The sequence below is a fragment of the Alcaligenes sp. DN25 genome (genome assembly GCF_023674485.1).
GTDB classification, from domain to species: domain Bacteria; phylum Pseudomonadota; class Gammaproteobacteria; order Burkholderiales; family Burkholderiaceae_B; genus Alcaligenes; species Alcaligenes phenolicus.
In genome coordinates, this window is record NZ_CP098408.1 from 2558498 (window position 1) to 2615368 (window position 56871).

The 56871-nt window shown below is 56.3% G+C and carries 60 protein-coding genes (2 of these 60 only partly in view); 11 read left to right on the plus strand and 49 right to left on the minus strand.

Translation table 11 applies throughout. The annotated features are described in order from the left end of the window. On the minus strand, positions 1–90 hold the start of the coding sequence (gene clpB, locus NBV64_RS11915) for an ATP-dependent chaperone ClpB (RefSeq protein ID WP_250755860.1). 2502 nt of this gene lie to the left of the window's left edge; 90 of the gene's 2592 nt are visible here — the first part of the coding sequence; the start codon lies at positions 88–90; the stop codon falls past the left edge of the window. A 324-nt stretch (positions 91–414) separates the two neighbouring features. Here clpB and NBV64_RS11920 point away from each other — a divergent pair, with 324 nt between their 5' ends. Further along, positions 415–1143: a helix-turn-helix domain-containing protein gene (locus tag NBV64_RS11920; RefSeq protein ID WP_009455938.1), complete on the plus strand. Its 729-nt coding sequence runs from the start codon at positions 415–417 to the stop codon at positions 1141–1143. A gap of 161 nt (positions 1144–1304) precedes the next feature. Here the strand turns inward: NBV64_RS11920 and NBV64_RS11925 are convergent, their stop codons facing one another. The 10 genes from NBV64_RS11925 to aceA form a co-directional block, all read right to left on the minus strand. After that, positions 1305–1559 carry a hypothetical protein gene (locus tag NBV64_RS11925; protein ID WP_022983138.1) on the minus strand — a complete coding sequence of 85 codons (255 nt, stop codon included), beginning with the start codon at positions 1557–1559 and terminating at the stop codon, positions 1305–1307. A 66-nt stretch (positions 1560–1625) separates the two neighbouring features. Then, on the minus strand, positions 1626–1829 hold the full coding sequence (locus NBV64_RS11930; RefSeq protein ID WP_250755861.1) for a FixH family protein: 204 nt from the start codon (positions 1827–1829) through the stop codon (positions 1626–1628). An 18-nt stretch (positions 1830–1847) separates the two neighbouring features. Next, positions 1848–3347 (minus strand): cytochrome c oxidase accessory protein CcoG, encoded by a 1500-nt coding sequence (gene ccoG, locus NBV64_RS11935; RefSeq protein ID WP_009455943.1) that lies wholly within the window; start codon positions 3345–3347, stop codon positions 1848–1850. Between the two features lie 37 nt (positions 3348–3384). Further along, positions 3385–4302 carry a cytochrome-c oxidase, cbb3-type subunit III gene (gene ccoP / locus NBV64_RS11940; protein WP_250755862.1) on the minus strand — a complete coding sequence of 306 codons (918 nt, stop codon included), beginning with the start codon at positions 4300–4302 and terminating at the stop codon, positions 3385–3387. Continuing rightward, a complete protein-coding gene (locus NBV64_RS11945; RefSeq protein WP_009455945.1) occupies positions 4299–4472 on the minus strand; it encodes a CcoQ/FixQ family Cbb3-type cytochrome c oxidase assembly chaperone in 174 nt (57 codons plus the stop codon). Before NBV64_RS11945 ends, ccoP begins: the two co-directional genes overlap by 4 nt. Further along, positions 4473–5132 carry a cytochrome-c oxidase, cbb3-type subunit II gene (gene ccoO / locus NBV64_RS11950; protein ID WP_009455946.1) on the minus strand — a complete coding sequence of 220 codons (660 nt, stop codon included), beginning with the start codon at positions 5130–5132 and terminating at the stop codon, positions 4473–4475. 10 nt (positions 5133–5142) lie between these two features. Continuing rightward, a complete protein-coding gene (gene ccoN / locus NBV64_RS11955) occupies positions 5143–6630 on the minus strand; it encodes a cytochrome-c oxidase, cbb3-type subunit I (protein ID WP_021446465.1) in 1488 nt (495 codons plus the stop codon). 186 nt (positions 6631–6816) lie between these two features. Further along, positions 6817–7002 (minus strand): cbb3-type cytochrome oxidase assembly protein CcoS, encoded by a 186-nt coding sequence (gene ccoS / locus NBV64_RS11960; RefSeq protein ID WP_009455947.1) that lies wholly within the window; start codon positions 7000–7002, stop codon positions 6817–6819. Between the two features lies 1 nt (position 7003). Then, positions 7004–7972 carry a hypothetical protein gene (locus tag NBV64_RS11965; protein WP_250757238.1) on the minus strand — a complete coding sequence of 323 codons (969 nt, stop codon included), beginning with the start codon at positions 7970–7972 and terminating at the stop codon, positions 7004–7006. A 584-nt stretch (positions 7973–8556) separates the two neighbouring features. After that, entirely contained in the window at positions 8557–9864 is a 1308-nt protein-coding gene (gene aceA / locus NBV64_RS11970; RefSeq protein WP_009455950.1) for an isocitrate lyase, read from the minus strand. A gap of 308 nt (positions 9865–10172) precedes the next feature. Here aceA and queF point away from each other — a divergent pair, with 308 nt between their 5' ends. Further along, a complete protein-coding gene (gene queF, locus NBV64_RS11975) occupies positions 10173–11000 on the plus strand; it encodes an NADPH-dependent 7-cyano-7-deazaguanine reductase QueF (RefSeq protein ID WP_250755863.1) in 828 nt (275 codons plus the stop codon). 180 nt (positions 11001–11180) lie between these two features. Here queF and NBV64_RS11980 read toward each other — a convergent pair whose 3' ends face one another. The 15 genes from NBV64_RS11980 to orn all read right to left on the minus strand — a co-directional run bounded on the left by NBV64_RS11980 (position 11181) and on the right by orn (position 25448). Then, positions 11181–12431, minus strand: a complete 1251-nt coding sequence (locus tag NBV64_RS11980; RefSeq protein ID WP_031231865.1) for an MFS transporter — start codon at positions 12429–12431, stop codon at positions 11181–11183. Positions 12432–12436: 5 nt separating this feature from the next. Beyond that, positions 12437–13009: a CDP-diacylglycerol--glycerol-3-phosphate 3-phosphatidyltransferase gene (gene pgsA, locus NBV64_RS11985; protein ID WP_009455960.1), complete on the minus strand. Its 573-nt coding sequence runs from the start codon at positions 13007–13009 to the stop codon at positions 12437–12439. Positions 13010–13048: 39 nt separating this feature from the next. Then, the gene (gene uvrC / locus NBV64_RS11990) at positions 13049–14872 is read right to left on the minus strand and encodes an excinuclease ABC subunit UvrC (RefSeq protein WP_250757239.1); all 1824 of its coding nucleotides are present in this window, start codon (positions 14870–14872) and stop codon (positions 13049–13051) included. Then, a complete protein-coding gene (gene nagZ, locus NBV64_RS11995; protein ID WP_009455966.1) occupies positions 14835–15890 on the minus strand; it encodes a beta-N-acetylhexosaminidase in 1056 nt (351 codons plus the stop codon). Before nagZ ends, uvrC begins: the two co-directional genes overlap by 38 nt. After that, entirely contained in the window at positions 15887–16345 is a 459-nt protein-coding gene (acpS, locus tag NBV64_RS12000; RefSeq protein ID WP_060185274.1) for a holo-ACP synthase, read from the minus strand. The genes nagZ and acpS overlap by 4 nt, the downstream gene beginning before the upstream one ends. Before the next feature lie 131 nt (positions 16346–16476). After that, positions 16477–17790, minus strand: coding sequence for a phenylacetate--CoA ligase PaaK (gene paaK / locus NBV64_RS12005; RefSeq protein WP_009455971.1), 1314 nt, complete (start codon positions 17788–17790; stop codon positions 16477–16479). Positions 17791–17864: 74 nt separating this feature from the next. Next, positions 17865–18326 (minus strand): hydroxyphenylacetyl-CoA thioesterase PaaI, encoded by a 462-nt coding sequence (paaI, locus tag NBV64_RS12010; protein WP_009455979.1) that lies wholly within the window; start codon positions 18324–18326, stop codon positions 17865–17867. Beyond that, on the minus strand, positions 18326–19117 hold the full coding sequence (paaG, locus tag NBV64_RS12015) for a 2-(1,2-epoxy-1,2-dihydrophenyl)acetyl-CoA isomerase PaaG (protein ID WP_009455980.1): 792 nt from the start codon (positions 19115–19117) through the stop codon (positions 18326–18328). Before paaG ends, paaI begins: the two co-directional genes overlap by 1 nt. Positions 19118–19131: 14 nt before the next feature. Further along, positions 19132–20796, minus strand: a complete 1665-nt coding sequence (gene paaN / locus NBV64_RS12020) for a phenylacetic acid degradation protein PaaN (RefSeq protein ID WP_022983271.1) — start codon at positions 20794–20796, stop codon at positions 19132–19134. 83 nt (positions 20797–20879) lie between these two features. Further along, positions 20880–21962, minus strand: a complete 1083-nt coding sequence (paaE, locus tag NBV64_RS12025) for a 1,2-phenylacetyl-CoA epoxidase subunit PaaE (protein ID WP_009455981.1) — start codon at positions 21960–21962, stop codon at positions 20880–20882. A gap of 4 nt (positions 21963–21966) precedes the next feature. Then, positions 21967–22467 carry a 1,2-phenylacetyl-CoA epoxidase subunit PaaD gene (gene paaD, locus NBV64_RS12030; protein ID WP_060185316.1) on the minus strand — a complete coding sequence of 167 codons (501 nt, stop codon included), beginning with the start codon at positions 22465–22467 and terminating at the stop codon, positions 21967–21969. Between the two features lie 5 nt (positions 22468–22472). Further along, on the minus strand, positions 22473–23237 hold the full coding sequence (paaC, locus tag NBV64_RS12035; protein ID WP_035272706.1) for a 1,2-phenylacetyl-CoA epoxidase subunit PaaC: 765 nt from the start codon (positions 23235–23237) through the stop codon (positions 22473–22475). An 8-nt stretch (positions 23238–23245) separates the two neighbouring features. Further along, positions 23246–23530 (minus strand): 1,2-phenylacetyl-CoA epoxidase subunit PaaB, encoded by a 285-nt coding sequence (gene paaB / locus NBV64_RS12040; RefSeq protein WP_003799192.1) that lies wholly within the window; start codon positions 23528–23530, stop codon positions 23246–23248. Between the two features lie 94 nt (positions 23531–23624). Further along, positions 23625–24617 (minus strand): 1,2-phenylacetyl-CoA epoxidase subunit PaaA, encoded by a 993-nt coding sequence (gene paaA / locus NBV64_RS12045; protein ID WP_009455984.1) that lies wholly within the window; start codon positions 24615–24617, stop codon positions 23625–23627. Positions 24618–24902: 285 nt separating this feature from the next. Further along, a complete protein-coding gene (gene orn / locus NBV64_RS12050; protein WP_009455985.1) occupies positions 24903–25448 on the minus strand; it encodes an oligoribonuclease in 546 nt (181 codons plus the stop codon). Positions 25449–25491: 43 nt separating this feature from the next. On the opposite strand from orn, the gene NBV64_RS12055 reads away from it, so the two are divergent. Further along, complete coding sequence (locus tag NBV64_RS12055) at positions 25492–26739, plus strand: M48 family metallopeptidase (RefSeq protein ID WP_035272704.1); 1248 nt, start codon at positions 25492–25494, stop codon at positions 26737–26739. Beyond that, complete coding sequence (gene rsgA, locus NBV64_RS12060) at positions 26736–27635, plus strand: ribosome small subunit-dependent GTPase A (protein WP_026482958.1); 900 nt, start codon at positions 26736–26738, stop codon at positions 27633–27635. Before NBV64_RS12055 ends, rsgA begins: the two co-directional genes overlap by 4 nt. Positions 27636–27713: 78 nt before the next feature. Here the strand turns inward: rsgA and NBV64_RS12065 are convergent, their stop codons facing one another. Together NBV64_RS12065 and rplS are read right to left on the minus strand one after the other, a co-directional pair. Beyond that, entirely contained in the window at positions 27714–28385 is a 672-nt protein-coding gene (locus NBV64_RS12065) for an NUDIX hydrolase (RefSeq protein ID WP_009455988.1), read from the minus strand. A 153-nt stretch (positions 28386–28538) separates the two neighbouring features. After that, positions 28539–28913: a 50S ribosomal protein L19 gene (rplS, locus tag NBV64_RS12070; RefSeq protein ID WP_003799181.1), complete on the minus strand. Its 375-nt coding sequence runs from the start codon at positions 28911–28913 to the stop codon at positions 28539–28541. A gap of 272 nt (positions 28914–29185) precedes the next feature. On the opposite strand from rplS, the gene lplB reads away from it, so the two are divergent. Both lplB and NBV64_RS12080 read left to right on the plus strand, forming a co-directional pair. Further along, positions 29186–29461: a lipoate-protein ligase small subunit gene (gene lplB / locus NBV64_RS12075; protein ID WP_022983275.1), complete on the plus strand. Its 276-nt coding sequence runs from the start codon at positions 29186–29188 to the stop codon at positions 29459–29461. After that, positions 29458–30228, plus strand: a complete 771-nt coding sequence (locus NBV64_RS12080; RefSeq protein WP_035272697.1) for a lipoate--protein ligase family protein — start codon at positions 29458–29460, stop codon at positions 30226–30228. Before lplB ends, NBV64_RS12080 begins: the two co-directional genes overlap by 4 nt. A gap of 31 nt (positions 30229–30259) precedes the next feature. Here NBV64_RS12080 and NBV64_RS12085 read toward each other — a convergent pair whose 3' ends face one another. The 6 genes from NBV64_RS12085 to NBV64_RS12110 form a co-directional block, all read right to left on the minus strand. Beyond that, entirely contained in the window at positions 30260–30454 is a 195-nt protein-coding gene (locus tag NBV64_RS12085; RefSeq protein WP_250755864.1) for a hypothetical protein, read from the minus strand. Between the two features lie 375 nt (positions 30455–30829). After that, positions 30830–31471 (minus strand): peroxiredoxin, encoded by a 642-nt coding sequence (locus tag NBV64_RS12090; protein WP_009455994.1) that lies wholly within the window; start codon positions 31469–31471, stop codon positions 30830–30832. Positions 31472–31657: 186 nt separating this feature from the next. Then, the gene (locus tag NBV64_RS12095) at positions 31658–33475 is read right to left on the minus strand and encodes an acyl-CoA dehydrogenase (protein ID WP_022983277.1); all 1818 of its coding nucleotides are present in this window, start codon (positions 33473–33475) and stop codon (positions 31658–31660) included. A 108-nt stretch (positions 33476–33583) separates the two neighbouring features. Continuing rightward, positions 33584–34513 (minus strand): electron transfer flavoprotein subunit alpha/FixB family protein, encoded by a 930-nt coding sequence (locus tag NBV64_RS12100; RefSeq protein ID WP_026482963.1) that lies wholly within the window; start codon positions 34511–34513, stop codon positions 33584–33586. Further along, a complete protein-coding gene (locus NBV64_RS12105) occupies positions 34514–35263 on the minus strand; it encodes an electron transfer flavoprotein subunit beta/FixA family protein (protein WP_009456000.1) in 750 nt (249 codons plus the stop codon). A gap of 85 nt (positions 35264–35348) precedes the next feature. After that, complete coding sequence (locus NBV64_RS12110; protein WP_250755865.1) at positions 35349–36272, minus strand: histone deacetylase family protein; 924 nt, start codon at positions 36270–36272, stop codon at positions 35349–35351. Positions 36273–36283: 11 nt separating this feature from the next. Between NBV64_RS12110 and mltB the strand changes: the two genes are divergently transcribed. After that, entirely contained in the window at positions 36284–37477 is a 1194-nt protein-coding gene (gene mltB / locus NBV64_RS12115; protein ID WP_250755866.1) for a lytic murein transglycosylase B, read from the plus strand. On the opposite strand, the gene cysM is transcribed toward mltB, so the two are convergent. The 14 genes from cysM to gyrA all read right to left on the minus strand — a co-directional run bounded on the left by cysM (position 37474) and on the right by gyrA (position 52866). Beyond that, the gene (gene cysM / locus NBV64_RS12120) at positions 37474–38379 is read right to left on the minus strand and encodes a cysteine synthase CysM (protein WP_042481700.1); all 906 of its coding nucleotides are present in this window, start codon (positions 38377–38379) and stop codon (positions 37474–37476) included. The two genes, mltB and cysM, sit on opposite strands and share 4 nt — an antisense overlap. A 99-nt stretch (positions 38380–38478) precedes the next feature. After that, a complete protein-coding gene (locus tag NBV64_RS12125) occupies positions 38479–38865 on the minus strand; it encodes a ComEA family DNA-binding protein (protein WP_250755867.1) in 387 nt (128 codons plus the stop codon). Between the two features lie 116 nt (positions 38866–38981). Beyond that, the gene (gene rfaD / locus NBV64_RS12130) at positions 38982–39980 is read right to left on the minus strand and encodes an ADP-glyceromanno-heptose 6-epimerase (protein WP_088450358.1); all 999 of its coding nucleotides are present in this window, start codon (positions 39978–39980) and stop codon (positions 38982–38984) included. After that, the gene (rfaE1, locus tag NBV64_RS12135; protein WP_250755868.1) at positions 39977–40906 is read right to left on the minus strand and encodes a D-glycero-beta-D-manno-heptose-7-phosphate kinase; all 930 of its coding nucleotides are present in this window, start codon (positions 40904–40906) and stop codon (positions 39977–39979) included. Before rfaE1 ends, rfaD begins: the two co-directional genes overlap by 4 nt. Beyond that, positions 40903–42150, minus strand: a complete 1248-nt coding sequence (gene lapB, locus NBV64_RS12140) for a lipopolysaccharide assembly protein LapB (RefSeq protein ID WP_250755869.1) — start codon at positions 42148–42150, stop codon at positions 40903–40905. Before lapB ends, rfaE1 begins: the two co-directional genes overlap by 4 nt. A gap of 16 nt (positions 42151–42166) precedes the next feature. Further along, complete coding sequence (locus NBV64_RS12145) at positions 42167–42499, minus strand: lipopolysaccharide assembly protein LapA domain-containing protein (RefSeq protein WP_250755870.1); 333 nt, start codon at positions 42497–42499, stop codon at positions 42167–42169. A gap of 114 nt (positions 42500–42613) precedes the next feature. Continuing rightward, positions 42614–42973, minus strand: coding sequence for an integration host factor subunit beta (locus NBV64_RS12150; RefSeq protein ID WP_026482971.1), 360 nt, complete (start codon positions 42971–42973; stop codon positions 42614–42616). Positions 42974–42978: 5 nt separating this feature from the next. After that, positions 42979–44697, minus strand: a complete 1719-nt coding sequence (gene rpsA / locus NBV64_RS12155; RefSeq protein WP_022983279.1) for a 30S ribosomal protein S1 — start codon at positions 44695–44697, stop codon at positions 42979–42981. A gap of 84 nt (positions 44698–44781) precedes the next feature. Next, positions 44782–45459, minus strand: a complete 678-nt coding sequence (cmk, locus tag NBV64_RS12160; protein ID WP_203145669.1) for a (d)CMP kinase — start codon at positions 45457–45459, stop codon at positions 44782–44784. Continuing rightward, complete coding sequence (aroA, locus tag NBV64_RS12165; protein ID WP_009463909.1) at positions 45456–46778, minus strand: 3-phosphoshikimate 1-carboxyvinyltransferase; 1323 nt, start codon at positions 46776–46778, stop codon at positions 45456–45458. Before aroA ends, cmk begins: the two co-directional genes overlap by 4 nt. After that, complete coding sequence (locus NBV64_RS12170) at positions 46775–47659, minus strand: prephenate dehydrogenase (RefSeq protein WP_250757240.1); 885 nt, start codon at positions 47657–47659, stop codon at positions 46775–46777. Before NBV64_RS12170 ends, aroA begins: the two co-directional genes overlap by 4 nt. Before the next feature lie 329 nt (positions 47660–47988). Next, entirely contained in the window at positions 47989–49080 is a 1092-nt protein-coding gene (pheA, locus tag NBV64_RS12175; protein ID WP_026482974.1) for a prephenate dehydratase, read from the minus strand. Then, positions 49073–50182: a 3-phosphoserine/phosphohydroxythreonine transaminase gene (gene serC / locus NBV64_RS12180; protein ID WP_009463913.1), complete on the minus strand. Its 1110-nt coding sequence runs from the start codon at positions 50180–50182 to the stop codon at positions 49073–49075. Before serC ends, pheA begins: the two co-directional genes overlap by 8 nt. After that, complete coding sequence (gyrA, locus tag NBV64_RS12185) at positions 50182–52866, minus strand: DNA gyrase subunit A (protein ID WP_035272681.1); 2685 nt, start codon at positions 52864–52866, stop codon at positions 50182–50184. Before gyrA ends, serC begins: the two co-directional genes overlap by 1 nt. Positions 52867–53306: 440 nt before the next feature. Between gyrA and ompA the strand changes: the two genes are divergently transcribed. The 3 genes from ompA to gph all read left to right on the plus strand — a co-directional run bounded on the left by ompA (position 53307) and on the right by gph (position 55411). Continuing rightward, on the plus strand, positions 53307–53903 hold the full coding sequence (ompA, locus tag NBV64_RS12190; RefSeq protein ID WP_009464175.1) for an outer membrane protein OmpA: 597 nt from the start codon (positions 53307–53309) through the stop codon (positions 53901–53903). A gap of 83 nt (positions 53904–53986) precedes the next feature. Further along, positions 53987–54709, plus strand: coding sequence for a bifunctional 2-polyprenyl-6-hydroxyphenol methylase/3-demethylubiquinol 3-O-methyltransferase UbiG (ubiG, locus tag NBV64_RS12195; RefSeq protein WP_250755871.1), 723 nt, complete (start codon positions 53987–53989; stop codon positions 54707–54709). A 6-nt stretch (positions 54710–54715) separates the two neighbouring features. Continuing rightward, on the plus strand, positions 54716–55411 hold the full coding sequence (gph, locus tag NBV64_RS12200; protein ID WP_022983283.1) for a phosphoglycolate phosphatase: 696 nt from the start codon (positions 54716–54718) through the stop codon (positions 55409–55411). A 6-nt stretch (positions 55412–55417) separates the two neighbouring features. Here the strand turns inward: gph and NBV64_RS12205 are convergent, their stop codons facing one another. Then, positions 55418–56284: a LysR family transcriptional regulator gene (locus NBV64_RS12205; protein WP_022983284.1), complete on the minus strand. Its 867-nt coding sequence runs from the start codon at positions 56282–56284 to the stop codon at positions 55418–55420. An 84-nt stretch (positions 56285–56368) separates the two neighbouring features. Here NBV64_RS12205 and NBV64_RS12210 point away from each other — a divergent pair, with 84 nt between their 5' ends. Next, positions 56369–56871: the 5' end (the start) of an MFS transporter gene (locus NBV64_RS12210; protein WP_083053338.1), read on the plus strand. It continues 1033 nt past the right edge of the window; only the first 503 of its 1536 coding nucleotides appear in the window; it begins with the start codon at positions 56369–56371; its stop codon lies off the right edge, out of view.

Genomic DNA, 56871 nt, shown 5'->3' on the forward strand with positions numbered 1-56871 from the left:
TTCCAGATAGGGGTTGTCTTCGCGAACAGCCAGGCTCTGCGCATCGGCTAGAGCCTGTTGAAACTTCGTTGTCAATTTATCGATTCGCATAGAATTTTCACTTGAGAAAATATGCGATAAGCTAAAGCAAACAGTTACTAAATACTGCTCGCTCAGATCTCGCAACAAATAACAGGATGAATTGAAGATAAGGCCAAAAACCAAGTATTCAAGTGTTTGGATCGCTTTTAAACAACAACCTGGCAAGAGCAGTCTGACCGCGCTGTACCCGGCATGGGCAGCCGCTTCCCGCATGGCGCAGCTCTTAAGAACTAAACATATTAAGGATTAGCGGGAATACCAACCAATAAAAAGCTACAATTACACTTGATTTGACTCAAAGATTTAGCGTTTCGCCATCTGACATTATTCCTTATGCAAAAACGTATCTCGGTTACCGCTGACTCCATACGCTGCTCCAGCTGTATGCTCAATGAGGTATGTCTACCTCTTGGGATGCCTAAGCATGAAATGGAGCGGTTGGACGAATTAGTCAAGGAGCGCATCCGCATCCCCAAGGGCGGCGTGCTGTTTCGACTGGCCGACTCAGTCGAAGGAATCTATGGTCTGCGCTCTGGTTCGATCAAGATGCAGCTGGAAGATTCCACCGGCCACATCCAGATTACGGGCTTTTTATTACCAGGAGAAATCCTTGGCATGGATAGCCTGGTTGAAAACCGCCATGTCTCCCATGCCATCGCCCTGGAAGACAGCGAAGTCTGTGTGATCCGCCTTGATGATCTGGACCGCCTGTCGGCCCAACTGCCTATCTTGCAACAACAATTCCGTCGCTTGATGAGCAAGGAAATCAACCGCGCCCATCAACTGATGATGACCTTGGCCGGACTGCGTTCCGAGCAGCGCCTGGCCGCCTTCTTGCTGAACCTGTCCCAGCGCCTGTCGCTGCTTGGCTACTCCCCTTACGAATTCATTCTGCGCATGAGCCGCGAAGAAATCGGTAACTTCCTGGGCCTGACACTGGAAACGGTCAGCCGCCTGTTCTCGCGTTTTGCGCGCGAAGGTCTGCTGAAAATCTCTCAGCGTGAAGTCCACTTGCTGGATCTGGCCGCCCTGCGCACTCTGGCAGGCACGGAGTGCGATTAAATCCCCTAGCTGGCTCCTTGCCTTTACCTGGTATTGCCTAGGGCTTACGCAAGGCTCTGAACGTCTCTAGGGCCTGCTGCATCACTCCCCAGCGCCAAGCGCGTACAAAAAAAGCACATGCAAATTGCATGTGCTTTTTTGTCGTTTGGCGCTTGTCGAAATCAGTCCAGACTATCTGCCGGTTCAGCCAGTACCGCTGGCGAACCAGAGGACATATACAGGCTAAGCGTACAAGCCACCGCAGCGGCCACCCAGAACAGAAAAAACGCCACCGTGTAAAAGGTCAGTCGATCTACTTGCATATGTCCAAGCACAACGATGTCCAACGGGTCTACCAAAGCAAACACAATTGCACTCAGTACCCCAGCGACCAGGAATGAAGGCCACAGTATCCACATCAACGATCGGATGGTCATTCGTACCCCCTTCTTGAACGGAAACATACTTCTCTCAACCCTAGCGTAACGGTGTATCAACTACTTTTAGCGCTGCTCGCGGGCAGGCTCGCCTTTGGTGACGACCAGACCGTGCTTGACGCCGCCGTCCGTCACTCCCTGATTACTGAAGTTCTGGAACGCCAGCACAATGGTAATGACGCAGCCCACGATAGCCAGAGCCGGGCCGGCCATCAACAACCAGGGCCACGGTTCACGCCACCAGGGTCCACTGTCCTTTGATTCGTCCATGTTTTGCTCTTTATAAAGTTACTGAGGAATATAGAAACTACTGCGTTCATTCACGTAGGTCTTGCGGCCGCCTTCATGCTCGCCGACTGCCTGAATGGAAATATCATACAGGCCTGGCTTGGCACTACTAATTGGGACTTGCACCACGACAGGCAACAATCTATTGCCTGCAGGGGCCACATGAATGTGATCCTGGCCGTTCTCGGTCAAGTGAATGCGTGCACCTTCCAGACCTGTTACGGACAACTGCAACTCCATCGCCTCTTCCGAGGTATTGATGACTTGCAGACGGAACACGTTTTCGATCATGCCGCCAGGCACTTCACGGCCCAGAGCACCACGGTCACGAATCACGTCCACACGCATCGGGGTACGGGTTGCCAGGGTGTAGACGAAGGCACCGCAAATGACGGCCAGAATCAGGATATAAGACAGCACGCGCGGGCGCAGCATGCGACGTCGCACCTGCGATTGCGTCAGGCGCTCTTTAATGGCGCGCTCCGAGGTGTAGCGGATCAGGCCCTTCTCATAGCCCATCTTGTCCATGACCTGGTCACAGACGTCCACACAGGCGCCACAGCCAATACACATGTATTGCAGGCCATCACGAATATCAATACCGGTCGGACAGACCTGAACACAGAGGCTGCAGTCCACACAGTCACCCATACCGGCTTCTTTATGGTCAATCTTGCGAGATCGACCACCGCGGGTTTCACCACGCACAAAGTCGTAGGTCACCACAAAGGTATCGCTGTCCACCATGGCACTTTGGAAACGTGCGTAGGGGCACATGTACTTACAGACGGCTTCGCGCATGAAACCGGCGTTACCCCAGGTGGCAAAGGCGTAGAACAAGAGCCAGAACCACTGCCAAGGGCCCAGAGACAGGGCGATCAGCTCGCCACCCAGTTCGCGGATAGGAGCAAAGTAGCCGATAAAGGTAAAGCCGGTCCACAAAGCAATCACAATCCACAGGAAGTGCTTGGTCGCTTTGAGACGCAATTTACGGGCGTTCCAGGCTTGCTCATCCAAGCGGATACGCGCCAGACGGTCCCCTTCCACCTTGCGCTCAACCCACATGAAGATCTCGGTGTAGACCGTCTGCGGACAGGCATAGCCACAGAACAAGCGTCCGGCCATGGCGGTGAAAAGGAATAAGGAGAAGGCAGATATCAGGAGCAGCACCGTCAGGTAAATAACGTCCTGGGGCCACAAAATCATGCCAAAGATGTAGAACTTGCGTTCCAGCAGGTCAAACAGCACGGCCTGACGGCCATGCCATTCCAACCAGGGCAGACCATAGAAAATGATCTGCGTGAAATACACCATCCAGATCCGCCAGCGGGCGAATACGCCCTTGACGGATCGTGGATAGATTTTGCTGCGTACATCGACCAGAGCCTTCTCGACTTGCGGAGAGGTTCCACCCGCTCCCTTGGTGTTACGTGGAGGTTGCCACTTGGGCACAGTTCCCTGCGCGTTATCAGCGCTGGGTTGGGAAGAATCACTACTCATTGCAAGTCCTGAAGGCGTCAGATCAATTTAAAACACATTAGTTAGCCTGGGCAGGCTCGGCATTGTTCGACAAGCCCCAGACCCAACCCGCCAGCAAACGAATCTGCTCAGGAGTCAAAGTGGCTTTCTGAGCCGGCATCTGGTTGGTACGGCCCTGCAAGACGGTCTGAACGATGGTGGCTTCGGAGCTGCCATACAACCAGTAATCGTCCGTCAGATCAGGAGCGCCCAACAAGGTGTTGCCCTTGGCATCCGCACCGTGACAGGCAAAACATGCGCTGTCATAGACACGCTTACCAGCCACCAGACGCAGAGGATCTGCAGCCAGGCCGGACAAGGAACGCACATACTGAGCCACGTCGGAGGCTTGAGCGGGGGTGAATTGCGCTTGTGGCGGCATCATCCCGGTACGACCTTCGGTAATGGTGTGCAGAATCTGCTCGGGCTCGCCACCCCACAACCAGGCTTTATTGGCCAGGTTAGGGAAGCTGGGAGAACCCTGCGCATCAGAGCCGTGACACTGGGCGCAGTTGTTCAGAAACAGGCGCTGACCAATTTCGCGGGCTTCCTGATCGCGAGCGATCTCTTCAATAGGCATTTCGCGGTAACGGGCGTACACAGGCTCCAGGCGAGCATTAATCTCGGCCTGTTGCTGCTTGACCTGCTGGCCGGAACTAAACCCCAATGTGCCCTTGAAACTGCCCAGGCCGGGATACAGCACCAGGTAACCCAAGGCAAACACACACAAACCGATGTACATCACGGTCCACCAGCGAGGCACCGGCGTGTTCAGCTCGGTCAGGTCACCATCCCAGACGTGGCCGGTTTCTTCCACATCGACCGTCTTGCCCAGAAATGCACGCTGAGTAAATAACAGCCACAAACAAAATATGATGCCTAACAAGGCGATGCCGGCAATCCAGAGGCTCCAGCCATTATTAAAAAAGTCACTCATTCGGAACCCCCAGGGTTTTTATCGTTGCATCCCTCGTCGGGCAAGGCGAAAGGCAGAAGCGCGGCTTCTTCGTTGGCCTGGCGGCGTCCCCGAGAGAACGCCCACCAGCAAATGCCAAGGAAGGTCGCCATCGCCAAAGCAGTCATAACACCGTTGATGATGGCTAGCATTTAGTGGCTCCCCTGCTCCACAGCCCTAGCAGCTGCGTCGCGACTGGCTACGCCCAGGCCCTGCAAGTAAGCAACCACCGCATCTTCTTCGGTCTTGCCTACCAGCTCCTGAGGAGCAGCATCAATTTGTTCCTGCGTGTAGGGGACACCCAACGTACGCAATACCTTCATGCGATCCTGAATGTTTTCACCTTCGACCGAGTTTTTCTGCAGCCATGGGTAGGCGGGCATATTGGACTCTTTCACCACGTTACGTGGGTTGCGCAGGTGAATGCGGTGCCATTCGTCGCTGTAGCGCTGACCAACACGGGCCAGGTCAGGACCAGTACGCTTGGAACCCCACAGGAAGGGGTAGTCATAGACAGACTCCCCAGCCAGCGAGTAAGGACCATAACGCTGCACTTCGGACTGCAGCATACGAATCTGCTGCGAGTGACAGCCCACACAACCCTCACGGATGTAGATGTCACGTCCCATCAGTCGCAAAGGCTCGTATGGCTCAATACCTTCAGTGGGCTGGGTCGTCGAGTGTTGAAAGAACAAGGGCACAATCTGAACCAGACCTGCGAACGAGATCACCAAGATGCTCAGGATGATCAACAACCCGGTATTTTTCTCGATCGTGGCGTGTGAAAAGCGCTTTTTAGTGTCATTAGCCATGATTTACTCCTTAGGCCAGCACAGGGGTTGGCCCCACCAGGGCTGGATCGCGGGCGTCTGGGTTCTTGAGGGGCACAACAGGGTTGATGCCTTTCTCGCCTGCACGGATGGTCAGGAACACGTTCCAGGACATCAGCAAGATGCCGGCCACAAAGAAGGCGCCGCCCAAAGCACGGATTGCGTAAAAGGGGTAAGTAGCTTTCACGACTTCCACAAAGCTGTACGTCAAGGTGCCATCAACACCGGTAGCACGCCACATCAAACCTTGCATCACACCGGCAATCCACATCGCGGCGATATACAGCACCACACCCAGGGTAGCCAGCCAGAAGTGCAGGTCGATCAGACGAGGACGAGCCATTTCAGTACGGCCGTACAGACGGGGAATCAGGTAGTACAGAGAACCGAAGGTAATCATGGCAACCCAGCCCAACGCGCCGGAATGCACGTGACCAATGGTCCAGTCGGTGTAGTGCGACAGCGCGTTCACCGTACGGATAGCCATCATGGAGCCTTCAAAGGTGGACATACCGTAGAAGGACAGAGCCACAACCATGAACTTCAGGATCGCGTCAGTACGCAGCTTGTGCCAGGCACCCGACAAAGTCATGATGCCGTTGATCATGCCGCCCCAGGAGGGAGCCAGCAGAATCAGGGAGAAAGTCATGCCCAGGGACTGAGTCCAGTCTGGCAAGGAGGTGTACAGCAAGTGGTGAGGACCTGCCCACATGTACGTAAAGCCCAGAGCCCAGAAGTGAACGATGGACAAACGGTAGGAGTAGATGGGGCGGTTGGCCTGTTTGGGGATGAAGTAGTACATCATGCCCAGGAAGGACGTGGTCAGGAAAAAGCCCACGGCGTTATGGCCGTACCACCACTGCACCATGGCGTCCTGCACACCGGCGTAGGCCGAGTAGGACTTCATGAAGCTGACTGGCAGTTCCAGGTTATTGAAAATGTGCAGTACAGCGATGGTAACGATGTAGGAGCCAAAGAACCAGTTGGCCACATAAATGTGACGCACACGGCGCTTGACGATCGTGCCAAAGAACACAATGGCGTAAGCCACCCAGACCAGCGTGATCAGGATGTCAATCGGCCATTCCAGTTCGGCGTACTCTTTGGAGCTGGTGTAACCCATAGGCAGGGTAATGACCGCGGCCACCAGCACGGCTTGCCAACCCCAGAAGGTGAAGGCTGCCAGCTTGTCGCAGAACAAACGGGCCTGACAGGTACGCTGCACGACATAGTAGGATGTCGCGAACAAGCCGGTGCCACCAAAGGCAAAAATCACAGCGTTCGTATGCAGTGGACGCAGACGTCCAAAACTAAGCCACGGTGTGTCGAAATTGAGTTCTGGCCAAATCAACTGCAAGGCAATAAAAAGGCCTATTGCCATGCCGATGACGCCCCAAAATACGGTCATGATGGCGAACTGCCTCACAATCCCGTAATTGAAGACTTCGGCGTTATTTCCGACTGCATCGGAAGTGCCCATTTGCTTCCCCTAAACAAACATTGTTAATACAAGCGACAACAAGCTACATCATCCAGCAAGTCGGTAATCTGCTACTTGATGCTTATCAAAAAACTTCGGAAAGCACGCGCTCGCGCGTGTTTCCGCCCCGCAGACTGTGTGTCGCCGACCATTTGCAGGGCTAAAAAACAAAAAAATTGGAAGGTATCAGGAATCGGGTGGACGCTCTGCTCCCGACAAACCCGCTGTGGAGTCGTCGTCCAGCAAGATGGAATCAGCCGCATTGCCCGTATCTTCAAACTGGCCAGCAAAAATGGCCCACCAGAAAGAGACGCCGATAACAATGACCAGGAAAATGGAGATGGGGATCAGGACCAGCAAAGAGCCAAACATATCAGCCCTGCCTTGCTGCTGGACCGGGCCACTGAGCCGGCACCTCGCGGGTGCGGCTGCGATAGATGCGCCAGGAGTTGGCCGCCACGGCCAAAGAGGACACCAGCATGCTGACGGCGGCCAGCCAGGGAGCCACAATGCCCAAGGCCGCCAAAGGAGTCATGAGCAAGTGCCAGACAATCGAACCGTACAGGTTTTGACGGGCGATGCGGCCGGTTTGCTGGGTCAGTTGTACAACTTCAAATTCATTCTTGGCAGGTCGGGCCAGCAAACCGGCATGCGCCGAAGCGACGGCCGAAGGCACCGACATGGACATGGCACAGGGACAGCTCATGACCAGCATGGCAACCACAACGGGAACGACATGCGAAGGGTCCATCCAGTACCAGACCAGACCAAATGCGGCGGCCAATACCAGCTGAATGCTGACAAACCAGAATGCCAGAGTATTGGCATGACCTGTCACAGACTGGCGAAAGCGTTCGATCAGGTCATGGGATGCGGACTGCGTCACCGACTGGCGCGCGCAAAGCTCCAGATAACGGGCAGTCAGCAAAAAGGCCACGAACATCGTGACCGAGTCGTAGTACACCTCACCCTGCTGGATCCAGGTGTTGTACACGCTAGGCAGGAAGGCACCCACAATACCCAAGGCCACCGGCACATCCATGCCTACACGACCTTCGGACAAGCTTTTGACAGCCCCTTTCAGGATGGGCCAGGCACAGTACAGCACGACAGGCATGGTCAAGCACAGACCCGCCCAGTTCATGAGCACAATGACTTGCGAGAGGGATTCAATGTCTTCAGCGCGGGTGCTGAAGGAGCGCATATAACCGGGGAAAGCAAACATCATCACCTGCATGGCAGCCAGCCAGGACAGGCCCAAACGGGCTAATGTGTGTCGTCGACGCGACCGCTGCTCGTCGGTGAGGGGCTTTGGAAGAGAAAAAATCGAATATGCGCGCATGGAAGGACTATAAGCCACTGATATTTCTTCATTCTTGATTTAAATCAATACGACTTTGCTTCGATCCTATATCGTTGTCCTTATGCATCTTGTTCAGGCCGTTACCCCCCCAACGCGGCGCTAACTGTTCAATGCTTTCAAGGCTGCTTATTGGCAGCCTTTTTTTTATTCCATCCGCAACACAGGACAAGGATTTCGCACTGCTTGTGCGTCCCTTGCGCGGCCAAAGTCTACCACGCCTTTTCCCTATGAGAATGCCTTGATTATCAAGACTTTTCATGACGAAATAATGTAGCGCTGTGAATGCAAATCAATCCACGCAAACGTGCACCTTGAATTGAAGAACAGGCAGGTCTGACCACCCGCTTTACAAGCCTTTTCGGGCTTGTTTCCGCTCCCTCTTTCCATACTTTCAAAGTCTGTTCAAAACAGCTGCCACCAAATATCAAGCCTTCAAATTTGATATTTGAAATATGTAGTTTTTAAGCAAAAAAGTGTGCCAATAAAAAAGCAGCCCACCGACTGGAGCGTACGGTGGGCTGCCTGCAACCAGAGAAGGGGCTATCTACCCTTCCCTGTCCTGCTTATGCCTCGGAGGGCGCAAACTGCTCGGCTTCTGTGGAGCCGGCCAGTGCGGTCGTCGAGGACTTACCGGCTTCAACTGTCTGAGTGACAGCATCAAAGTAGCCTGTACCCACTTCGCGCTGGTGTTTCACAGCGGTAAAGCCCAGGGGTGCAGCGGCGAACTCTTTTTCCTGCAGTTGAACGAAGGCGCTCATCTGGTTGCGGGCGTAGCCGTGGGCCAGCTCGAACATGCCGTAGTTCAGTGCGTGGAAACCAGCCAGAGTGATGAACTGGAACTTGTAGCCCATGGCACCCAGCTCGCGCTGGAACTTGGCAATCGTGGCGTCGTCCAGGTTCTTCTTCCAGTTGAACGATGGCGAGCAGTTGTAGGACAGCAGCTTGCCAGGGAACTGACGGTGGATGGCTTCCGCGAAGCGGCGGGCATACTCCAGATCCGGTGTGGAGGTTTCGCACCAGACCAGGTCGGCGTAAGGAGCGTAGGCCAGACCACGGGCAATGGCTTGATCCAGACCGGCACGGGTGCGGTAGAAGCCTTCCACCGTACGCTCATCCAGAATGAAGGGGCGATCGTACTCGTCCACATCGCTGGTGATCAGGTCCGCTGCATCCGCATCAGTGCGGGCAACCAGAATGGTGGGAACGTCCAGAACGTCAGCAGCCAGACGAGCAGCCACCAGCTTGGAGATGGCCTCACGAGTTGGCACCAGCACTTTGCCACCCAAGTGACCACACTTCTTGGCCGAAGCCAGCTGGTCCTCGAAGTGAACGCCAGCAGCGCCAGCCACAATCATGGCCTTCATCAGTTCAAATGCGTTCAGCACGCCACCGAAACCGGCTTCCGCGTCGGCCACGATAGGAGCGAAGTAATCCACGTAGCCTTCGTCACCCGGGTTCACCCCTTCCATCCACTGGATCTGATCACAGCGGGCCAGGGAGTTGTTGATGCGACGCACCACGGATGGCACCGAGTTGACGGGGTACAGCGACTGGTCAGGGTACATTTCGCCAGCGCTGTTAGCGTCGCCAGCCACTTGCCAACCCGACAGGTAAATCGCTTTCAAACCGGCCTTGACCTGTTGCATGGCCTGGTTACCCGTCAGGGCGCCCAGTGCGTTCACAAAGGGTTCCTGATTGATGGACTGCCACAGACGCTCAGCACCACGGCGAGCCAGGGTGTGCTCCTCAACCAGAGAACCACGCAAACGAATCACTTCCTCAGCGGTGTAACCACGCTTGATACCTTGCCAGCGTGGGTCTTCTGCCCAGCGTTTTTGCAAATTGCGGATCTCAGTTTCTCGAGCATTCATGGTGAACTCCTAAGATGGATTTAACAGTGAACAAGATGACTACAGTCTACCCAAATGCTGCACTGCATCCATGTTTTCTATCTTATATAAGAGTAAATATTTTTCTTTTAAAAATCATATAGATATATAATTAATTTCGAGATATGAAATGACTTACCTGTTTGTGAAATGAAAATCTGTGCGGCGCGCAAGCCGTTTTTTGCATACTGAGACAAGGATTTCACAATGTGGGATAATCGCCTTTATACCGCCCGGTGAGCGCCTGCTCGCTGCACCGGTTTCCCGTTTTATTTCTGCAGCACCCGTCAATGAGCAACAACTCCCCTCTTAAAGACTCGCCTCTTGGGCACGATGTGGTTTATCCCACACAGTACGACCCCAGTGTCCTGTTTGGTATTGAGCGCTCCCTGAACCGCCAGGCGCTTCAGCTTCCCGAGCAATGGCATGGCGCCGATATCTGGAACGGTTACGAGATCTCCTGGCTCAATCCCAAAGGCAAGCCTGTCGTCGCACTGGCGCGCTTTGTTATTCCCTGGAATAGCCCACGCATCATCGAGTCCAAATCCTTCAAGCTTTATCTGAACTCGTTCAATGATGAAGTGGTGGAAGATGTGGCCAGCCTTGTGCAGCGCATGGAGCAAGACTTGAGCGCGGTTGCCGGTGCCGCTGTCAATGTGACGCTGATTCCGCTCAAGGCCTTGAACGGCCAGCCTATCCGTCAGCTCGAAGGCCATTGCATTGATGAGCTGGACATCAGCATTCAGGACTACACGCCACAAAGCGGCTTGCTGCAATGCCTGCCAGATGCCCCCATCGTGACCGAATCCCTGGTTTCTGATTTGCTCAAGTCCAATTGCCCCGTTACCGGCCAGCCCGACTGGGGTAGTGTGCAAGTACGCTATACCGGCCCGCAGATTGATCCGGCTTCCTTGTTGCGCTATATCGTCTCACTGCGCCGGCATACCGAGTTCCACGAACATTGTGTAGAACGCCTCTACAGCGATATCCAGCAAAGCTGCCAGCCCGAGCGTTTGCTGGTGTACGCGCGTTATACCCGCCGCGGTGGCCTGGACATCAATCCCTGGCGCAGCAGCCACGCGGATAGCGTGGACGAACCTCGCCTGGCGCGTCAGTGATCTCTATATAAAGCCAGCTAGAGATGTTTGAACCAGGAGGGCCAATACGCCTTTCTGGATTCAAGGTGCCAAACTCCGCAGCAAGACGCAGCCAGGGCAAGAAAAAACCCCAAAAACTTGACAGGTTTTTGGGGTTCTCTTTTAGGGCTTTCCAAGTAGCCATGAATAGCTTCAAGCCAATCAGGATTTGGCCGCACGGCTTACGGTAGAAGCCACATACACCGCCAGGCCAGCCGCAGTCCAATACCCGATGGCTGCGCCGTACCAGGGAGCCTGGGTCAAACCCACGTCCAGCAGCAAACCAAAGCCCACTGGTGCCAGGGAAGAACCTACGTCCATGCCCGAGTACACCAGGCCATACACTGCGCCGGTAGACCCTTTGGGAGTGACACGACGTATCAGCATGTCCCGCGATGGCGAGGCAATACCCGAGCAAAAGCCAGCCGCGCCCACCACGAACAAGGCCAGCGAAGGCATGACCCAACCTGCCCCCAGTACCAGCAACAAAGCGCCCGATACGCAAAGGGACACAAACACAATCAATTCAGAACGTGGTGTCGTGGAAGCAATAAAGCCACCCACAAACATGCCCGCTGCCGAGGCCAGCATGAAACCGGACAAAGCCGTACCCGCCGTCACCTTATCAATGCCATAGGTGTTATGCAGCATAGGAATGGTGTAGTTCTGCACCACGGCCATCGCTGCCGTAGCAAAGGCAAAGAACAGGAAGGCACCCCACAGGGAAGGACGGGACAGCAAAGTAGATAGCGTCGTCCAAACCGATTCTTTGCTCTGTGGACGTGCAGGCGCTGTTCCCGAGGCTGTACGTCCCGCCAAGGCATCCCGGTTGATCAGGACTAGCACCAGAATAGCCGCAATCAGGGCTGCCGCCGACAGCACGGCAACACGCCAGTTAAAGTAAATAGTCAGCGTGGTGATAAAGACCGGCGTCAGGGCCCAGCCCAGATTCCCAGTCAAACCGTGTGCGCTAAAAGCGTGGCCCAAACGAGCCGGGCTGACACGATGATTCAGGATGGAGTAATCCACCGGGTGGAACACGGCATTGCCCACGCCACCGATCAAGGCAGCCGCCAACAGCATTCCATAGCCATTGGCCGTCCCGATCAGCAAGGCCGCCACCACAAAACAGGACAGACCCACTTTCAGGACCGGCAAGGCGCCGATGCGGTCAACCAGAAAACCGGAAGAGGCCTGCCCAAAACAGGACACCAGATAAAAGGTGGTCACCAGACCACCCAAGGTCAGGAAGTCGTAACCGAACTCTTGGCCCAGGGAAATATACAGTGTGGGCAGAATCAGCTGAAAGAAGTGCGAACTGGCGTGGGCGATACCAATAACGCCAATAACCCGCCAGTCCTGTGAACCGTCAGGCCCCGCCCCATCCAGCGTCGTTGTTGATGAATTAGCCATTTAACTTAAAGCTGCTTTTTCTTGATTTCCGGCCAGGCCTTCTGCAAGTAATAGCACATGGACCAGACCGTCAGGACTGCAGCGACAATAATCAGGGCTTGCCCAATGATCCGTGTCGGCAGGCCCATGACAGGCGACCAGTACAGCAGACAAGGAATGGCAACCATTTGCGCCGCAGTCTTGAATTTACCCAAGCGGTGAACAGCCACACTACCACTGGCACCAATCTTGGCCATCCATTCCCGCAATGCCGAAATGGTGATTTCGCGGCCAATAATAATCAGGGCGATAAAGGCGTCCACACGGCCCAGATCCAGCAAGACCAGCAAAGCGGCACTGACCATGAGTTTGTCCGCAACCGGGTCCAGGAAGGCCCCGAATGAGGACGTCTGGTTCCAGCGGCGAGCCAGCCAGCCGTCAAACCAGTCCGTTGCGGCGGCCACGATAAACACCGAAGCGGCCCACAGATCGCGTGTTTCCATGCTCAGCCAATTCGCTGGCAGATAAAACAGGGCGACGATCAAGGGGATCAGAACGATGCGAAGCCACGTCAGGGCTATGGGCAGATTAAAAGGCATAGCTTGGATACCAACCTAATTTAAAACAAAGGCTCTCGCCTATCGTAAAGCATGATAAATGCGTTCGGCCAGTTCAGTGGATATTCCATCAACCGCACTAAGCTCATCAATACTTGCGTCCGCAACGCCACTAAAACCACCAAAGCGAGCCAGCAGACGCTGACGCCGTTTGGCGCCAATCCCGTCAATATCTTCCAGGCGTGACACATTGCGCGTTTTGGCACGTTGGGCACGCATGCCCGTAATGGCAAAACGGTGCGCTTCGTCACGCACCTGAGCGACCAGCATCAGTGCCGCCGACTCCACACCCAAAGCCACAGGCGGGCGATCATCGGCAAATACCAGGGTTTCCAGACCTACTTTACGCTTTTCACCCTTGGCAACGCCGACCAGGACGTGAATATCCAGGCCCAGTTCCACAAAAACCTGGCGGGCAATTTCCACCTGCCCCTTGCCACCGTCGATCAACACAATGTCGGGCAAAGGCGCCAAACCTTCGGCAACCCGCGAGAAACGTCGGTTCAGCACTTGGCGCATGGCCGCATAATCATCGCCGGGCGTGATGCCTGCAATGTTGTAGCGGCGATAAAGCGAGTTCTGCATCTCGTGGTGTTTATAAACCACACACGAGGCTTGGGTGGCCTCCCCTGCTGTATGGCTGATATCGAAACATTCGATGTGCAGGGTATCAAGCTGGGCCTCATCCAGGTCCAGTTGCAGGGCTTCGGCCAGGGCTCGGGTACGGTCAGCGCGAGCGGTGGATTCGCTCAGCACACGGGCCAAGGCCAGGCCGGCATTCTTGGTGGCCTGCTCCAGCCAGATCTTGCGTACCCCTTGGGGGCGCACCACCACACGCGCCTTCACACCGGTTTGCTCAGCCAGCAATGGCATCAGGTCTGCATCGGGCAAAGCGTGCGAACAGACCAGAACCGGCGGCATGCGGCGCTCCAGATAGTGCTGGGCGATAAACGCGGCCAGCACATCGCTAGGGGTGTCATCGTTGATTTGGGTGGGGAAGAAAGCACGGTCACCCAAGTGACGGCCGCCACGCACCATGGCCAGGTTCACACAGAACTTACCACCGGCGTTCAGCACCACAATAATGTCTACGTCTTCCTTGCCTACCTGCTCCATGCTTTGCTGCTGCAGTACGGCGGACAGGGCTTTCATCTGGTCGCGCAAAATCGCTGCCTGCTCGAAATCCAGCGAGTCCGAAGCCTGCATCATGCGCTCTTGCAGCTCGCCCAGAATTTCAGAGGTATTCCCGTCCAGAAAGCTGATGGCGCGCTGCACATCCAGCTGATACTGCTCGGGCGCGATCAAGTTCACACAGGGGGCCGAACAGCGCCCGATCTGATGCAGCAAACAGGGACGGCTGCGGTTGGCGTACACGCTGTCTTCACAGGTCCGCAAACGAAACACCCGTTGCAGGATCTGAATGGTTTCACGCACTGCCCAGGAGTTGGGATAAGGGCCGAAAAAATGCCCTTTTCCGCTGGTACTGCCCCGGTAATAGGCAATACGCGGCGCCTGGTGGGCGCTGATCATCAGGTAGGGGTAGGACTTGTCGTCCCGGAAAAGAATGTTGTAGCGCGGCCGCAGGCGCTTGATAAGGTTGTTTTCCAGCAGCAAGGCCTCGGCCTCGCTGCGGGTAACGGTTACCTCGATGCGCGCGACGCGCGCCACCATATGGGCAATACGGGGACTGCTCAGCGTTTTCTGGAAGTACGAGCTGACACGGCGCTTGAGATCACGCGCCTTGCCCACATACAGTACCTCGCCCTGTTCGTCGATGTGCCGGTACACGCCCGGCAGATTCGGCAAATCAGACAGATAGGATTTTAGATTGAAGTCCGCGGGCATATTGATAGTGTTCATCCGCTTGCAAAGCGTCCCAATCCAGGGCTGGCGTCGTCGGCATCAAACGACGAATGCGGTTTTGCGATTCCTCGGAAATCGTGAAATCCAGGCGCGAGAGCAAGTCGTCGGCCAGATCAGGACGATTGCATACCAGCACCATGTCGCAACCGGCCCCCAAGGCGGCCTGAGCACGTGCCAGGATATCGCCCACGACAGTGGCGCCTTCCATGGTCAGGTCGTCGGAAAAAATCACGCCGTCATAAGCCAGGGCCTTGCGCAGCACACGCTGAATCCAGTATGACGAAAAGCCGGCTGGCAGCGGGTCCACTTTGGAATAAATCACGTGAGCAGGCATCACCGAAGGTAGCTGCAAGGTGCCCAGCCAGCCGTAAGGAGCAGCATCCTCGTCCAGAATCTCTTCCAGCGTACGATCGTCAACGGGAATCTCGTGATGCGAATCTGCCTCTACACCGCCATGGCCAGGAAAGTGCTTGCCGCAGGCAGCCATACCGGCCTTGTTCAAACCACGGATCAAGCCGGCTGCCAACATGGAGACGGCACGGGGATTACGGTGGAAAGAGCGATCACCAATCACCTTGCTGACACCCCAGTCCAGATCCAGTACCGGCGTAAAGCTCATGTCCACGCCGCAAGCGCGCAGCTCGGCCGCCAGCACATAGCCCGTATCGGCGGCAACAGCAGCGGCCTTGACCGCATCGCGCGTCCACAGTTGACCCAACTGGCTCATGGCGGGCAGCGTGGTAAAGCCATCCTCGCGGAAACGCTGTACCCGGCCCCCCTCATGGTCCACGGCGATCAGCAATGGCTCATCTCGCGCTTCGTGAATGGACTGGCACAGGGCGGTCAGCTGAGCACGATTTTCAAAGTTGCGGCTGAACAGGATCACGCCACCGACCAGAGGGTGGCGCAGGCGCTCACGCTCCTGATCCGTCAGGACCATGCCCTGCACGTCCACCATGACCGGGCCCGGAGGCAGTACTGCTTGCGAGGAAGAACTCATTTAGTATCAGACTCAGCTAAGGATAAGGAAGGAATGGCAGGCGCTTTGGCTTCCAGTACCACAAAGGCCATGGCCATATCGGATTCATCTGTCAGGGAAATATGAACGGCCCCGAAGCGGGCGTCAAACCAGTCTTGCAAATCAGCAGACAGGCGCACTACCGGGCGGCCACCAGGCGCGTTCAAAGTTTGCATGCGTGACCAGGCCATAGGCATGCGCATGCCCAGCCCCACCGCTTTGGAAAAAGCTTCCTTGGCTGCGAAACGGGTGGCCAGATAGCGCAGGCCGCGCACCGGGTCGCGTGCCTGACGGCGGGCATAGACCTCTCGCTCCTGCTCGCCCAGAATGCGCTTTACAAAGCGATCACCATGGCGAGCCAAGGCGCGCTCGATCCGCTCGATACGGATCAGGTCGGTGCCGATGCCGGCAATCAAACCGGACGGTATTGGGGGCATGATGTCATCAGAAAAAATACTGCAAAAGCGGCCTGAGCCGCCTACCAGCTTGCAATGATACCGTGAGAGCGCGGAATACAAAAACGGCCCTGCCAGAGCAGAGCCGTTTTTTTGACGTCAATCCGCCAGACTTAGAACGCGCGCTTGTCGATCACACGTTTGGCTTTGCCCGTCACAGTACGCTCGACCATGCCGGAGGACTGCACACGAATTCGTGCGCTGACACCGATAAAGGTCTTGATGGAGTGGCTCAGACGACGGGCCATTTGCTCGCGCTCGGCGTCGTTCAGGTGATTGAACTCGGGACGCACTTCAACCAGAATTTCCAGTTCGTCCATATTGCCGTTACGGCTCAATACCAACTGATACTGGGCGGCCAGCTCGGGCATCTTCAGAACCAGTTCTTCGACCTGGGTCGGGAACAGGTTCACGCCACGCACAATGACCATATCGTCGCTGCGGCCCGTAATCTTGCCAATACGGCGCATGCTGCGCGAAGTGGGCGGCAACAGTTGTGTCAGGTCGCGAGTGCGGTAGCGAATGACGGGCATGGCTTCCTTGCTCAGCGAGGTAAAGACCAGTTCACCACTTTCACCCTCAGCCACAGGCTCGCCGGTTTCAGGATTGATGATTTCGGGGTAGAAATGGTCTTCCCATACCACTGGGCCGTCCTTGCTTTCCACACACTCCATGGCCACGCCCGGGCCCATCACTTCGGACAGACCGTAGATGTCCACGGCGTCGATGCCAGCGCGCTGCTCAATATCCAGACGCATCTGGCCGGTCCAGGGCTCGGCACCAAAAATACCGATACGCAAGGAGGTATCGCGGGGGTCCATGCCCTGGCGCTCGATCTCTTCGACGATATTGCAGAAGTACGAAGGGGTAACCAGAATCACGTCGGGACGGAAATCCTGAATCAGCTGAACTTGTTTTTCAGTCTGACCACCGGACATGGGAACCACGGTACAACCCAGACGCTCGGCACCGTAGTGCGCACCCAGACCGCCAGTGAACAGGCCGTAGCCGTAAGCCACGTGGGCAATATCACCGGGGCGGGCACCGGCCGCCCACATGGAACGGGCAAACAGATCGGCCCAGGTGGAGATGTCATTGGCGGTGTAGCCCACCACGGTTGGCTTGCCCGTGGTGCCACTGGAAGCGTGCACGCGTGCCACCTGTTCACGGGGAACCGCAAACATCTTGAAGGGGTAGTTGTCACGCAGGTCCTGCTTGGTCGTGAAAGGGAACTTGGAAATGTCCGACAACTGCTTCAAATCGTCGGGGTGCACGCCCGCTTCGTCAAATTTCTGCCGATAGTGCGGCACATTCTCGTAAGCATGCTTTAGCGTCCATTTCAGACGCTCCAGCTGCAAGTTGCGGATTTCGTCAACACTTGCATGCTCAATGGCATCGCGGCCAACCTGTTCTTTAATTGCTGTCATGGTGTACTCCTGCCCTGCCGCTGGTGTGGTACTTCCGACCCCCCCGGGTCTACAGGGTATGTATCGTCAAAAAATTATTTTTTTTCAATCCCGCCCAGTACCGTGCCATTCAGCCGGTACGAGCGCCCACGGAACAAGGCAACGCGCTTGTTGTTCTGGTTGACCACCTCGATGTCATACACCCCGGTGCGACCGGCCAGGGAGGCCTCGACCGCACGAGCGGTCAGGACGTCCCCTTCAAAGGCAGGAGCCAGGTAATCGATAGTGCAGCCGGACGCAACAGTCGGTGCATTGCGAGAATTGCAGGCAAACGCAAAGGTGCTGTCAGCCAACGCAAAAATGAAACCACCGTGACAGGTCTTGTGCCCGTTGAGCATGTCGGCGCGCACCGTCATACTCATGTCGGCCTTGCCCGGTGCCACGCTATCCAGGCTCAGGCCCAAAGCCTGAGATGCCTGGTCATTGCCATACATATGGTCACTGACCTGCTCGGCCAGTGCTTGTGGGTCTTCAACAGCCATTGCGTTGCTTTGCATTACTTTCCTTTAAATTGGGGGGCACGCTTGCCCAGGAATGCATTAACACCCTCGCGGTAATCCTCGGATGCACCCAGTTCACGCATCAAGTCGCGCTCCAGATCCAACTGTTGATCAAGCGAATGGGCATCACTGGCATAAATCGCTTTCTTGGCGTAAGCCAGACCTTTGGTCGGTGCCTGCGCAAAATGGGCAGCCAGTTCGTTCAGGCGAGCCTGGAAAGCGTCATCGTCCACGCATTCCCAGATCAGGCCCCACTGCGCTGCCTGCTCGGCCGAGAGCTTGTCACCCAGCAAAGACAGGCCCATCGCGCGTGCCGTGCCCACCAGACGAGGCAGGAAGAAGGTACCGCCAGTGTCAGGCAGCAAGCCCAGGCGGCAGAATGGCTGGATGAAGCTGGCCGAACGAGTGGCGATCACGATGTCGCCGGCCAGAGCCAGGTTCGCGCCAGCACCGGCGGCCACACCATTGACACCCACCACCACAGGGGCCGCCAGCGCACGCAGACGGCGCACCAGCGGTGCGTAGAATTTTTCAATGGTGGCACCCAGATCCACGGGGGCATCGCCCGCGCTCATCTGACGCTCGGACAGGTCCTGGCCGGCGCAAAAGCCACGGCCATTACCGGTCAGAATCAGCACACGCAGATCCGCGCACTGTTCTACTTTATCCAGAGCCTGAGCCAGCTCGCCGTGCATATCGGCCGTGAAGCTGTTGAGCTTGTCGGGACGATTCAAGGTAATGCGTGCTACGCCATTTTCCAGCTGAAATTGAATACTTTGGTCAGTCACCTGGCCACCCTCCTTTAGAAATGCCAGCGAGTCTGAACGACGCGGAAGCGGTTAGCAACGTAGGCCGAATCCGACAGAGATGCGTTGGCAGCCGGGTTGGCGCCGGTGCCGTGGAAGTCGCTATAGGCTGCGGTCTGGTTGATGAACACAGCGCCGGTCAGGTTCAGGGACAGGGATACGCCGGAACGCTCGGCCATGCGCTGAATCTTGGCGGTCACGGCATCATCGGTGCTGTAAGCCGACAAGGTCAGTGCGCCGTGCTCGATCACGTTGCGACCTGCCACTTCAATGCTTTGCTCGGTCGAATCGGTTTGCACCACAAAAACGATGGGGCCGAACCATTCTTGTTGAATCTCGGGCTGATCCACACGGGCCTGCAAAACCAACGGTGTACGTACGCGGGCACCGGGGAATGCGGGGTGTTCCAGCGTCTGGCTGTCAGCCAGGATAGGCATGCCCAATTGGCGAGCCTGATCAATACGCTGTGCGCAGGCTTCGTTTTGCACGGCACCCGTAATTTCAACGGCACGGGCCGGATCGGACACCAGCTTTTGCACTGCCTGGGCCAGACCTTGAGCCACTTCGTCAAAGCTCATCACGCCATCGGCAGTACGGATACCGTCACGAGGCACGTAAATGTTTTGAGGGGCGGTACACATCTGGCCGGAGTACAGCGCAAAGGAGAACGCCAGGTTGCGGGCAACCGCCTTGAAATCCTCAACCGAATCAATGATGACCTGGTTCACACCGGCTTTTTCGGTGTAGACCAAGGCGTGGCGAGCATTTTCTTCCAACCAGTTACCGTTCTGGCTGCTGCCGGTAAAGTCGATCAGCTTGACGGCCTTGTTCAGTGCCAGTTGCTGGGCGGTGTCTTCCGATGGCTCGTGAGCGGCCAGCAAGACCACATTAGGATTGAAGCCGGCTTCGGCCAGCACTTCGCGGGCGACAGCAACGGTAATGGCCAGAGGCAGAATCGCGCCAGGGTGCGGCTTCACAATTACGGTGTTACCGGTTGCCAGCGAGGCAAACAGACCGGGGTAACCGTTCCAGGTCGGGAAGGTGGAGCAACCAATCACCAGACCAATGCCACGGGGCACGACTTTGAACTGTTTCTTCATCTGGATGGGATCGTGCTTGCCCTGGGGCTTGATCCAGTCAACCAGACCGGGGATACGGGACATTTCCTGCCAGGCGTAGGCCACGGCTTCCAGCGCACGCTCCTGGGCGTGGGGGCCACCGGCCTGGAAGGCCATCATGAAGCCCTGACCCGTGGTGTGCTGCACAGCGTGAGCGATCTCGAAGCTGCGCTGATTCAAGCGATGCAGGATTTCCAAGCAAATGCCAACCCAGGCTTGCGGGCCAGCATCGCGCCAGCTGTCCAGCGCCAGTTGCGACTGAGCCAGCAATTGGTCCACCGGCACTTTGGGGTAGCTAATGCCCAGATCAAAACCAAAAGGCGATTGCTCGTTGCCGACTTCACCTTGTGCGCCTTCCAGCGTCAAGGGAAAGGCTTTGCCACGGTAGGCTTCAAAAGCAGCCTGACCATCCTGAGCCGCGGTTTCACCGTAGGCGCGCGGGCTGGGATTTTCAGGATAAGCGCTCCAGAAGTTGCGCTCCAGAATACTGCTCAAAGCCTGATCCAGCGTTGCCTGATGCGTCTTGAAAAAATCTGCTGCCATACAATGTGCTCCTGAAACTAGTAGGACGCCAAGCTGGGAAGCTGGCGTCCAGATTCTTGAAAAACCGCTATGTTGCTGCGGTCTTAGGTTTCCTGATCGAAGTCAATCACCACCCGGTCGGTAACCGGAAAGCTTTGGCAACTGAGCACGAAACCGCGGGCTACTTCGTAATCTTCCAATGCAAAGTTGGCGTCCATGTCCACTTCGCCCTCTACCACTTTGCAACGGCAGGTAGAACAAACCCCACCTTTACAGGAGTAAGGCAATTCCAGCCCTTGCTCCAGTGCCGCGTCCAGAATGCTGCTGTTGCTTTTGCTGATAGTCAGGTTGCGGGTAATGCCGTCCTGAATCACGGTCAGCTCGCACTCTTCCTTGCCCGGAGCCTTGCGCGACTCTTCGCCCGTACGTAGTGCTCGTGGGCCTTTGGGAGCGCCGAACAGCTCGAACTTGATCTGGGATTTTTCCAGGCCGTTTTCCTGCAAGGCAGCAACCACCTGCTCGCTCATGTCCTGGGGGCCACACACAAAGGCCACGTCCACACTGGCCGGATCGAACCATTGCTGCATCAGCTGACGCACTTTTTCGCCATCCAGACGGCCGTTGAACAGGTCGATATCCTGCGTTTCCCGGCTCATGATATACACGATGGAGAAACGTTCCATATAGGTGTTTTTCAGGTCCTCGATCTCTTCGCGGAACATGATGGCCGAGGAAGCACGGTTACCGAAAAACAGCGTGAAAGTGGACTTGGGCTCGGTATCCAGCGCGGTTTTTACCAGCGACAGAATCGGTGTAATGCCACTACCGACCGCAAAGGCGGCGTAACGGTGGGCCTGGCTGGGATCAAAGTCCACGGTGAAGTTGCCATCAGGCGGCATCACTTCCAGGGTGGCGCCCGCTTCCAGATGACTATTGGCCCAGGTGGAGAAAGCGCCATCATTCACACGCTTGATCGCCACGCGCAGCAACCGATCGTGCGGAGCCGCACAGATCGAGTAGGAGCGGCGCAATTCCTGGCCATCCAGGTGAGTGCGCAAGGTCAGGTACTGACCGGGACGAAACTGAAACACATCCTGCAAATCCTCGGGCACGGTAAAGGCCACCACCACGGCGTCGCGGGTGCTGCGGGAGACCGAGGCCACAGGAAGAGAATAAAACTGACTCATAGGACTAATGCGCCTTAAAGTAATCGAATGGTTCACCGCAACTGATGCAGCGATACAGCGCCTTGCAGGGTGTGGAGCCAAACTGGCTGATCACCCGGGTATGCGTGGAGCTGCATTGAGGACAAGCCACCACGGGCGCCTCGGGCTGACGCAGCAAACCAGAAATATCAACCGCACTTTGGGCCGGAGGAGCGATACCGTAGTCGCGCAAGGCCAGCTTGCCCTGCTCGCTCATCCAATCGGTCGTCCAGGCCGGTGACAACTTGGTATCCACCCGAACCTGCTCGATACCGGCCTGTTGCAAGGCCTGTTCAATCGAGTGGCTCATCTCGTACATCGCCGGACAACCGGAGTAGGTCGGTGTGATGGTGACCACACACACGTCCTGCTCCCAACTCACGTCACGCACAATGCCCAGGTCCAGCAGGGAGATCACGGGGATCTCCGGGTCTGGAACCGTGGCCAGCACTTGCATGACCTGCTCGGTGCTCCAGGTCTGTGTCATGGCGATCACCAAGTGGCGTCAGGATACATACGTGGCAGGTGCTGCATTTCTGCCAACAGAAACCCTAACGCTTCCGTGTGACGGCCTTGGGGACCACCACGGTAGGCCTTGTGCTGAGCATCCTGCTCGGCCGGGCAACGCAAGGTGGCGCGCTCCAGCGCATTCTGGATGTACTCCAGGCAAGGCTGCCACAGGCTGGCCATCAACGGCACAGCCTGACGCTGAGCCAGTTCCTCGGTGACCTCGTCATCCAGGAACAGCTCACCCAGGTAGAACCAGGCATCATCAATGGCTTTTTGCATGCGCTTGTGGCTTTCCGGGGTGCCATCACCCAGGCGCACGATCAAGTCGGTCGAGCGGCGCAGGTGATACAGCACTTCTTTATGTGCCTTCTGGGCAATCTCGCGAATCTGCTCGTCGCTGGATTCGATCAACTGCTCCAGCAGGAAGCAATGCCAGGCATCAAACAGGAACTGACGTGCCAGCGTGTCGCCGTAGTGACCATTCTCGCGCTCCACCAACAAGTAGTTGGTGTACTCGTGGACGTCTCGGTGATAGGCCAGACGATCTTCGTCCCGGCCCTGACCTTCGGTCTCACCTGCCAGTGTCAGCCACATACGGGCCTGACCCAGCAAGTCCAGTGCCGTATTGGCACAGGCCAGTTCTTCTTCCAGAGCCGGGCCGTGGCCAGTCCACTCACCCAGGCGCTGAGCCAGCACCAGGGTGGAATCGCCCATGCGCAGGGCGTAGGAAAACAAAGCTTTGTCCATACCAGTTCCTACATATTGATGCCGTCAGGCATGGGGAAAAACGTAGGGTGACGGTAGACCTTGGTGTTGGATGGCTCGAACAGCGGGCCTTTGTCACCAGGGCTGGAAGCAGCGATATCGGCTGCACGTACGACCCAGATGCTCACGCCTTCGTTACGGCGGGTGTACACATCACGGGCATTGTTGATGGCCATTTCGGCGTCCGGAGCATGCAGGCTGCCTACGTGCTTGTGGGCCAAGCCATGCTGGCTGCGAATGAAAACTTCCCACAGGGGCCAATCGTTCTTGCTCATAACTGAAAATTCCTTGCTGTGCAGCGGCGCTGTCAAAGCGCCTGCTGCGAATCGGATCGAATCAGAAACCGTGCTGGTTTCCTAGCCTTCTTGATCAGGCCACCTTGCGGACGGCTTCCTGCTTTTGGGCATGTGCATCCAGTGCATCACGGAACCAGGCGCCGTTCTCGTGGGCCTGGACTCGGGCTTCGAGTCGCTCACGATTACAGGGACCATTGCCCTTGATCACCGCCCAGAATTCTTCCCAGTCGATCTCGCCAAAGTCGTAGTGACCGCGCTCTTCGTTCCAGCGCAGATCAGGGTCAGGAATGGTCAGACCCAGGTACTCGGCCTGAGGCACGGTCTGGTCCACCATCTTCTGGCGCAGTTCGTCGTTGGAGAACAGCTTGATCTTCCACTGCATGGACTGGGCGCTGTTGGTGGAGTCCGCATCCGAAGGACCGAACATCATCAAGGCAGGCCACCACCAGCGGTTGATGGAATCCTGAACCATGGCCTTTTGCTCCGGCGTACCGTGCAGGCACATCTGAATCAGCAAGTCGTAACCCTGGCGTTGGTGGAAGGACTCTTCCTTGCACACGCGCACCATGGCACGGGCATAAGGACCGTAGGAGCAGCGGCACAGCGGAATCTGGTTGATGATGGCCGAGCCATCGACCAGCCAGCCGATCATGCCGATATCGGCCCAGTTCAATGTTGGGTAGTTAAAAATACTGGAGTACTTGGCTTTGCCCGACAGCAGATCGTCGACCAGCTTGTCACGGCTTACGCCCAGCGTTTCGGCCGCGCTGTACAGGTACAGACCGTGACCGGCCTCGTCCTGCACCTTGGCCATCAAGATGGCTTTGCGCTTGAGCGAAGGGGCGCGAGTAATCCAGTTACCTTCGGGCAGCATCCCGACAACCTCGGAGTGCGCGTGCTGAGAAATCTGGCGAACCAAGGTTTTGCGATAGGCTTCGGGCATCCAGTCCCTGGCTTCGATGCGGACACCCTCATCGATGCGCTCTTGGAACCGACGCTCTTCGTCGGACATCTGCTCGATATCCTGGACCTGCTTGACGCCTGTCTCTACAAGTTGTGCATACATGACCATCCCCGGTAAGAGTGCAGAAAGCGCCCAAACAAATTTGTTTCGACGCAAACCATATACACTTCATTATTTAATACGAAAAATGTGATGTCAATCGTAAAACCGTATCATATGACCTTGAAGCAGATACTTTAAGGGTAAATACTTAGACGTAAAAAAACCGAGGTGCGACAAATCGCTATCTCGGTTTTGATCCTGCCAATGTGTCCCCGCCTACAGCTGCAGCGCGCTCACGAACCGTGCTGGGACCCGCACACCTTCCGCCCTGCCTGCCCTTCCCGTTTACAGACGGATGAAGTGCTCGCGGTAGTGTTTCAGCTCGTCAATGGACTCGTAAATATCGGCCAAGGCCTCGTGGCGGCTTTGCTTGACGAAACTTTTAACCACTTCAGGCTTCCAACGCAAGGCCAGTTCTTTCAGAGTGCTGACATCCAGATTGCGATAGTGGAAGAAAGCCTCCAGACGAGGCATGTAGCGGTACATGAAACGACGGTCCTGGCTGATGGTGTTGCCACACAGGGGCGACTTGCCAGCCGGTACGTGCTCTTTCAGGAATTCCAGCAACTGATCCTCGGCTTGCGCTTCGGTCAGGGTAGAAGCTTTGACCTTGTCGATCAGGCCGCTACGGCCATGCGTACCCTTGTTCCAGGCGTCCATGCCATCGAGCAATGCATTGCTTTGATGAACCACCAGAACCGGGCCTTCCGCCACCAGAGTCAAGTCTGCTTCTGTTACCACGACCGCAACTTCGATGATGCGCTCTTTGTCCGGATCCAGTCCTGTCATCTCCATATCGAGCCAGACCAGACGCTGTGTATGAACCGCCATATAATCATTCCTCAAAACGCCCATTTTACATATAGCCGCCTACATGCTGACTTTGTTGTTCATTATCTTTCTGCTTGCAGACGTTTTGCTGCGCTTTTATTTAGGCCTGCGGCAGATCCGGCACGTTTATCGTCATCAGAACGAGGTGCCGGCCGAATTTTCCGAACGCATTGGCCTGCATAGCCATCAACGTGCGGCACGCTACACCATCGCACGCACCCGGCTGGGTTTAAGCGAGCGTCTGGTAGAGGCCCTGGTCTTGCTGGGCTTTACGCTGCTGGGCGGTCTGCAATGGCTGGATGTCACGCTGGGCAACTGGATCAGTCATGAACTGCTGCGTCAGCTAACCCTGATTGGCACGGTCCTGGCGATTATGGGTGTCGTGGGCCTGCCTTTTGCCTGGTATCGCAAGTTTGTACTGGAAGCGCGCTTTGGTTTTAACCGCATGAAGCCTGCCCTGTTCTTTGCCGATACCGCAAAAACTCTGATCATCGTCCTGATTCTGGGTACACCCTTGTGTGCCGCCCTGCTCAGCCTGATGGATTGGGCCGGCCCGTCCTGGCCCTGGTACGGCTGGGGTCTGTGGCTGGTTTTCAATCTGCTGGTGCTGTGGCTGTACCCGCGCGTTATCGCCCCTATTTTCAATACCTTCAAACCACTGGAAGATGCCAGCCTGCGTGAACGCATCAATGCCCTGGCGCAACGTTGCGGCTTTCAAACCAACGGCTTGTATGTGATGGATGGCTCGCGCCGCTCCGCCCATGGCAATGCGTACTTCACCGGCCTGGGTCGCCAAAAGCGCATCGTGTTTTTTGATACCTTGCTGAACAAGCTGCAGCCCGAAGAAGTAGAAGCCGTGCTGGCGCATGAGCTGGGCCACTTCAAGCATCGCCATATCCAGCGCCGTCTGCTGATCAGCGTATTCACATCCCTGATCTTTTTTCTGCTGGCCGGCTGGGCCTGGGGCAAGGTGGGCTTTTATACCGGGCTGGGCGTGATTCCCCAGTTAGGTCGCCCCAACGACGCCCTGGCCCTGATCCTGTTCTTTATGGTGGTGCCTACCTTCACCTTCTGGATGGGCCCCTTGAGCGCCCTGCTCTCGCGCCGGGACGAATATCAGGCCGACAGCTTTGCCGCCCAGCACAGCCAGGCCCAGGACTTGATCAGCGCCTTGCTCAAGCTCTATAACGACAATGCCGCAACCTTGACGCCCGACCCTATGCACTCTGCCTTTTACGATAGCCACCCCAACGCGATTGATCGCATTCGACACCTGAAAAGCCTGGCATGACATCTAAATACCTTAGCGGTCTGGTGACCGCCGCCCATGGTCGTCACTACTTTGTCGAACTGCCTGATGGCGAAACGATCAAGTGCTTCCCTCGTGGAAAAAAAGCCGGGATTGCGGTTGGCGATCAAGTCGATGTGTTGATGCAGGCCAAAGGGGAAGGCTCTATTGAGGCGGTGCAAGAAAGGCGCAATCTGCTATATCGCTCTGACGACTTCCGCACCAAGCAGTTTGCCGCCAATATTGATCAGCTTCTGATTGTGGTGGCACCAGAACCCGTTTACTCCGAAGACTTGCTGGGACGCGCCCTGGTCGCGGCCTGGAGTGTGGATATTGAGCCGGTGATTATTCTGAACAAGGCCGATCTGAGCACCCACCTGGAGCGCGCACGCGCCAAGCTGGCCCCTATCGCCGCCCTGGGCGTCCCTATTCTGGAAATGGTGGCGCTGGAACCAGAACAGACACGGGAAGCGCTGGCCCCCTGGCTGGCGAACAAACGTACCTTGCTGCTGGGGCAAAGCGGCATGGGTAAATCCACCCTGCTCAATGCCCTGGTCCCGGATGCCGGCGCGCTGACCCAGGAATACTCGCAAGCCTTGGGGGCGGGCCGACACACAACCACCAGCACCCGCCTGTATCACCTGCCTAATAGCGGCGACCTGATCGACAGCCCCGGCTTCCAGGCCTTTGGCCTGTCGCATATGACACAGGAAGATATTGCGCACGGCTTCCCCGATTTCCGAAAAGCGGTGGAGTCTTGCCGCTTTTATAACTGCACCCACAGGCATGAACCGGGCTGTGGCGTGCTGGCGGCCATCGAAGCCGGCAGCATTCACCCTGAACGGCACGCGCTATACCAGCGTTTGCTGGCCGAGCACGAAAACAAGCCACGTTATTAGGGGAACAAGGGGCAAAGCAAAATGCCCCTTTTTTGTGAAGGCGGAATACGCTGCAAAGCGCCCGCCTGTCAGACCTGATTACAGGCTTTTGGCGTGAGTGTCTCCACCGGCAGACAACTGCACCCAGGCAGCCGACAAGTGGTGGTAAAGATTACGGATCAAGACCGCCGTGGCACCCCAGATAAAGTACGGCCCCCAAGGGATGGAGAAGTAGTAACGCCCTGCCCCGTCCGGCAAATCGGCGTGATGCAATTGATGACGCTGCGGGTCCAGCAGGACCGACAAGGGCACTTCAAAGACCTCGGCCACTTCAGAGCTATCGGGCAACACCTGAAAACCCTCTTGCAGCTCGCCAATAATGGGGCGCATCGCAAACTGGGTACTGGTGACAAAAATAGGATGCTGACCCAGATAACGCACAAAGCGCGGCTCGATGCCGATCTCTTCCTGGGTTTCACGCAAGGCGGCTTCGACCGGCCCCAGATCCGAGGCTTCAATACGTCCGCCGGGAAAACTGATCTGCCCTGCATGATTGTGCAAGTGCATGGCCCGACGCGTAAAAATAACGGTGGGCCCTTCGGGGCGCTGCATCACACCAATACAGACGGCGGAGCGCACATTCATGGAACCGGGCAAAAACTCTGGATAAAAGGAGCTGCGAAACAAAGGCTCGACCTGCCACTGTATGGGCTGGGCAAAAGCGCTACGTAGAAAATCCAGTTGCTGGGCCTGAGCAGGCAATTCAGGCAAAGAGTCTAATGCAACCAGAGGCTGGCTGCGAGGGTCGAATCCAGGAACGATAACGGGCCTGATACGAGGCTTATCCATAAGAACTGGTATGTGATCCCACATAAAAACAAAGGCACCCGCCTGGGTGCCTTTGCATCGCTGTTCGCTTGGGAATTAGTTACCCGAACGACGAACGAGTTTTTCTTTGATGCGAGCGGCTTTACCCGAGCGATCGCGCAGATAGTACAGTTTAGCACGACGCACAGCGCCACGACGCTTGACTTCGATGCTGGCGATCTGAGGGGAATACAGCTGGAATGTACGCTCAACAGCTTCGCCCGAAGAAATCTTGCGAACGATGAAAGAAGAGTTCAGACCACGATTGCGACGGCCGATAACCACGCCTTCGTAAGCCTGGACACGCTTACGCGTACCTTCAACCACGTTTACGTTCACAACAACAGTGTCACCAGGACCGAACTCGGGAGGCAGCTTGCCACCGGTCAGGCGCTGGATTTCTTCTTGCTCAAGAATAGCGATCAAATCCACGATTGACTCCAAAACCATCGTATCAGCCGCACACATTATAAAAATCGCGCTGACAGAGGATGAAAAAATGATTAGCCCATGATTCTATCAGCAAAAAGCCTGAATTACCAAGCTTTTTGACTGATCGGGGCTTCGTTTCCCGGCGTTTAACTACGCTAAAATACGACACTTTGGGCACGATGCCCCCGTATTAAACGCAGCAAAGGCGGAAATTTACTCGATTCGCCCTCCCCTTGGCAAAAAGGGGCCGACCTTATCAAAGGACACAGTCTATGCATGCTGAATACAAAGTCCCTGGCGGCAAGCTGGTCGTGATCGATCTGGATGTCAAAGATCATATGATCGAACAAGCACGATTGAGCGGCGACTTTTTTCTGGAACCTCCCGAAGCACTGGGCCTGATCAATCAAGCCCTGCAGGGCCTGTCCGTCAACAGCAGTGCTGAAGAAATTGCGGCTCATGTTAGCCGCGCCCTGCCTGCCGACATCGAAATGTTCGGTCTGGACCCGCAGGCCATTGGCGTGGTCGTGCGGAGGGCCTTGGCATGATGAGCTGGAACGAGTTGCCCTGGGAACTGGTCCATATGGAGCCGCAACCCGCTGCCCTGCATATGGCCCTGGACGAAATCATCACCCAGGAAGTCAGTGAAGGCACCCGCGCCCCCACCCTGCGCATCTGGGAGTGGCAAGAAGCGGCAGTGGTGATTGGGCGTTTCCAGTCCCTGCGCAATGAAATTGAAGCCGAGGCAGCTGCCCGTCACGGTATACGCGTCGTGCGCCGTATCAGTGGCGGTGGTGCCATGTTCATCGAGCCAGGCAACACCATAACGTATTCGCTTAGCGTACCCAAGCAGTTTGTAGCCGGCATGACGTTTCAGGAGTCCTACGAGTTTCTGGATTCCTGGGTGATCGAAGCCCTACGGGAAATTGGTATTGATGCCTGGTACCAACCGCTGAACGACATTACCAGTGCTGGTGGAAAAATTGGCGGCGCCGCACAAGCACGCCGTGGCAATGCTGTATTGCACCATGTGACCATGGCCTACGATATTGATGCTGACAAGATGCTGGAAGTCCTGCGCATCGGTAAGGAAAAACTCTCGGACAAAGGCACCACCAGCGCCAAGAAACGCGTGGACCCTATCCGCAGTCAAACCGGCATGAGCCGCGAGGCTGTGATTGAAGCCATGCTGGACGTGTTCCGCAAAAAGACGGCACTTCAACCCCGCACACTGGAAACACCCACACTGGAGCAGGCCGAAAAACTGGCACGGGACCGTTTCCTGTCAAACGACTGGACACAACTGGTGCCCTGATCGCCCCTTGGAACAGCACAAGGGCGTGGCCTTAAAACCCGCCCATGCTGCCCAACCACAACAAGCCAGGAATACTGGCACCCCACACGGCAACCAAACACACATCCATGACCTTGGCCTTGAAAGACAGAGGCTTGGTGAACGGACTGGACGAGGCTGCGGAACGGACTGGGCCACGGAAACGAGGAGTGGCTTGAGGACGGTAATGACGGCTTGGACTGGGCATGGCTAACTCCGATTACTGTTTTCTTATACAGTACTGTACTTAAAACCAGCTTTTAGTGCAATTAGTACCTGCGCGAATGTTGCGCCTTGTCCACTGATGCGCTGAACCCCAGTCCTGAAGCCAGCTGCAGTCAATTTCTTACCAGGCTTGGCTTGCCTGCCCTCTCCCCTCCGCAGCTGGAAAACTGTGATTACCCCGTGGTTTTATACAGTAGTTCTATGCCGTAATTGTGATCCCCAGAAACCCTTGAAAAAACACCAGGACATGCGCTGAGCCCAAGCGAGAGCCGTCTACCTGGAAAGGCTGTACCCACAAAAAAGCCCTCGTGCCATAAGCAGGAGGGCTTTCTGACTGAGCCTAAAGGCCAAGTGGCGATTACTTGTTAGGCTGAGGCGTCACACGCAGGTAAGGACGGATCTCGGTGTAGCCTTTGGGGAATTTCTGCTTCAGAACTTCCGGATCTTTCAGGCTGGGAACGATGATCACGTCGTCGCCGTCTTCCCAGTTCACTGGCGTGGCCACGCTGTGGCTGTCGGTCAGTTGCAGGGAATCGATCACGCGCAGGATCTCGTTGAAGTTGCGGCCCGTGCTGGCTGGGTAAGTGATGATCAGACGCACTTTCTTGGCCGGGTCGATGATGAACACCGAACGCACAGTCACGGTGGTGCTGGCGTTGGGGTGAATCATATCGTACAGATCCGACACCTTGCGGTCAGCATCAGCCAGGATGGGGAAGTTAACGGTGGTTTTTTGTGTTTCGTTGATGTCATCAATCCACTTGCCGTGGGAATCAACGTCGTCAACGGAAACGGCAATCACTTTCACGCCGCGCTTGGCGAACTCGTCCGCCAGTTTGGCGGTGTAACCCAGTTCGGTGGTGCACACAGGCGTAAAGTCGGCTGGGTGGGAGAACAGAACGCCCCAGCTATTACCCAAGAACTCGTGAAACTTGATGGTGCCAGCGGAGGATTTTTGTTCAAAATCAGGGGCCAGGTCACCCAGACGAAGTGTAGCCATTACGTTCCTCTTTTCGAAATGCAGCCGCGATCAGGAGATCACCGACTTAAATAATCAGGACTAGTCAGATGATTTTGTCAGTATAAAGAGCACGTTTCAAATAATTAAACGTTATATCAATATACCCAAAAAAGGCCCGGCAGCCAAAGAAGCGGCGCGGGCCTTTATGCCTTGGGGCTGATCGAGTTACAGCAGCTCAGTCGACAGGTAAGGAGTCAGCTCCACACCATCCGCTACGGACTGTGCCAAGGCACCGGCACGTGGCAGCAAGTGGCTGGCAAAGAACACGCTGGTCGAGAGCTTGCGGCGCAGGAATGGATCCTGGCTGCCTTCGCTCAATGCTTTCTCCGCAGCCAAAGCGGCACGGGCCATCTGCCAGCCAGTCAGCACATAGCCGGACAGCATCAAGAATGGCACGCTGCCCAGGAACACGGCAGGCAGGTCTTTCTGAGCGTTCATCAAGGTGAACATGGCAGCGCGTTCCACGCTCTTCACTCCGGCTTCCAGACGATCGGCGATCAAGGTCAACGCCGCTTTGTGATCACCGCCTTGAGCCGCACGCTCACGCAGCTTGGCAACAGTTGCACCCAACTCGGGAGCCAAGCCCTGGATCACAGCACCGGCGTCACGCAGAACCTTGCGACCGATGAAGTCATTGGCCTGAATCGCGGTTGTCCCTTCGTAGATAGGCAGAATGCGCGAGTCACGGTAATGCTGGGCCGCACCAGTTTCCTCGATAAAGCCCATACCACCGTGCACCTGCACGCCCAGGGAAGTCACTTCCAGGGACATTTCAGTGCTGAAACCCTTGACCACAGGCACCAGGAATTCGTACAGAGCCTGGTAGCGCTTGCGGGCATTTTCGTCGGCACTGTGACGCGCCTTGTCGTTCACACCGGCAGCAAAGTAAGCCAAGGCACGGGAGCCTTCTGTCAGGGCACGCATTTGCACCAACATGCGCTGCACGTCGGGGTGATGGGCAATCGACACAGCCTTGCCGCCAGTCAGAGGCGCACCCTGTACACGCTCGTTGGCGTATTCAAGAGCCTGCTGGAATGCACGTTCGGCCACGGCGATACCTTGCACGCCCACCGCGTAACGGGCCGCGTTCATCATGATGAACATGTACTTCAGACCTTCGTTTTCCTTGCCGACCAGGTAGCCGACGGCACCCTCGCCCACCTCACCCTTGCCTGAGCCGTACAGCAGCACAGCGGTTGGGCTACCGTGGATGCCCAGCTTGTGCTCCAGCGAAGCACACCAGACGTCGTTACGGGCGCCCAGGGAGCCATCGTCGTTCACCATGAACTTGGGCACGATGAAAAGCGAGATCCCTTTCACACCGGCAGGTGCATCAGGCGTACGGGCCAGCACCAGATGGACGATGTTCTCGGCCATATCGTGCTCACCGTAGGTGATGAAAATCTTTTGACCGCTGATGCGGTAGCTGCCATCATCCTGAGGAACAGCACGGCTGGCAACTTGGGCCAGATCCGAACCGGCCTGAGGCTCGGTCAAGTTCATGGTGCCGGTCCAGCGGCCTTCCAGCAAGGGAGGCAGGAAACGTTGTTTCTGTTCTTCCGAGCCAACCATGGACACGGCTTCGATCACGCCGTCGGTCAGCAACGGACACAGGGAAAAAGCCAGGTTGGCAGCATTGATATTTTCACATGCCACGGCGCCGATCAGCTTGGGCAAGCCTTGGCCACCCAGTTCGGCTTCGTGCTGCAAACCCTGCCAGCCAGCTTTTGCAAATTCTTCAAAGGCTTTCTTGAAGCCGGGTGTGGTGGTGACCACACCATCATTCCACTTGGCGCCATTCTGATCACCGGCGCGGTTCAAAGGTGCTACTTCCTGCTCAACGAAGCGGGCGTTCTCATCAATAATGGCATCGATCAACTCGGCCGAGAAATCCTCAAAGCCAGGCAATTCCAGCACACCAGGTAGATCAGCCAGCTCTGTAAGTGCAAAGCGGATGTCTTGGGTGGGTACACGATACGTCATGAACACTCCTACACAGAAACAAAAAGGACCGAAGCCACAATCAGGCCCCTAGGATATACGCACTGAAAAAAAGCCTGCTGGAGAAGTCCCCAGCAGGCCGATGGGCGCTTAGAGCGCTTTTTCTAACTCAGGCACAGCTTCAAACAGATCCGCGACCAAACCGTAGTCGGCCACGCCAAAAATAGGCGCTTCGGGATCTTTGTTGATCGCCACGATAACCTTGGAGTCTTTCATGCCAGCCAAGTGCTGGATGGCACCGGAAATACCCACGGCCACGTATAGCTGAGGAGCCACGATCTTGCCTGTCTGACCCACCTGCCAGTCGTTCGGAGCATAGCCGGCGTCCACTGCAGCGCGCGAAGCACCCAGTGCCGCGCCCAGCTTGTCAGCCAGACCGTCCAGCAATTTGAAGTTTTCGGCGCTGCCCATACCGCGACCACCGGACACGACCACACCGGCACCCGCCAGCTCAGGACGGTCGCTCTTGGCCACTTCACGGCTGACGAACGTAGAACGGCCCGAATCAGCCACGGCGCTCAGCTCTTCAACAGCGGCACTACCACCTTCAGCGGCCACAGCGTCAAAGGCGGTGGTACGCACGGTGATCACTTTAACGGCATCGCTGGACTGAACGGTCGCCACAGCATTACCGGCATAAATAGGACGGGTGAAGGTATCCGCCGACTCCACGGACAAAATGTCCGACACTTGGGCAACATCCAGCTTGGCCGCAACGCGAGGGGCAATGTTCTTGCCCGAAGCGGTTGCCGGGAACAGGATGTGGCTGTAATTGGAGGCGATGGCCAGCACTTGGGCAGCCACGTTCTCGGCCAGGCCTTCAGCCAATGCAGGGCCATCGGCCAACAGGACCTTGCTGACACCCTGAGCCTTGGCAGCAGCCTGGGCCACGCCAGCAGCCTGGTTGCCTGCGACCAGAACATGCACATCACCGCCGATCTTCTGAGCGGCAGCCAGGGCGTTGAGCGTTGCAGCCTTCAGCTGCTGATTGTCGTGCTCGGCAATAACAAGGATAGCCATTTAAATCACCTTCGCTTCGTTCTTCAGTTTCTCGACCAGTGTGGCAACATCGGGCACCATAATGCCGGCAGCACGAGCTGGAGGCTCAGTCACTTTCAGAGTTTTGATACGAGGAGCCACATCAATGCCCAGCTCTTCGGGAGTCAGGGTTTCCAAAGGCTTTTTCTTGGCCTTCATGATGTTGGGCAGTGTCACGTAACGAGGCTCGTTCAGGCGCAGGTCGGTGGTGATCACAGCGGGCAGGCTCAGTTTCAGTGTTTCCAGACCTCCGTCCACTTCACGAGTGACCGACACGCTGTCGCCCGAAACTTCAACTTTGCTGGCAAAAGTGGCTTGTGGCCAGTCCAGCAAGGCAGCCAGCATCTGGCCGGTTTGGTTGGCGTCATCGTCGATCGCCTGTTTGCCCAGAATCACGAGCTGAGGCTGTTCTTTGTCCACCACGGCCTTGATCAGCTTGGCCACGGCCAAAGGCTGCAACTCAGCATCGGTTTGCACCAGGGTGGCCCGATCCGCACCAATGGCCAAAGCCGTGCGCAGCGTTTCCTGGCTTTGTGCAACGCCGCAAGAAAGAGCGATCACTTCAGTGGCTGCACCGCTTTCTTTGAGGCGAGTGGCCTCTTCGACAGCGATTTCGTCAAAGGGGTTCATGGACATTTTCACATTGGCAATGTCCACCCCGGTTTGGTCAGATTTCACGCGCACCTTGACGTTATAGTCAACTACGCGTTTCACGGGTACTAACACCTTCATGTAATGTTCTCCAGTGCAGTCTTAAATAAAAATTATTCTGTTGAAATAAGGCTTTAGAAGAATTCCAAAGCCCGAAGCCACTCGCCTAAAGCCCGGCGAAGGCCTTGATGTGAGCCACCACGCTGCGCCCCAGGGACGAGGGATCGTACCCCCCTTCCAGCATACTGACCAGACGTTGTCCGGCACTAGGCGCACTGGCCTGGACCACCATAGCGGTCAATTCCGCATAATCGGCCTCAACCAAGCTGAGCTGTCCCATTTCATCTTCACGGTGGGCATCAAAGCCAGCCGAGAAAAAGACAATTTCAGGGGCAAACGCCTCTATGCGGGGCAAACAAACCTGTTTGAACAGATCGATAATCTGAGCAGACTTGGTGTAGGCCTCAACCGGTATATTTACCATGTTTTGCGCCGCCGGGTCCTGAAAGGAATCAGGAAAAAACGGGGACTGAAAGAAACTGCACATCAGAACCCGCTCGTCGCCGGCAAAAATCTGCTCGGTTCCATTGCCGTGGTGCACATCAAAATCCACGATCAGCACACGCTTGAGGCCATATTTTTCCATCGCATAGGCCACGGCCACAGCGATATTGTTAAAAAAACAAAACCCCATCGCCCGCGCCCGCTCGGCATGATGACCGGGAGGTCGTACCGCACAAAATGCGCCCGTCGCCCCTTCGTTCATGACGCCATCGACTGCATCCAGGCCCGCTCCGGCAGCGGCATAGGCAGCTTCCAGAGTGTGCGGATTCATCAAGGTGTCCGGATCGATATTGAAATACCCCTGCTGCGGCAATTGCTCTTTGAGCTTTTGCACATAAGCGGCATCGTGTACCCGCAAGATATCCTCATCCGTCGCCAGCCTTGCCTGTCGCTGAACCAGATAGGATGCCAGACCGCTTGATAGCAGTTGATCGTTTATGGCATCCAGTCGCTGCGGACTTTCCGGATGCCATCGGCCCATCTCATGCAAATGGCATGATGGATGGATAAAATATAGTGTCTCCATGAGGATGGATTATGTTCAGACCCACTCGAATTTTGCAAGCAGTACTGATCGCGCTGAGCACTGCCGGCTGCGCCACAACCACTTCCCAAGCTCCGTCCACGGGCACCAAACCCAGCAGCGGCGCGGCCCTCCAGACCTCGGTAAAAAAAACCGGCACCGTCGCAATCAAGGCTTTGGCCGAACCCGAGTCCATTCAGGCCGGTGAATCTCGCTCTGGTCGGACACAATTTTTTAAATTAAACGGTGAATTAAACGATGACATTGCGAGCTACGCCCAGGAAGTGGCGACAGTACGCAAGATCCCGCTGGATGTCGTCACCGACATGTTGCAGCAAGCTCAATATAACGAGACCGCCGCTAAATTAATGCGCCCCACCAAAGGGCGCATCAAGCGCAGTTGGGTAACGTATAAAAAACGCAATGTAGACCCGGCCCGCATTCAAGGTGGCGTCCAGTTCTGGCAAAAACATCGCCTGGCCTTGGACCAGATTTCCAAAGACTATGGTGTACCGCCCTCTATTATTGTGGCCATCCTGGGCGTGGAAACCGTCTACGGCAAAATCATGGGCGACTTCAAGGTGCTGGATGCCTTGTTTACGCTGGGCTTTGCCTATCCGGATGACAGCCGTCCCGAGCGTGGTCAGTTGTTCCGTGATCAATTAGCTGACCTGATCGAATTGCATTATCAAGGCGAGCTGGACGCACGTATTGTTCAAGGCTCGTTCGCAGGCGCTATGGGTATGTCCCAGTTCATGCCCGGCAGCTTGATACGCTATGCCGTCGACGGCGATGGAGATGGCCGTATTGATCTGCGCAATAACCCAGCCGATGCCATGGCGTCGATTGCCAACTTCTTGCGTGCACACGGCTGGGAACCCGGCCTGCCGGTTTTCGCTCCGGTCGAATTGAGCAACGCAAGTAAAGCGATGGTGGACGGCGGCATTTATCCCAAACTTAATTGGGCACAATTGAATAATGCCGGTGCGACGGTGAAAGGTCAGAGCCAGAACGCAGGCCCCTGGCAGCAGGCTCAATTAGGTGTAGTGAACCTGGTGGACGAGCCACGCAATACTACCGAGTATCGCCTGGGCACGCCCAACTTCTTTGCCATTACCCATTACAACCGCAGTTACTTTTATGCCAGCTCGGTCGCCGATCTGGCTTCCGAACTGGCCAAACAAATGGGCTACGGCAACCCTAATTAATTAAAGATGCCGGTAGACAGGTAACGGTCGCCACGGTCGCACACAATGAACACGATCGTGGCGTTTTCTACGCGCTGAGCAACGCGCATGGCAGCCACCAGAGCACCGCCGGATGAAATACCGGCACAGATCCCCTCTTCAGCGGCCATACGGCGCGTCATGATCTCGGCCTCTTGCTGGCCAATTTCCTCGAACATATCCACTTTGGAGGGATCGTAAATTTTGGGCAGATACTCTTCTGGCCATTTACGAATGCCGGCAATTTGCGCCCCTGGTGCAGGCTGAGCCCCCACCACCACTATGCCGCTATTCTGGCTACGCAAGTAATTACCCACCCCCATGATGGTGCCGGTCGTGCCCATGGCGCTGACAAAGTGAGTAACCTGACCATCGGTTTGCTGCCAGATTTCCGGGCCGGTGCTATGCACGTGCGCCGCTGGATTATCCTTGTTGGCAAACTGATCCAGCACCTTGCCCTGCCCTTCGGCCTGCATCTTCAGCGCCAAATCACGGGCGTATTCCATACCGCCTTGATCCGCAGGCGTCAGAATCAACTTCGCTCCGTAAGCCGTCATGGAAGCACGACGTTCCAGCGACAGGTTATCGGGCATGATCAAAATCATTTTGTAGCCACGCACGGCCGCAATCATGGCCAGTGCAATACCAGTATTGCCACTGGTGGCCTCGATCAAGGTGTCTCCCGGCTTGATATCACCGCGGCGCTCGGCCTCCTGAATCATGGAACTGGCAGCACGGTCTTTCACCGAACCGGCAGGGTTATTGCCTTCCAGCTTGGCCAACAAGACATTACCGCGTGCCTGCCCAAACTCGCCTGGAATACGCTGCAAGCGAACCAAGGGGGTTTGGCCAACGGTATCTTCAATGGTGGGATAGTTTTTCATCGATCAATCTCTTACCTTGAGCAAGAAGGCAGCCAGCTCGCACTGACTGCCCATGCAGACTAAACAAACTACTAGCTTAAAGCGAGTCTACGCCCAGGGCTACGGCTTTCTTCTTATATCCGCATCGGCCGTATTGGAAACCGCCTTGCTGGCGGCTTTGGCAGGTTCCACTTTCAGGCCCGACTGCTCCATCGTAATAATCTTTTTCGCGCCTATCCCTTTGACCCGGTCCGCCAAATCCTGCAAAGAGTCGAAAGGGCCACCCCGCTGGCGCTCCTCCAGAATCAACTCGGCCGTGCGGGGGCCTATACCTTTAATTTGCTGCAATTGTTGAGCATCAGCCGTATTCAAGTCGACCGCAGCGACCAAGCTCCAGGGCCCCAATAAGCATAGGGCAAGCAGAAAGCGAAGAACGGACGCACGCCAACCTTGCATTGAGTGCAGCCAGCGATGGGAAACGGGGGACAAGATCAGGGAGGTAGACATGATAAAGGCTCCTTGGAAAGAAGCCTTTATGGTGCTGCCTGGGTGAATGCAAAAGCGGGCCGGAGACCGCGTTTAGCCATGCGTGGCAGCCCGCATGGACTTTAAAGCCCTGTTGCTTAGCGCAGAGCCCCCGACTGCAGCAGACGGCGTACGTACTCGGCGACACCCGTCTGTACATCGTGGAAAGGCTTGTCGTAACCAGCCGCACGCAACTGTGTCAGGTCTGCCTGGGTGTGGCTTTGATAACGGCCTTTCAGATCATCGGGAAACGGGATGTATTGCAGAAACTGCTGCGTCACCAACTCTTCCAATGTCAGGGCAGGCAAGCCATCATGCTCACGCAAGGTGTTGACGACGGTCTGGGCCACATCATTGAACGGCTGGGCACGCCCCGAACCGCAGTTGAACACGCCCGACTGCTTGTCCTGACCCAGGAAATGCAGATTCACCGACACGACATCATCAATAAAGACGAAGTCACGTTGCTGACCGCCATCCACATAGCCATCCCAGCCACCAAACAAGAGTACATGACCGTCGCGACGGTATTGCAGCATATTGTGATAAGCCACCGAAGCCATACGACCTTTGTGCTGCTCTTGTGGACCATAGACATTGAAGTAACGCAGGCCGACCACTGGCGCACGCAGACTATCCAGATGACGACGCAGCACTTGGTCGAACAGAAACTTGGAATAGCCGTAGACGTTCAACGGCGCTTCGTTGCTGAGGTCCTCGGCATACAAGGGACCCGCACCGTAAACAGCGGCGGACGAAGCATACAAGAGAGGAATACGCTTGGCCTGGCAGTACTCGAAGATTTCCAGCGTCACGCGGTAGTTGTTGTCCATCATGAACTGACCATTGCGCTCGGTCGTATCCGAACATGCGCCCTGGTGCAACACAGCTTCAATATTGGAGAACTCGTCGCGCGCCAACCGGGCACGGAAATCGTCCTTGTCCATATAGTCGGCAATTTGGCCATGCACCAGATTGACGAACTTGTCGCCATCGCTCAGGTCGTCCACCACCAGAATGTCGGTCACACCCTGCTGGTTCAGGCCTTTCACCAAATTGCTGCCAATAAAGCCAGCGCCACCGGTCACTACGATCATGCCAATTCCTTTGCCGTCACAATGGACGTACCCAATTTTCCGACCACGATACCACCCGCGCGGTTCGCCCAGCGCATGGCCTGCAACCAGTCCAGACCCGCCGCTCGCATCACCGCCAGCGTTGCCAATACCGTGTCCCCGGCACCCGAGACATCGAACACCTCTTGTGCCTGCGCATCCACATGCTCACGCCCCTGCTCGGTGAACAAGGTCATCCCTTGTTCGGAACGGGTAATCAGCAAGCATTCCAAATTCAGCTTGCGACGCAAATCTTGAGCGCGTCGCATCAAATCATCTTCATCTTTCCAAGCGCCCACGGCTTCCTGCATTTCCGAACGATTCGGCGTCAGGATAGTAGCCCCTTGATAGCGCTCGTAGGTTTTGCCTTTGGGATCGACCAGAACAGGAATGTTCTTCGATCGTGCCAACGCAATCAAACTTTCTACTTGGGCCAAAGCGCCTTTCGCATAGTCCGACAAGACCAGCACTTGATGCTGATCCAGCAAGTCGCTCATGCTTTGCTGCAACTGATCCAAAGCACTGCTGGCCGGGCTTTCTTCAAAATCCACGCGCAACAATTGTTGCTGGCGACCCAGCACGCGCAGCTTCAGCGATGTGGGCATGACCGGATCTTGCACCCAATGCGCCTGAACATGGTCCGCTTCAGCCAGTTCACGCACAGTCTTGCCCGCTTCGTCCTGCCCGATCACGCCCAGCAGGCTGGCCTGGGCACCCAAAGCGGCAATATTGCGTGCCACGTTGGCGGCACCACCCAGACGGTCCTCTACCCGCCCCATCTTGACCACAGGAACGGGTGCTTCGGGGGAGATACGATCCACATCGCCAAACCAGTAACGGTCCAGCATGACGTCACCCACGACCAGCACACGGCTGGCAGCAACAGCTTCACCAGGGAAGGTCATCATTTCAGCTCCTCAAGGCGGCGAGGTGCATAGGTTTCCCAAGAATTGCAGCCGGGACATTGCCAATAGAAATGGCGAGCTTCAAAGCCGCAAGAACTGCAGGAATAACGATCCAGACGCTGGGTGTGGCGATGAATCAAGGAACGCAGCAGGCTTAAATCCGCACCTGCAATAATCTGATCGACACCGACAGCCTCCGCGCCGTCGGTACTTTCCTTGCCCTGCCCTTGATCCTGGAGTTCAACTTCCAGCATCTTGTCCAGACCCAATAGAGAAGGATGGGCACGCAAGGCATCACGCGCAAACGCCCAGGCCTGCAAATGGCCTTCCTGTTCGCGCAGAACACGGAACAGCACATTGAAAATATCCAGGCTGGGATGCTGCTGATAATGACTGCGCAACATGGCAACGCCCTCTTCGCCCCGCCCCAGCTTGCGGTAACTGTCCAGCAGCTCGGTCGCGTACAGGCCCACATATTCAGGCGCACTGCTCAAAATGGAAACAAGATAAGCCCGCTCCTGCTCGCTCTGGCCTTGCATACGCGCCACACGAGCACGCAAACCGGCAACCCGCGCCTGAGAAGCATACATGCCTTGGCCCGTGCCCAGCTTGCGAATGGCATTATCCGCCTCGTCCAAGGCTTTGGCGGCACGTTCAAAATCAGGCTGCTTGCCTTGCAAGGCCCCTTCAGCCTGCTCACACTGGTAATGCACCAGTTGCGGCACGGGTTCATCGACCAGGGCACGCAAACGGCGCACCGCTTCAATGGCACGCGGCCAATCGTGCTCGGACTCATAAATACGGATCAAGGCGCGCATGGCCGGAATAGCAAAGCGCGTTTCACGCACCGCTTCAAAAGCGGCCTCGGCTCGGTCCAGCATGCCAGCTTTCAGGAAATCCTGGGCAATCTGAAACTGGGCATTTTCACGATCTGCAACTGGCAAATCAGCGCGCGACAGCAGACTTTGATGCACTCGGATAGCGCGCTCCATTTCACCACGACGGCGAAACAGGCTACCCAGTGCAAAGTGCAGCTCGGTGGTTTCGGGGTCCAGCTTGGCCACTTCCACAAAGGCGTCAATGGCGCGATCCGGCTCTTCATTGAGCAGGAAGTTCAAACCCTTGAAATAGGAATCCGGCAAGGTGCGAGTTTCGGACATCATCTGCCGAAAATCCACCCGCGCGGCGACCCAGCCCAAGGCAAATAGAATTGGTACAAAAACCAACCACCAGGTTTCAAAATCCACTGTTTACTCCAAGGACTTACAAAGGCGCCAGCGGGGCGACGGTCTCGGGCGCCACAGCAGCCGTATTCACGGGCGATTGCTGCGCTTGCTCCAGTCTGTCTTGCAGACGGTCCATTTCGCGGCGCAAGCGGTTGACCTCGCGACGGCGACGCATCAACGCGCCCACCATCAAAAGCAGCCCCAACACCAAACCTAAAATAAACGCGGCCAGCATTACGACGATCAGCGGAACGTCTTGAATAATATGCTCGGCGAAAAAGCTGACTTGCACCGGTTCCGTGTTTTTCAGTGCGAACAGCAGCACGATCACAAAAACGAGCAGACGCAGTACCCAGACTAGATAGCGCATTTTTAGGGCTCCAACAGTGTTTTTATAATGTCTGATTGTACGTGCAAGCGGAATTTAGCGCACACGCAAAACAGGCCCTGAAAAGGGCCTGTGTAATCAGTATGCAAGTAGGTCTTAACCGTGACGGACTCTCGCATTGAGCTGCTCGAAGGCAGACGACTGGTCGTCTGCTTCGATTTGCTCTTGCTCGAGAAAGACAGAATCGACTCGCTCGCGCAATTCCTTGCCGGCCTTGAAGTGCGGCACCTGTTTACCAGGCACCATCACTTTTTCACCCGATTTGGGATTGCGCCCTACCCGCGGCGAGCGGGTAGAGAGCGAAAAGCTGCCAAACCCTCGGATTTCGATCCGTTGACCGCTGGCCAAGGCCTGGGTCATAGAATCCAAAACCGTTTTCACGGCGAAATCCATATCGCGCAGAGCCAGCTGCGGATAGCGGCTGGCCAACAACGCGATCAGCTCAGACTTTGTCACGCTGATTAACCGTCGTCACGTTGCTGCTGGTCCAGCTTGGCACGCAGCAGAGCACCCAGATTGGTCGTACCGGACGAAGCACTGGCTTCGGTCAGGCGGGCCATGGATTGAGCGGTTTCGGCGGTATCACGAGCCTTGATGGACAACTGAATCGAACGGGTCTTGCGATCCACGCTCAAGATCATGGTTTCGATTTCCTGACCTTCTTTCAGAGCCGTCGTGGCATCTTCAACACGGCCCGAGGAAATCTCGGAGGCGCGCAGGTAGCCTTCAACGTCCAGCGACAGAGTTACAACAGCACCCTTGGCTTCCACGGACTTGACGACGCCGCTAACCACGGCACCCTTGTCGTAGGTTGCTACGAAGTTGTTGAACGGATCGCCTTCCAGCTGTTTGATACCCAGGGAAATGCGCTCTTTGTCGGTGTCGATGCCCAGAACCACGGCGTCAACTTCGTCGCCCTTCTTGAAGTTGCGAACGGCTTCTTCGCCAGTCTCGGACCAGGACAGGTCGGACAGGTGAACCAGACCGTCGATGCCGCCAGGCAGACCAACAAACACGCCAAAGTCGGTGATGGACTTGATGCCACCGCGAACCTTGTCGCCGCGCTTGAAGTTGATGGCGAAATCTTCCCATGGGTTGGCACGGCACTGCTTCATGCCCAGGGAGATACGACGACGATCTTCGTCGATTTCCAGAACCATGACTTCGACTTCTTCACCCAAGGTCACAACCTTGCGTGGGTCAACGTTCTTGTTGGTCCAATCCATTTCGGATACGTGAACCAGACCTTCGATACCGTCTTCCACTTCAACAAATGCACCGTAGTCGGTCAGGTTGGTAACCTTGCCGAACAGACGGGTGTTTTGTGGGTAGCGACGTGCCAGACCGATCCATGGATCTTCGCCCAGCTGCTTGACGCCCAGGGAGACGCGGCTCTTTTCCTGATCGAACTTGAGGACCTTGGCTTCGATTTCCTGACCCACCTGCAGAACTTCGGATGGGTGACGAACACGGCGCCATGCCATATCGGTGATGTGCAGCAGACCGTCGATGCCGCCCAGATCCACGAACGCACCGTAATCGGTGATGTTCTTGACGATACCTTTGACGATAGCGCCTTCGGACAGGGTTTCCAGCAGTTTCTGACGCTCTTCGCCCATGGAGGCTTCCAGCACAGCGCGACGCGACAACACGACGTTGTTACGCTTGCGATCGAGCTTGATGACCTTGAATTCCAGGGTCTTGCCTTCGTATGGCGTGGTGTCCTTAACAGGACGCAGATCAACCAGCGAACCGGGCAAGAAGGCGCGGATGCCGTTGGTCATGACGGTCAGACCGCCCTTGACCTTACCAGTGATGGTACCGTTGACCAGTTCGCCGGACTCAAGCGCTTGCTCGAGGGACAACCAGGCCGACAGACGCTTGGCGCGGTCGCGGGACAGAATGGTGTCACCGTAGCCGTTTTCGAAGGCGTCGATTGCCACGGAAACAAAGTCACCAGCTTGAACTTCCAGTTCGCCCTGATCGTTCAGGAACTCTTCCAGAGGGATCAGTGCTTCGGACTTCAGGCCAGCATTGACCAGAACGTAGTTGTGGTCAATACGCAGAACCTCGGCGGAGATAACTTCGCCGCTTTTCAGGTCTTGGTTTTTAATGCTTTCTGCAAACAAATCGGCAAAGCTTTCGCCGCCCGTTGCGTCTGTGTGAAGGTTAGTGGACATTAAATCAATCCGTTAGCCAAAATGGCCATAAAAAACACACCAGGCAGAACCCGGTGGAGTGAACAAAGCCCGATCAGCACGGGATTAGGCTGTCGGGACCGCAATGCCCGACCAAAGGTCGAGCACCTTATTTACAACTTCCTGGATGCTGAGCTGGGAAGAATCCACAATGTGGGCACCCGGCGCAGGCACAAGCGGAGCATGAGTTCGAGAACGATCACGTTCGTCGCGCGCACGCAAGTCCGCCAAAAGACTCGTAAGATTAGCAGAAATACCCTTTTCGCTCAACTGTTTACAGCGTCTTTGGGCCCGCACCTCCGCATCTGCCAGCAAAAATATCTTTAAAGGTGCGTCCGGGAACACAACTGTGCCCATATCGCGCCCATCGCCCACCAAACCGGGGGCAACGCGAAAATCCCGCTGCCGTTGCAAAAGTGCCTCACGCACCAGAGGCAAGGCCGCCACCTGAGAGGCCAGATTTCCTACCTCTTCCTGACGAATAGCGTCGCTGACGTCATCGCCATCCATGTAGATATGGGGGTAGTCAAACTGCACGTTTAGGCTCTGGGCCGCATGCTGGACCTGGGCCTCGTCCTGGACATCCACGCCGCGACGCAGGCAGGACAAGGCGGTCAGGCGATACAAGGCACCGCTGTCCAGCGTATGCCAGCCCAGCCGCTGCGCGACCAGGGAAGCAATCGTCCCTTTACCGGAAGCGGTAGGGCCATCAATGGTTATGACGGGAATGCTCTGCTCTGTCATGCCTGCACCAATTGTTCAAAAACAGAAAAATACTCGGGGAACGTCTTGCTGACACAGCCGGGATCCAGAATGGTGACCGGCACCGGGCCAAAGCTGGCCAGTGAAAAACACATGGCAATGCGGTGGTCATCATACGTTTCGATGCTGGCCGAACGCCATTGATCGGCGGCAATAGGATGCACAGTCAGCCAGTCCGGCCCGGATTCTACTGTTGCCCCCAGTTTGCGCAATTCGGCCTGCATGGCATCAATACGGTCTGTCTCCTTCACGCGCCAACTGGCGATATTGCGCAAGGTGCAAGGACCATCAGCAAACATGGCCATGGCAGCTGCCGTCATGGCGGCGTCAGGAATATGGTTGAAATCCAGATCAAAGGCCTTGAGCTTGTCGCCCTTGGCTACGCACTCACCAGAAACGATCAGTTCATTGGCATGACGCTCGATACGAGCACCCATGGCTTGGGCCACATCCGCAAACTGAATATCGCCTTGCAGACTTTCTGTACCCACGCCCTGAATACGTAGCGGGCCACCGCCAATAGCTCCCAAAGCAATGAAATACGAAGCGGACGAGGCATCGCCCTCCACCACGTACAAGCCGGGGCTGACATAAGCCGCATCGGCGGGGACAGTAAAGCTGCTCCAGCCGTCGCGCTCCACCTGCACACCGAAACGCGCCATCATGGCCAGCGTGATTTCAATATAAGGCTGAGAGATCAACTCCCCTTCCACCTCGATACGCAAAGGCTGGCCCGTACGAGCAGTCAACAAGGGAGCGGCCATTAACAAGGCTGTCAGGAACTGGCTGGATACCGAGCCTTTCACCGACACACGACGCTGATCAGCCTGTACCAACTCACCAATCGCCAAGGGAGGATAGCCCTCTGCCCCCAGATATTGCACCTCAGCTCCCAGGCTGCGCAGCGCATCCACCAGATCCCCAATGGGGCGCTCGTGCATGCGGGCAATACCGCTAAGGTTGAAGCGACCACCCATCAAGCCCAAAGCAGCGGTCAAGGAGCGGAAGGCCGTACCGGCATTACCCAAAAACAGATCGGCATCGCGGTGCGCAAAAGGAGCCCCACCGTCGATCACTACCGTGCCCTGCCCCAGGTCCTGCACAGCCACGCCCATTTGCTGCAGAGCGGCTATCATGACGCGGGTATCGTCCGAATGCAGCAAGCCTTCCAGGCGTGTTTGCCCTTGAGCCAAGGCGGCCAACAACAGGGCTCGATTAGAAATGCTCTTGGACCCTGGCAATTGCAGTTGTCCGCTAGCGCGGCTGACGGGGTTCAAAACAAGACTGTCGCTTTGGCTCATTGCAAACCACTCCTACTTGCCCAAAAACGGCGCGCCAAGGCAGCACGCTCTAAAAATTCGTATAAAGCCTGACCATCCTGGTCCTGCAAAGCCTGTTCGGCCTGATCCAGGGCCTGACGTACTTCCTGCAATTGGCCCAAGACAGCCTCGCGGTTACTCAGAAAAATGTCGCGCCACACTTCGGCTGATCCGGCTGCAATGCGGGTGAAATCCCGAAAGCCAGTTCCAGCCAAGGCAAAGCGCTGATCCGAGTTGGCACTGGAGGCCACCTGCCACATAAAAACCGAGGATAAAAAGTGCGGCACATGACTGACCGATGCCAGCACTTCGTCATGCGTAGCCGGGTCCATCAACATGACACGCGCCCCGCAAGCCTCCCACACGGCAATCAAACGCTCGCGTGCGCTGGCACTGTTTTCTTCCAGGGGGGTCAAGATGACGTTGCGACCGTCGTACAGATCAGCACGCGCCGCTTCGGGACCTACGGTCTCCGCACCGGCGATGGGGTGGCCGGGAACAAACTGGCTGATACGATCACCCAGCGCCTCACGCGACACACTGACCACATCGACCTTGGTGCTACCTGCGTCACTGATCAAGGTGCCGTCACGCAGATGGGGACGCAAGGTTTTCAATACCGAGGCCATGGCCCCGATAGGCGTAGCCAACACAATCAGGTCCGCTTGCTGCGCGGCTTGCTCAAGCGTGGCGACATCGTCAATCAGGCCCAGTTCTTGGGCACGTCGCAAGCTTTTCAGCTGCCGACCTACGCCCAGCACTTTTCCTACCGCCCCGGAGCGCTTGAGCGCCAGAGCCAAAGAGCCGCCAATCAAACCGACTCCGACGATCGCCAGCACCGGAACCAAGGGCGGCGGCGCCATAGTTTCTGATGACGCTATCATGATTAATTCCGTTCCCTCTCAGGCCGTCCATGCTGCGCGTATTGCGTGAAATAGCACGAGCAAAACCGGGATATTGATGCAGACTTTGCCAGACGGCTGCCCAAACCCCATCAAAGGATTAAAGCAACACGCAAAGCCTCTATTTTGTCTAGCCAGCTCTTGATGGCACAACGCACCAAGCAACTGCGCAAGACTGACCGAAACAAGCAGATCCTGTGCGAGCCACTCGTTCTGACAAGGCATGTCCTGAACAGACAATAAGGCCTTGAGGGTGAAACCTCCCCCCAGGCCTTTCTTGTTGCTGATGCTTAAAAGTCGTTTACGGGGTAAGAACCCAGAATCTTGAAAAAGGCGACTTGTTTCTTCAGTTCTGCCAAAGCAGCAGCCATGGCTGGCTCATCACGATGGCCGATCAGGTCTACGTAGAAATAATATTCCCACTGCCCTGTCCGTGCAGGACGCGACTCCAGGCGAGTCATGGACACGCCATGCACAGCCAAAGGAGACAGCATGTCATAAACAGCACCAGCCCGGTTGGGCACCGCCAGAATGATGCTGGTCTTGTCATTACCGCTAGGCAGGGACTCGATATTGCCAATGGCCAGGAAACGGGTGCGGTTGTGCGGATCGTCCTGAATACCGGCCTCGACCACCCCCAGATTCCAGGCGGTAACAGCCGTATTGCCCGCAATCGCTGCAACCGTAGGATCGGACGACGCAATGCGTGCTGCTTCAGCGTTGCTGGAGGCGGCCTCACGCAAAAGCTGTGGGTAATGCTTTTGCAGCCAGTTCTGGCACTGCGCCAAAGCCTGAGGATGGGCCATCACGCGGGTGACGCCTTCCATCGTGCCAGTTTGGGTCAGCAGATTGTGATGCACACGAATCGAGCGCTCGCCCAAGACACGCAAGGGCGAGTTCAGCAGCAAATCCAGCGTGCGGTTCACGGCGCCTTCTGTCGAGTTCTCGACGGGCACCATGCCCACCTCAGCCTGACCCACTTCGACGCTGCGGAAAACCTCGTCGAAGGAATCACATTGCAGGCCATCCAAAGCATGGCCGAAATGCTCGTAGGCGGCTTGCTCGGAAAAAGAGCCCTGCGGGCCCAGATAAGCCACGCGCAACACGCTTTCCAGACCGCGACAGGCAGAAATAATCTGCCCCCACACCGCTTCGACTGCTGCCGGTGTGAACGGGCCCTCATTTTCTGACTGCAAGCGACGCACAATACGTGCCTCGCGTTCGGGCTTGAGGATGACTTCCTCTGTATTGAAGTCCTGCTTGATCTTGCCCACCTCCAAAGCCGCACGAGCACGCTCGTTGAGCAGCTCCAGGATCTGGCGATCCAGCTCATCAATACGATTGCGCCAAGGGAGCAGGCGCTCAGTTAAGGTATTAGCCATTCCGTCGTTCAAATTCAGTCATGAAATCGATAAGTGCCTGCACACCCTCCAGCGGCATGGCGTTATAGATTGAAGCGCGCATACCGCCCACGCTCTTGTGTCCTTTCAGGGAAGTCAGACCTGCAGCCGTAGCCTGTTCCAGGAACAGGGAATCGAGGGACTGATCACGCAACAGGAACGGGACGTTCATGCGCGAGCGATACGCCGGATGCACGGTGTTGTTATAGAACTCGGACGCATCCAGAAAGCCGTATAAAGCTTCGGACTTGGCCGCATTGCGTGCCTGCATGGCAGCCACACCACCCTGGCGCTCCAGCCACTTGAACATCAGCCCGGCCATGTAGATCGAGTACGTAGGCGGCGTGTTGAACATGGACTGCTGCTTTTCAATGTTGGCGTAGTTGAACGCCGACGGGCACAGATCCATGGCATGGCCCAACAGGTCCTTGCGTATCATCATCAAGGCGATGCCGGACATACCCGCATTCTTTTGCGCCCCGGCATAGGCCACGGACACGCGCGAGAAATCGATCGGGCAGGACAGGATGTTGGAGGAAACGTCTGCAACAACAGGCACATCCAGCTTGGGAATGTCGTTGAACTCCACACCACCAATCGTTTCATTGGTGCAAACGTGCAGGTAAGCCGCGTCCGGGCGCACATCCCATTGAGAAGGCTCGGGGAACCAGGTCCAGGGCGCCCATTCCTTGCCCTGATCCTGCCACGCCTGACCACTGGTACCGGCAACGTGAATATCACCGTAGCGCTGAGCCTCTTCGCAGGACTTGACCGACCAGCTGCCCGAAAGCACGTAGTCGGCCTTGCCACTGCCATTGCGCTGAATCAGGTTCAAGGGCAAAAGACCATTCTGGCCTTGTGCCCCACCCTGAACAAACAACACTGCAAAGTCATCGGGCACGGACAGCAAGCTGCGCAAATCGGCTTCTGCCTCGTCACGCACACCCATATAGTCCTTGCTACGGTGGCTCATTTCCATGATGGACATGCCGGTGCCATGCCAATCTGTCATTTCAGCAGCGGCTTGCTCCAGCACTTCCAACGGCAGCATTGACGGGCCTGCCGAAAAATTCCATACACGCATTACTCGTTTTCCTCGCCGGAAGGGTCCGCCTGGTCTTGGGCGGAATCAAGTTGATTATCCTGCTCCTGACCTTCTGGCGCCTGACCCTCTTCGGCCAGCTCGGCGTCGACCTCGTCATCGGTCTCTACCACGCGGTACACACCAGACAGCTCGCTGTCATCGTCCACGCTGATCAAGGTCACACCTTGAGTCGCACGACCCATTTCGCGGATTTCAGCCACGCGAGTGCGTACCAGCACACCAGCGTTGGTGATCAGCATGATCTCGTCGGTTTCACGAACCAGCACCGCACCCACGACCTTGCCGTTACGAGCCGAGGTCTGGATGGCAATCATGCCCTTGGTGCCACGACCGTGACGCGTGTATTCGCCAATCGGGGTACGCTTGCCGAAACCGTTCTCGGTGGCGGTCAGCACGGATTGGGTTTCGTCTTCGGCCACCAGCAGGGCAATCACGGACTGACCTTCTTCCAGCGTCATGCCGCGCACACCACGGGCTGCACGGCCCATTGGGCGCACATCGCCCTCGTCAAAGCGCACAGCCTTGCCGGCGTCCGAGAACAACATGACGTCGTGCACACCGTCGGTCAGTTGAGCGCCGATCAGGTAGTCGCCCTCGTCCAGGCCCACAGCAATAATGCCGGCCTTACGGGGGTTGGAGAAGTCGGACAGCGGGGTCTTCTTGACCGTACCGCGCGAGGTCGCCATGAACACGAACTGATCTTCGCTAAATTCCTTGACGGACAGCACCACATTGATCTTCTCGCCATCTTCCAGAGGGAACATATTGACGATAGGACGGCCACGCGAGTTGCGTGAACCTTGAGGCACTTCCCAGACCTTGAGCCAGTACACACGGCCACGGTTGGAGAAGCACAGCAGGTAATCGTGGGTATTGGCGATGAACAACTTGTCGATCCAGTCGTCCTCTTTCATGGCGGTGGCTTGCTTGCCACGGCCACCACGACGCTGGGCCCGATATTCGGACAGCGGCTGGCTCTTGATGTAGCCGGTATGCGAGAGCGTCACCACCATATCCATAGGGGTGATCAGGTCCTCGGTATCCAGCTCGGTGGCGTTGTGCTCGATTTGCGAGCGACGAACGTCCTTGCCAGTGGCCGAGAACTCGTCGCGCACGGCGATCAGCTCGTCACCAATAATGGCGGACACACGGGCCGGGTTGGACAGGATGTCCAGCAAATCAGCAATCTTGTCCATGACCTCACGGTACTCCTGAACAATCTTGTCCTGCTCCAGGCCAGTCAGGCGCTGCAAGCGCATGTTCAGAATTTCCTGGGCCTGCACTTCGCTCAGACGGTACAGACCGTCTGTGTTCATGCCAAATTCAGCGCCCAAATCATCCGGACGGTAAGCCTGGCGGCCGCCCACAATGGCGCTGGTGTCGGCACGGGCCAGCATCTCGCGCACCAGACCGGAATCCCAGGACCGAGCCATCAGCTCGACACGGGCAACCGGTGGCGTTGGAGCCGCTTTGATGATTTCGATGAACTCATCAATATTGGCCAGGGCCACAGCCAGACCTTCCAGCACATGACCGCGCTCGCGCGCTTTGCGCAACTGGAATACGGTACGGCGAGTAACCACTTCGCGGCGGTGGCTCAGGAAGTAATCCACCAACTGTTTCAGGTTGAGCAGACGGGGCTGGCCATCGACCAGTGCCACCATGTTCATCCCGAAGGTTTCTTGCAACTGCGTATTCTTGTAGAGGTTGTTCAGCACAACTTCCGGCACTTCGCCGCGCTTCAGTTCAATGACCAAACGCATACCGTCCTTGTCGGACTCGTCGCGGATATCGGAGATACCCTCGATGCGTTTTTCGTTGACCAGCTCGGCAATGCGTTCCTGCAGCGACTTCTTGTTAACCTGGTAAGGAATGGCGTCGACCACGATGGCCTGACGGTTGCCCTTTTCCATGTCTTCAAAGTGTGTACTGGCACGCATGATGACGCGACCACGGCCCGTGCGATAGCCTTCGCGCACACCGGACATGCCATAGATAATGGCACCGGTCGGGAAGTCGGGGGCCGGGATGTATTCGATCAGCTCATCAACCGTGCACTCGGGGTGGCTCAGGCAGTACAGACAGCCGTTGACCACTTCAGCCAGGTTATGCGGCGGAATATTGGTAGCCATACCCACGGCAATACCCGAGCTGCCGTTGACCAGCAGGTTGGGCAGACGCGAAGGCAACAGGGCCGGTTCTTTTTCGCTGCCATCATAGTTAGGCACGAAATCCACGGTTTCCTGGTCGATATCGGCCAGCAGTTCGTGGGCGATCTTGGCCAGACGGATTTCGGTGTAACGCATGGCCGCGGCGTTATCCCCGTCGATGGAACCAAAGTTACCTTGTCCGTCGACCAGGGTGTAGCGCATGGAAAAGTCCTGCGCCAGACGCACGATAGTGTCATAGACGGCAGAGTCACCATGAGGGTGGTACTTACCGATCACATCACCGACGATACGAGCCGACTTCTTATAGGCACGATTCCAGTCGTTATTGAGTTCATGCATGGCGAACAGAACACGGCGATGCACGGGCTTCAAACCATCTCGCACGTCGGGAAGAGCACGGCCCACAATCACGCTCATGGCGTAATCGAGGTAGCTGCGGCGCATCTCCTCTTCAAGCGAAACGGGAAGCGTCTCCTTGGCAAAGGAATCCATAGGTCAATTCTTTATAGATATGGGTTAAGCAGTAAGCCAGCCGTAAACGGACAAGAGGAAATTCTAGCACTTTCACATAGAGGGACGCAGCGTAGCGAGGCGAGAAGGCGGGCGATATGTGATTGAAACGGTCGATTCGTCAAAAATCCATCGTCCACTAATCGTATCGATGATGGATTGAAGAAGCGGCCCCACCCTTTCCCTGTTGCCTAAAACCAACAATAAAAGGAAAGAACAAGGCTAATTCCACGCATCTTCACGAATCGTTCCCCGTCCCCCTCACGCATGTGGCCGAAATGTCTTAAGATTCGACCTAACACGCATGAAACCCAGCGCAAGCAAGTCTTTGTTCCGTTCAAAGGATTGCTATACTGGTTCCGTTAATCAGCGGCAGGGGTTCGCTGCGGTCACTTAACAGCATCAGCTCAACGAGGAGAAATATGAACAAACCCTCCAAAATCGCACTTGTACTCGCCATTGCCGCCGCATCGGCCACTAGTGCAGTTTCCGCACAAGAGTCCGGCGAAGTTAACAACTGGCGCAATCCGTTCGGCGACGTTTGGAAAAACGGCACCAACGAACTGTGCTGGCGCAACAACTTCTGGACACCTGCTACAGGTATTCCAGGTTGTGACGGTGTGCCCGTTGCCCAAGCCCCCGAAGCTCCTGTCGTCGCTCCTACTGTCACCAAAGTGACTCTGAACGCTGACACGTTCTTCGACTTCGACAAATCCACCATCAAGCCAGAAGGCCGCCAGGTTCTGGATCAAGTGGCTGACACCGTTCAGTCCATCGATCTGGAAACTCTGATCGCTACCGGTCACACTGACTCGATCGGCGCTGAAGCTTACAACCAGAAGCTGTCCGAGCGTCGCGCCAATGCTGTTAAAGCATACTTGGTCAACAAGGGCGTACCTGCAGACCGTATCTACACCGAAGGCAAGGGCGAAGCTCAGCCAGTGGCGTCCAACAAGACCCGCGAAGGCCGTGCTCAAAACCGTCGCGTAGAAATCGAAATCGTGGGCAACCGCAAGTAATTCTTGCTGCATCACGTATTTCTGTAGCTAAGGCTACAATTAAGGCTCCGCTTTTGCGGGGCCTTAATTTTTTTGGATGAGCCATGACCGCTTCCACCGTCACTAACGTCAATGTCGATCCCGCAGAGATCGATAAATTCAGTGCACTGGCATCCCGCTGGTGGGACCCTGACAGCGAGTTCAAACCGCTGCACGCCATCAACCCTTTGCGTCTGGACTGGATTCTGTCCTACACCGGCTCCCTGGCGGGCAAGCAGGTATTAGACGTCGGTTGTGGTGGCGGAATCTTGTCGGAAAGCCTGGCTCAGTCCGGCGCCGACGTCACCGGCATTGACCTGGCCGAGCGCTCCTTGAAGATTGCCCGTTTGCACAGTCTGGAATCAGGCGTACCCGTCAAATACGAGATGATCAGCGCCGAAGACATGGCCGATCAGCACCCGGGTCGTTTTGACGTTGTCACCTGCATGGAAATGCTGGAACATGTCCCCGATCCGGGCTCCATCATTGCGGCCTGCGCCAAACTGGTCAAACCCGGTGGCTGGGTCTTTTTCTCGACTCTGAATCGCAATCCCAAATCTTTTTTGTTTGCCATTGTGGGCGCCGAGTACCTCTTGCGCCTGATTCCCAAAGGCACGCACAGCTATGAGGGCTTCATCAAACCCAGCGAGCTGATTTCCTCGGCCCGCCGCAGTGGTCTGGATGCCCTGGCATTGAAGGGTCTGGAATACAACCCGATTACCGAGCACTATCACCTGTCTGGCGACACCTCCGTCAACTACCTACTGGCCAGCCGCCGCCAAAGCTAAGCCCTCATGAATAAACTGGTTCTATTCGATTTCGACGGCACCTTGGCCGACTCTGCTCCGGATCTGGCCGCTACGGCCAATCGCATGCGCAAGGAACATGGCCTGCCTGATTTGCCCTACGAAGCACTGCGTCCCTATGCCTCGCACGGTGCACGGGGGCTGCTCAAGGTAGCCCTGGATATCAATACCGATCACCCCAACTACGCACAATTGCGAGCACAGTTCCTGCAGGACTACAACGATCACATGACGGAGCTGACCTATCTGTTTGAGGGCGTAGCCCCCATGCTGAAACAGTTAGAGCAGGCCGGCTACACCTGGGGCATCGTCACCAACAAGCTGGAATACCTGGCCCTGCCCCTGATCCGTCATTTAGGACTGGAAGCGGGTTGCGCAGTCACCGTCGGCGGGGATACTACCCAGCACACCAAACCTCATCCCGCCCCCTTGTTGTATGCCGCCGAGAAAACGGGCTTTGATCCCAAAGACTGCCTGTACGTAGGTGATGATCTGCGCGACATCCAGGCAGGTCAGGCTGCTGGCATGGCCACCATGATTGCCGCCTACGGCTACTGCGCTCAGGACGAGAGCCTGAGCACTTGGCAAGCCGATATGACCGTGCATCACGCCTCTGATATCTGGGAAGGCGTACAACGCTGGGCCAACGGTCAGCTTTCCCGCCCTTCCCCACTAGCCTGCTAAACAGGCTTAAGGCAGCAGCTCCGACAGGCGCTGCTGCATCCACACTGCCGCAGGGGGCAAAGTTTGCCCCTGCCGCCACAGCATCCGCACTGGCAAGGGTGGCAAAACCATCTCCCGGCAATGCAACTGCGCCAGCTTGTTGCGCAAGTTTGCATACTCGGCAATATTCAGGGGCAAAATCGCCCAGCCCAGACTATCGGCCACCATATCGGCAATGACATAAAAGCTGTCTGAGCGCCACACACTGGGGCTGACAACCATTTGCTCTGTCCCTTCAATATGAATCAGCAATTGTCGATGTGCCGTCAGCTCTTTACGGCTGACCTGATGCTGACTGGCAAGCTGGTGCGTACGCGCCACACAAATCGCTTGGGGCACAGCGCCGATATAACTTTGCGCGAATGACGCGGCATCAGCACCGCGATCAAACTGAAAAGCCATATCCGAGCGGCCTTCCTGCACATAGTCCATCACCTCGGAAGCGGTTCCGTTCCAGACCGTTAATTCCAGTGCAGGCCAGCGTTCAGCCAGCTCCTTGAGCAGCAGCCGCAAGGGCTCTTGAGGCAAGGCTTCATCCAGAGCAATTTCCAGTCTGGTCGGTTGCCCTTGCGAGAAATCCAGTGCCCGACGATTCAACACGTCTACCTGACGCAACAGAGCCTTGGCTTCCAGCAGCATGATTTCGCCCGGCACCGTCAGGCTTAACGTTCGTCGTGAACGATCAAACAACTCCAGATTCAGATCCGCTTCCAGCAGGGAAATCGAGGTGCTGACGGCTGACTGCACCTTGCCCAACTCTTTCGCGGCCTGAGTCATGGAGCCAGTTTCTGCCACAGCGACAAAATGTCGAATACGTTCCAGTGTCCAATCCATTTATCTATTTTATAGATGCTAATCAACTTTGACTGTTGATAATATTGATAGATCATACTTGCTTTCCTACCGCTCTGGTCTTTTATGCTGCACAGCTCGATTACCCATCAAGCCCACACTGCTCCCCTATCCCCAAGCCGTCGCTGGTTGATCCTGGCAATTGTGTCGGCAGCTCTTCTACTGATTGTGGTGGACATGACGGTGCTCTACACCGCCCTGCCACGCCTGACCCATGATCTGCAGGCCTCGGCCTCGGACAAGCTGTGGATCATCAACAGCTACGCTCTGGTCGTCTCCGGACTGCTGCTAGGCATGGGCACCCTGGGTGACCGCCTGGGTCACAAGCGCCTGTTCCTGTCGGGTCTGGCCATGTTTGGTCTGGCTTCAGTCGCAGCCGCCTACTCTCCGAACCCAACGGCCTTGATCGCCGCACGCGCCTTTTTAGGTGTGGCAGCGGCCATGATGATGCCCGCCACTTTATCGCTGATACGCATCACCTTTCATGATGAGCGCGAACGTGCGGTGGCCTTCGGTGTCTGGTCTTCTATCGCCTCCGGTGGTGCCGCCTTTGGTCCGGTTCTGGGCGG

Bases quoted from the DNA above. Each gene is read 5' to 3' on its own strand.
- NBV64_RS11920 (WP_009455938.1), top strand. From the start codon at position 415: ATGCAAAAACGTATCTCGGTTACCGCTGACTCCATACGCTGCTCCAGC.
- NBV64_RS11925 (WP_022983138.1), bottom strand. From the start codon at position 1,559: ATGACCATCCGATCGTTGATGTGGATACTGTGGCCTTCATTCCTGGTC.
- NBV64_RS11930 (WP_250755861.1), bottom strand. From the start codon at position 1,829: ATGGACGAATCAAAGGACAGTGGACCCTGGTGGCGTGAACCGTGGCCC.
- ccoG (WP_009455943.1), bottom strand. From the start codon at position 3,347: ATGAGTAGTGATTCTTCCCAACCCAGCGCTGATAACGCGCAGGGAACT.
- ccoP (WP_250755862.1), bottom strand. From the start codon at position 4,302: ATGAGTGACTTTTTTAATAATGGCTGGAGCCTCTGGATTGCCGGCATC.
- NBV64_RS11945 (WP_009455945.1), bottom strand. From the start codon at position 4,472: ATGCTAGCCATCATCAACGGTGTTATGACTGCTTTGGCGATGGCGACC.
- ccoO (WP_009455946.1), bottom strand. From the start codon at position 5,132: ATGGCTAATGACACTAAAAAGCGCTTTTCACACGCCACGATCGAGAAA.
- ccoN (WP_021446465.1), bottom strand. From the start codon at position 6,630: ATGGGCACTTCCGATGCAGTCGGAAATAACGCCGAAGTCTTCAATTAC.
- ccoS (WP_009455947.1), bottom strand. From the start codon at position 7,002: ATGTTTGGCTCTTTGCTGGTCCTGATCCCCATCTCCATTTTCCTGGTC.
- NBV64_RS11965 (WP_250757238.1), bottom strand. From the start codon at position 7,972: ATGCGCGCATATTCGATTTTTTCTCTTCCAAAGCCCCTCACCGACGAG.
- aceA (WP_009455950.1), bottom strand. From the start codon at position 9,864: ATGAATGCTCGAGAAACTGAGATCCGCAATTTGCAAAAACGCTGGGCA.
- queF (WP_250755863.1), top strand. From the start codon at position 10,173: ATGAGCAACAACTCCCCTCTTAAAGACTCGCCTCTTGGGCACGATGTG.
- NBV64_RS11980 (WP_031231865.1), bottom strand. From the start codon at position 12,431: ATGGCTAATTCATCAACAACGACGCTGGATGGGGCGGGGCCTGACGGT.
- pgsA (WP_009455960.1), bottom strand. From the start codon at position 13,009: ATGCCTTTTAATCTGCCCATAGCCCTGACGTGGCTTCGCATCGTTCTG.
- uvrC (WP_250757239.1), bottom strand. From the start codon at position 14,872: ATGCCCGCGGACTTCAATCTAAAATCCTATCTGTCTGATTTGCCGAAT.
- nagZ (WP_009455966.1), bottom strand. From the start codon at position 15,890: ATGAGTTCTTCCTCGCAAGCAGTACTGCCTCCGGGCCCGGTCATGGTG.
- acpS (WP_060185274.1), bottom strand. From the start codon at position 16,345: ATGCCCCCAATACCGTCCGGTTTGATTGCCGGCATCGGCACCGACCTG.
- paaK (WP_009455971.1), bottom strand. From the start codon at position 17,790: ATGACAGCAATTAAAGAACAGGTTGGCCGCGATGCCATTGAGCATGCA.
- paaI (WP_009455979.1), bottom strand. From the start codon at position 18,326: ATGCAAAGCAACGCAATGGCTGTTGAAGACCCACAAGCACTGGCCGAG.
- paaN (WP_022983271.1), bottom strand. From the start codon at position 20,796: ATGGCAGCAGATTTTTTCAAGACGCATCAGGCAACGCTGGATCAGGCT.
- paaE (WP_009455981.1), bottom strand. From the start codon at position 21,962: ATGAGTCAGTTTTATTCTCTTCCTGTGGCCTCGGTCTCCCGCAGCACC.
- paaD (WP_060185316.1), bottom strand. From the start codon at position 22,467: ATGACACAGACCTGGAGCACCGAGCAGGTCATGCAAGTGCTGGCCACG.
- paaC (WP_035272706.1), bottom strand. From the start codon at position 23,237: ATGGACAAAGCTTTGTTTTCCTACGCCCTGCGCATGGGCGATTCCACC.
- paaB (WP_003799192.1), bottom strand. From the start codon at position 23,530: ATGAGCAAGAACGATTGGCCCCTGTGGGAAGTTTTCATTCGCAGCCAG.
- paaA (WP_009455984.1), bottom strand. From the start codon at position 24,617: ATGTATGCACAACTTGTAGAGACAGGCGTCAAGCAGGTCCAGGATATC.
- orn (WP_009455985.1), bottom strand. From the start codon at position 25,448: ATGGCGGTTCATACACAGCGTCTGGTCTGGCTCGATATGGAGATGACA.
- NBV64_RS12055 (WP_035272704.1), top strand. From the start codon at position 25,492: ATGCTGACTTTGTTGTTCATTATCTTTCTGCTTGCAGACGTTTTGCTG.
- rsgA (WP_026482958.1), top strand. From the start codon at position 26,736: ATGACATCTAAATACCTTAGCGGTCTGGTGACCGCCGCCCATGGTCGT.
- lplB (WP_022983275.1), top strand. From the start codon at position 29,186: ATGCATGCTGAATACAAAGTCCCTGGCGGCAAGCTGGTCGTGATCGAT.
- NBV64_RS12080 (WP_035272697.1), top strand. From the start codon at position 29,458: ATGATGAGCTGGAACGAGTTGCCCTGGGAACTGGTCCATATGGAGCCG.
- NBV64_RS12085 (WP_250755864.1), bottom strand. From the start codon at position 30,454: ATGCCCAGTCCAAGCCGTCATTACCGTCCTCAAGCCACTCCTCGTTTC.
- NBV64_RS12090 (WP_009455994.1), bottom strand. From the start codon at position 31,471: ATGGCTACACTTCGTCTGGGTGACCTGGCCCCTGATTTTGAACAAAAA.
- NBV64_RS12095 (WP_022983277.1), bottom strand. From the start codon at position 33,475: ATGACGTATCGTGTACCCACCCAAGACATCCGCTTTGCACTTACAGAG.
- NBV64_RS12100 (WP_026482963.1), bottom strand. From the start codon at position 34,513: ATGGCTATCCTTGTTATTGCCGAGCACGACAATCAGCAGCTGAAGGCT.
- NBV64_RS12105 (WP_009456000.1), bottom strand. From the start codon at position 35,263: ATGAAGGTGTTAGTACCCGTGAAACGCGTAGTTGACTATAACGTCAAG.
- NBV64_RS12110 (WP_250755865.1), bottom strand. From the start codon at position 36,272: ATGGAGACACTATATTTTATCCATCCATCATGCCATTTGCATGAGATG.
- mltB (WP_250755866.1), top strand. From the start codon at position 36,284: ATGTTCAGACCCACTCGAATTTTGCAAGCAGTACTGATCGCGCTGAGC.
- cysM (WP_042481700.1), bottom strand. From the start codon at position 38,379: ATGAAAAACTATCCCACCATTGAAGATACCGTTGGCCAAACCCCCTTG.
- NBV64_RS12125 (WP_250755867.1), bottom strand. From the start codon at position 38,865: ATGTCTACCTCCCTGATCTTGTCCCCCGTTTCCCATCGCTGGCTGCAC.
- rfaD (WP_088450358.1), bottom strand. From the start codon at position 39,980: ATGATCGTAGTGACCGGTGGCGCTGGCTTTATTGGCAGCAATTTGGTG.
- rfaE1 (WP_250755868.1), bottom strand. From the start codon at position 40,906: ATGATGACCTTCCCTGGTGAAGCTGTTGCTGCCAGCCGTGTGCTGGTC.
- NBV64_RS12145 (WP_250755870.1), bottom strand. From the start codon at position 42,499: ATGCGCTATCTAGTCTGGGTACTGCGTCTGCTCGTTTTTGTGATCGTG.
- rpsA (WP_022983279.1), bottom strand. From the start codon at position 44,697: ATGTCCACTAACCTTCACACAGACGCAACGGGCGGCGAAAGCTTTGCC.
- cmk (WP_203145669.1), bottom strand. From the start codon at position 45,459: ATGACAGAGCAGAGCATTCCCGTCATAACCATTGATGGCCCTACCGCT.
- aroA (WP_009463909.1), bottom strand. From the start codon at position 46,778: ATGAGCCAAAGCGACAGTCTTGTTTTGAACCCCGTCAGCCGCGCTAGC.
- NBV64_RS12170 (WP_250757240.1), bottom strand. From the start codon at position 47,659: ATGGCGCCGCCGCCCTTGGTTCCGGTGCTGGCGATCGTCGGAGTCGGT.
- pheA (WP_026482974.1), bottom strand. From the start codon at position 49,080: ATGGCTAATACCTTAACTGAGCGCCTGCTCCCTTGGCGCAATCGTATT.
- serC (WP_009463913.1), bottom strand. From the start codon at position 50,182: ATGCGTGTATGGAATTTTTCGGCAGGCCCGTCAATGCTGCCGTTGGAA.
- gyrA (WP_035272681.1), bottom strand. From the start codon at position 52,866: ATGGATTCCTTTGCCAAGGAGACGCTTCCCGTTTCGCTTGAAGAGGAG.
- ompA (WP_009464175.1), top strand. From the start codon at position 53,307: ATGAACAAACCCTCCAAAATCGCACTTGTACTCGCCATTGCCGCCGCA.
- ubiG (WP_250755871.1), top strand. From the start codon at position 53,987: ATGACCGCTTCCACCGTCACTAACGTCAATGTCGATCCCGCAGAGATC.
- gph (WP_022983283.1), top strand. From the start codon at position 54,716: ATGAATAAACTGGTTCTATTCGATTTCGACGGCACCTTGGCCGACTCT.
- NBV64_RS12205 (WP_022983284.1), bottom strand. From the start codon at position 56,284: ATGGATTGGACACTGGAACGTATTCGACATTTTGTCGCTGTGGCAGAA.